The sequence below is a fragment of the Achromobacter sp. DH1f genome, assembly GCF_000633435.1.
Taxonomy (GTDB): Bacteria; Pseudomonadota; Gammaproteobacteria; order Burkholderiales; family Burkholderiaceae_B; genus Achromobacter; species Achromobacter deleyi.
This window is the reverse complement of record NZ_AYMF01000001.1, coordinates 339,999-391,189: the sequence shown is the minus strand read 5'-3', so window position 1 is coordinate 391,189 and position 51,191 is coordinate 339,999. Positions and strand designations below refer to the sequence as shown.

General features: G+C 66.0%; 49 protein-coding genes (1 of these 49 only partly in view). 29 read left to right on the top strand and 20 right to left on the bottom strand.

What is annotated here, in order from left to right:
- The 3 genes from U858_RS0101840 to U858_RS0101830 form a co-directional block, all read left to right on the top strand.
- The coding region (locus tag U858_RS0101840) for a hydantoinase/carbamoylase family amidase (protein ID WP_025135491.1) at positions 1–919 on the top strand (919 nt) is incomplete at its 5' end.
- 30 nt (positions 920–949) lie between these two features.
- A complete protein-coding gene (locus U858_RS0101835; protein WP_025135490.1) occupies positions 950–1,285 on the top strand; it encodes a co-chaperone YbbN in 336 nt (111 codons plus the stop codon).
- 13 nt (positions 1,286–1,298) lie between these two features.
- Positions 1,299–2,228 carry a DMT family transporter gene (locus U858_RS0101830; protein WP_025135489.1) on the top strand — a complete coding sequence of 310 codons (930 nt, stop codon included), beginning with the start codon at positions 1,299–1,301 and terminating at the stop codon, positions 2,226–2,228.
- Between the two features lie 20 nt (positions 2,229–2,248).
- On the opposite strand, the gene U858_RS0101825 is transcribed toward U858_RS0101830, so the two are convergent.
- Positions 2,249–3,151, bottom strand: coding sequence for a DMT family transporter (locus U858_RS0101825; protein WP_025135488.1), 903 nt, complete (start codon positions 3,149–3,151; stop codon positions 2,249–2,251).
- Positions 3,142–3,876, bottom strand: coding sequence for a GNAT family N-acetyltransferase (locus U858_RS0101820; RefSeq protein ID WP_025135487.1), 735 nt, complete (start codon positions 3,874–3,876; stop codon positions 3,142–3,144). Before U858_RS0101820 ends, U858_RS0101825 begins: the two co-directional genes overlap by 10 nt.
- Before the next feature lie 111 nt (positions 3,877–3,987).
- Here U858_RS0101820 and U858_RS0101815 point away from each other — a divergent pair, with 111 nt between their 5' ends.
- Positions 3,988–5,493: a PLP-dependent aminotransferase family protein gene (locus U858_RS0101815; protein WP_025135486.1), complete on the top strand. Its 1,506-nt coding sequence runs from the start codon at positions 3,988–3,990 to the stop codon at positions 5,491–5,493.
- A 62-nt stretch (positions 5,494–5,555) separates the two neighbouring features.
- On the opposite strand, the gene U858_RS0101810 is transcribed toward U858_RS0101815, so the two are convergent.
- Positions 5,556–6,188, bottom strand: a complete 633-nt coding sequence (locus U858_RS0101810; RefSeq protein WP_025135485.1) for a LysE family translocator — start codon at positions 6,186–6,188, stop codon at positions 5,556–5,558.
- A 244-nt stretch (positions 6,189–6,432) separates the two neighbouring features.
- Here U858_RS0101810 and U858_RS0101805 point away from each other — a divergent pair, with 244 nt between their 5' ends.
- The gene (locus U858_RS0101805; protein ID WP_025135484.1) at positions 6,433–7,260 is read left to right on the top strand and encodes a DUF72 domain-containing protein; all 828 of its coding nucleotides are present in this window, start codon (positions 6,433–6,435) and stop codon (positions 7,258–7,260) included.
- A gap of 49 nt (positions 7,261–7,309) precedes the next feature.
- On the opposite strand, the gene gorA is transcribed toward U858_RS0101805, so the two are convergent.
- Positions 7,310–8,668 (bottom strand): glutathione-disulfide reductase, encoded by a 1,359-nt coding sequence (gene gorA, locus U858_RS0101800; protein ID WP_025135483.1) that lies wholly within the window; start codon positions 8,666–8,668, stop codon positions 7,310–7,312.
- Positions 8,669–8,825: 157 nt separating this feature from the next.
- On the opposite strand from gorA, the gene U858_RS0101795 reads away from it, so the two are divergent.
- Positions 8,826–9,449: a LysE family translocator gene (locus U858_RS0101795; RefSeq protein ID WP_025135482.1), complete on the top strand. Its 624-nt coding sequence runs from the start codon at positions 8,826–8,828 to the stop codon at positions 9,447–9,449.
- A gap of 149 nt (positions 9,450–9,598) precedes the next feature.
- Here the strand turns inward: U858_RS0101795 and aceE are convergent, their stop codons facing one another.
- The gene (aceE, locus tag U858_RS0101790; RefSeq protein ID WP_025135481.1) at positions 9,599–12,262 is read right to left on the bottom strand and encodes a pyruvate dehydrogenase (acetyl-transferring), homodimeric type; all 2,664 of its coding nucleotides are present in this window, start codon (positions 12,260–12,262) and stop codon (positions 9,599–9,601) included.
- A gap of 198 nt (positions 12,263–12,460) precedes the next feature.
- On the opposite strand from aceE, the gene U858_RS0101785 reads away from it, so the two are divergent.
- From U858_RS0101785 to U858_RS33535, 5 genes are all read left to right on the top strand, one after another.
- Positions 12,461–12,919 carry a MarR family winged helix-turn-helix transcriptional regulator gene (locus U858_RS0101785; RefSeq protein ID WP_025135480.1) on the top strand — a complete coding sequence of 153 codons (459 nt, stop codon included), beginning with the start codon at positions 12,461–12,463 and terminating at the stop codon, positions 12,917–12,919.
- Positions 12,920–13,148: 229 nt separating this feature from the next.
- On the top strand, positions 13,149–15,464 hold the full coding sequence (locus U858_RS0101780; RefSeq protein ID WP_198529694.1) for a hypothetical protein: 2,316 nt from the start codon (positions 13,149–13,151) through the stop codon (positions 15,462–15,464).
- 46 nt (positions 15,465–15,510) lie between these two features.
- Positions 15,511–16,218 (top strand): aspartate/glutamate racemase family protein, encoded by a 708-nt coding sequence (locus tag U858_RS0101775; RefSeq protein WP_025135478.1) that lies wholly within the window; start codon positions 15,511–15,513, stop codon positions 16,216–16,218.
- 27 nt (positions 16,219–16,245) lie between these two features.
- On the top strand, positions 16,246–16,620 hold the full coding sequence (locus U858_RS0101770) for a hypothetical protein (protein WP_025135477.1): 375 nt from the start codon (positions 16,246–16,248) through the stop codon (positions 16,618–16,620).
- A 61-nt stretch (positions 16,621–16,681) separates the two neighbouring features.
- Positions 16,682–17,887: a diguanylate cyclase gene (locus tag U858_RS33535; RefSeq protein ID WP_025135476.1), complete on the top strand. Its 1,206-nt coding sequence runs from the start codon at positions 16,682–16,684 to the stop codon at positions 17,885–17,887.
- A 99-nt stretch (positions 17,888–17,986) separates the two neighbouring features.
- On the opposite strand, the gene U858_RS0101760 is transcribed toward U858_RS33535, so the two are convergent.
- From U858_RS0101760 to fdx, 3 genes are all read right to left on the bottom strand, one after another.
- Positions 17,987–19,270, bottom strand: a complete 1,284-nt coding sequence (locus U858_RS0101760; protein ID WP_025135475.1) for a hypothetical protein — start codon at positions 19,268–19,270, stop codon at positions 17,987–17,989.
- Between the two features lie 202 nt (positions 19,271–19,472).
- Positions 19,473–21,875: a mechanosensitive ion channel domain-containing protein gene (locus U858_RS0101755; protein WP_029953438.1), complete on the bottom strand. Its 2,403-nt coding sequence runs from the start codon at positions 21,873–21,875 to the stop codon at positions 19,473–19,475.
- Between the two features lie 291 nt (positions 21,876–22,166).
- Positions 22,167–22,502, bottom strand: coding sequence for an ISC system 2Fe-2S type ferredoxin (fdx, locus tag U858_RS0101750; RefSeq protein ID WP_025135473.1), 336 nt, complete (start codon positions 22,500–22,502; stop codon positions 22,167–22,169).
- A 218-nt stretch (positions 22,503–22,720) separates the two neighbouring features.
- Here fdx and U858_RS0101745 point away from each other — a divergent pair, with 218 nt between their 5' ends.
- Positions 22,721–23,470 (top strand): hypothetical protein, encoded by a 750-nt coding sequence (locus tag U858_RS0101745; RefSeq protein WP_025135472.1) that lies wholly within the window; start codon positions 22,721–22,723, stop codon positions 23,468–23,470.
- A gap of 18 nt (positions 23,471–23,488) precedes the next feature.
- Positions 23,489–23,926 carry a hypothetical protein gene (locus U858_RS0101740; protein ID WP_025135471.1) on the top strand — a complete coding sequence of 146 codons (438 nt, stop codon included), beginning with the start codon at positions 23,489–23,491 and terminating at the stop codon, positions 23,924–23,926.
- 35 nt (positions 23,927–23,961) lie between these two features.
- Here the strand turns inward: U858_RS0101740 and U858_RS0101735 are convergent, their stop codons facing one another.
- Entirely contained in the window at positions 23,962–24,438 is a 477-nt protein-coding gene (locus U858_RS0101735) for a hypothetical protein (RefSeq protein WP_025135470.1), read from the bottom strand.
- 97 nt (positions 24,439–24,535) lie between these two features.
- Between U858_RS0101735 and U858_RS0101730 the strand changes: the two genes are divergently transcribed.
- From U858_RS0101730 to U858_RS0101720, 3 genes are all read left to right on the top strand, one after another.
- Entirely contained in the window at positions 24,536–25,492 is a 957-nt protein-coding gene (locus U858_RS0101730; RefSeq protein ID WP_025135469.1) for a sensor domain-containing diguanylate cyclase, read from the top strand.
- Between the two features lie 37 nt (positions 25,493–25,529).
- Positions 25,530–25,859: a YciI family protein gene (locus U858_RS0101725; RefSeq protein WP_025135468.1), complete on the top strand. Its 330-nt coding sequence runs from the start codon at positions 25,530–25,532 to the stop codon at positions 25,857–25,859.
- Positions 25,860–25,960: 101 nt separating this feature from the next.
- Positions 25,961–26,350 carry a VOC family protein gene (locus U858_RS0101720; RefSeq protein WP_025135467.1) on the top strand — a complete coding sequence of 130 codons (390 nt, stop codon included), beginning with the start codon at positions 25,961–25,963 and terminating at the stop codon, positions 26,348–26,350.
- Between the two features lie 150 nt (positions 26,351–26,500).
- Here U858_RS0101720 and U858_RS0101715 read toward each other — a convergent pair whose 3' ends face one another.
- Positions 26,501–27,211 carry a Crp/Fnr family transcriptional regulator gene (locus U858_RS0101715; protein WP_025135466.1) on the bottom strand — a complete coding sequence of 237 codons (711 nt, stop codon included), beginning with the start codon at positions 27,209–27,211 and terminating at the stop codon, positions 26,501–26,503.
- 225 nt (positions 27,212–27,436) lie between these two features.
- On the opposite strand from U858_RS0101715, the gene U858_RS0101710 reads away from it, so the two are divergent.
- The 3 genes from U858_RS0101710 to U858_RS0101700 are packed head-to-tail and all read left to right on the top strand — an operon-like array spanning position 27,437 to position 31,381.
- A complete protein-coding gene (locus tag U858_RS0101710; RefSeq protein WP_025135465.1) occupies positions 27,437–29,074 on the top strand; it encodes an acyl-CoA synthetase in 1,638 nt (545 codons plus the stop codon).
- Positions 29,075–29,105: 31 nt separating this feature from the next.
- Positions 29,106–30,875, top strand: coding sequence for an acyl-CoA dehydrogenase (locus tag U858_RS0101705; RefSeq protein ID WP_025135464.1), 1,770 nt, complete (start codon positions 29,106–29,108; stop codon positions 30,873–30,875).
- 2 nt (positions 30,876–30,877) lie between these two features.
- Positions 30,878–31,381, top strand: a complete 504-nt coding sequence (locus U858_RS0101700; RefSeq protein WP_198529693.1) for a hypothetical protein — start codon at positions 30,878–30,880, stop codon at positions 31,379–31,381.
- A 9-nt stretch (positions 31,382–31,390) separates the two neighbouring features.
- Here the strand turns inward: U858_RS0101700 and U858_RS0101695 are convergent, their stop codons facing one another.
- Genes U858_RS0101695 through U858_RS0101685 form a run of 3 tightly spaced genes read right to left on the bottom strand, consistent with a single transcriptional unit; the run spans position 31,391 to position 35,102 of the window.
- Positions 31,391–33,646, bottom strand: coding sequence for a TonB-dependent receptor (locus U858_RS0101695; protein WP_025135462.1), 2,256 nt, complete (start codon positions 33,644–33,646; stop codon positions 31,391–31,393).
- Positions 33,647–33,666: 20 nt separating this feature from the next.
- Complete coding sequence (locus tag U858_RS0101690) at positions 33,667–34,623, bottom strand: FecR domain-containing protein (RefSeq protein ID WP_025135461.1); 957 nt, start codon at positions 34,621–34,623, stop codon at positions 33,667–33,669.
- Entirely contained in the window at positions 34,620–35,102 is a 483-nt protein-coding gene (locus U858_RS0101685; RefSeq protein ID WP_025135460.1) for a sigma-70 family RNA polymerase sigma factor, read from the bottom strand. Before U858_RS0101685 ends, U858_RS0101690 begins: the two co-directional genes overlap by 4 nt.
- A 324-nt stretch (positions 35,103–35,426) precedes the next feature.
- On the opposite strand from U858_RS0101685, the gene U858_RS0101680 reads away from it, so the two are divergent.
- The 9 genes from U858_RS0101680 (at position 35,427) to U858_RS0101640 (ending at position 45,103) form a co-directional block, all read left to right on the top strand.
- Positions 35,427–35,975, top strand: a complete 549-nt coding sequence (locus U858_RS0101680; protein WP_232786468.1) for a fimbrial protein — start codon at positions 35,427–35,429, stop codon at positions 35,973–35,975.
- 57 nt (positions 35,976–36,032) lie between these two features.
- Positions 36,033–36,794: a molecular chaperone gene (locus U858_RS0101675; RefSeq protein WP_025135458.1), complete on the top strand. Its 762-nt coding sequence runs from the start codon at positions 36,033–36,035 to the stop codon at positions 36,792–36,794.
- A gap of 97 nt (positions 36,795–36,891) precedes the next feature.
- Positions 36,892–39,525: a fimbria/pilus outer membrane usher protein gene (locus U858_RS0101670; RefSeq protein WP_025135457.1), complete on the top strand. Its 2,634-nt coding sequence runs from the start codon at positions 36,892–36,894 to the stop codon at positions 39,523–39,525.
- Positions 39,525–40,646: a fimbrial protein gene (locus tag U858_RS34610; protein ID WP_157838762.1), complete on the top strand. Its 1,122-nt coding sequence runs from the start codon at positions 39,525–39,527 to the stop codon at positions 40,644–40,646. The genes U858_RS0101670 and U858_RS34610 overlap by 1 nt, the downstream gene beginning before the upstream one ends.
- A gap of 37 nt (positions 40,647–40,683) precedes the next feature.
- Complete coding sequence (locus U858_RS0101660; protein WP_051593504.1) at positions 40,684–41,592, top strand: EAL domain-containing protein; 909 nt, start codon at positions 40,684–40,686, stop codon at positions 41,590–41,592.
- Positions 41,589–42,440, top strand: a complete 852-nt coding sequence (locus tag U858_RS0101655; protein ID WP_025135454.1) for a response regulator transcription factor — start codon at positions 41,589–41,591, stop codon at positions 42,438–42,440. The genes U858_RS0101660 and U858_RS0101655 overlap by 4 nt, the downstream gene beginning before the upstream one ends.
- A 106-nt stretch (positions 42,441–42,546) precedes the next feature.
- Positions 42,547–43,560, top strand: coding sequence for an ABC transporter substrate-binding protein (locus U858_RS0101650; RefSeq protein WP_025135453.1), 1,014 nt, complete (start codon positions 42,547–42,549; stop codon positions 43,558–43,560).
- The gene (locus U858_RS0101645; protein WP_025135452.1) at positions 43,557–44,375 is read left to right on the top strand and encodes an ABC transporter permease; all 819 of its coding nucleotides are present in this window, start codon (positions 43,557–43,559) and stop codon (positions 44,373–44,375) included. Before U858_RS0101650 ends, U858_RS0101645 begins: the two co-directional genes overlap by 4 nt.
- Positions 44,363–45,103: an ABC transporter ATP-binding protein gene (locus U858_RS0101640; RefSeq protein ID WP_025135451.1), complete on the top strand. Its 741-nt coding sequence runs from the start codon at positions 44,363–44,365 to the stop codon at positions 45,101–45,103. The genes U858_RS0101645 and U858_RS0101640 overlap by 13 nt, the downstream gene beginning before the upstream one ends.
- Positions 45,104–45,194: 91 nt before the next feature.
- Here U858_RS0101640 and U858_RS0101635 read toward each other — a convergent pair whose 3' ends face one another.
- Complete coding sequence (locus U858_RS0101635; protein WP_025135450.1) at positions 45,195–46,424, bottom strand: MFS transporter; 1,230 nt, start codon at positions 46,422–46,424, stop codon at positions 45,195–45,197.
- 150 nt (positions 46,425–46,574) lie between these two features.
- Here U858_RS0101635 and U858_RS0101630 point away from each other — a divergent pair, with 150 nt between their 5' ends.
- Positions 46,575–47,024, top strand: coding sequence for a helix-turn-helix domain-containing protein (locus U858_RS0101630; RefSeq protein ID WP_025135449.1), 450 nt, complete (start codon positions 46,575–46,577; stop codon positions 47,022–47,024).
- 36 nt (positions 47,025–47,060) lie between these two features.
- On the opposite strand, the gene U858_RS0101625 is transcribed toward U858_RS0101630, so the two are convergent.
- The 6 genes from U858_RS0101625 to U858_RS33530 form a co-directional block, all read right to left on the bottom strand.
- A complete protein-coding gene (locus tag U858_RS0101625) occupies positions 47,061–48,038 on the bottom strand; it encodes a pyridoxamine 5'-phosphate oxidase family protein (RefSeq protein ID WP_025135448.1) in 978 nt (325 codons plus the stop codon).
- A 39-nt stretch (positions 48,039–48,077) separates the two neighbouring features.
- Positions 48,078–48,707 carry a glutathione S-transferase family protein gene (locus U858_RS0101620; protein ID WP_025135447.1) on the bottom strand — a complete coding sequence of 210 codons (630 nt, stop codon included), beginning with the start codon at positions 48,705–48,707 and terminating at the stop codon, positions 48,078–48,080.
- Positions 48,708–48,900: 193 nt separating this feature from the next.
- A complete protein-coding gene (locus U858_RS0101615; protein WP_025135446.1) occupies positions 48,901–49,293 on the bottom strand; it encodes a type II toxin-antitoxin system HicB family antitoxin in 393 nt (130 codons plus the stop codon).
- A gap of 57 nt (positions 49,294–49,350) precedes the next feature.
- The gene (locus U858_RS34605) at positions 49,351–49,509 is read right to left on the bottom strand and encodes a type II toxin-antitoxin system HicA family toxin (RefSeq protein ID WP_369797629.1); all 159 of its coding nucleotides are present in this window, start codon (positions 49,507–49,509) and stop codon (positions 49,351–49,353) included.
- A gap of 103 nt (positions 49,510–49,612) precedes the next feature.
- Positions 49,613–50,500 carry a LysR family transcriptional regulator gene (locus U858_RS0101610; protein WP_081821518.1) on the bottom strand — a complete coding sequence of 296 codons (888 nt, stop codon included), beginning with the start codon at positions 50,498–50,500 and terminating at the stop codon, positions 49,613–49,615.
- A gap of 51 nt (positions 50,501–50,551) precedes the next feature.
- Positions 50,552–51,191 carry the 3' portion of a LysR substrate-binding domain-containing protein gene (locus tag U858_RS33530; RefSeq protein ID WP_025135444.1) on the bottom strand. It continues 314 nt past the right edge of the window, so 640 of the gene's 954 nt are visible here — the last part of the coding sequence; its start codon lies off the right edge, out of view; it ends in the stop codon at positions 50,552–50,554.

Below are 51,191 nucleotides of genomic sequence, written 5' to 3'. Positions count from 1 at the left end.
CGAACTGGAACACGACTTCGAGGTCATCGACTTCCTGTCCGAAGAACCCAGCGACTACGGCATTTCCTGTGTGGGCAGCCGCGCGCTCAGCGGCCAGCTCAGCGCCGACATGCTGGCCGCCCGCAACCCCGACGGCGAAACGCTGGCGCAGGGCATCGCGCGCATCGGCGGCGACCCGGCCGCGCTGAACGCCCCCTTGCGCGGCGCCCACGGCACCGCGGCCTTCGTCGAACTGCACATCGAACAGGGCCCCGTGCTGGAAAGCCGCCAGCTGCCCATCGGCGTGGTCACCAACATCGTCGGTATCCGCCGCGTGCAGATCGTGGTCGAAGGCCAGCCCGACCACGCCGGCACCACCCCCATGGACATCCGCCGCGATGCCCTGGTGGGCGCGGCCCGCCTCATCGACGCCGCCAGCCGCCAGGCCAGCGCCGCCAGCGGCAATCCGCATTACGTGGTGGCCACAGTGGGCAAGCTGGCCATGACGCCCAACGCCGCCAACGCCGTGCCCGGCCGCGTCGAACTGACGCTGGAAATGCGCAGCGACAGCAATGCGGTGCTGGACGTATTTCCCGAAACGCTGATGGCTTCGGTGGCCGATGACCTGAAAGCGCTGCGCCTGACCGCCGGCTTCACCCAGCTGAGCCGCGCCCAGCCCACCGACTGCGCACCGCTGGTGATGGACGCCGTCAAGGCCGCCGCCGACCAGCTGGGCTACGCCAGCATGCGCCTGCCCAGCGGCGCGGGCCACGACGCGGTCTACATGGCGCCCACCGGCCCCATCGGCATGATCTTCATTCCCTGCCTGAACGGCCGCAGCCACTGCCCCGAAGAATGGATCGAACCGGCCCAACTGCTGGACGGCACGCGCGTGCTGTATAAGACGGTGCGGGAACTGGATCGAGTACTGTCTCGCTAAGCTTGCGCCACCCAGACCCCCACGGACGCCATGGAACAGATTGAACTGAACGACAGCACCGCCGACCGCTACCTGCTGGACGCCCCCGGGCTGTCGCTGCTGGTGTTCCACAGCCGCACCTGCGGCACTTGCCGCATTGCCCGCGAACAGCTGCCCAAGCTGGAATTGCCGGTCGAACGCGTCTGTTGGGTGGATGCGGGCGAAAACGGCGGCCTGGTCGAACGCTATGAAATCTTTCACCTGCCTGCCATGTTCGTGACGCGCGACGGCGCGTTCTTCGGCCCGGTGCAAGCCACGCTGGCCGAATGGGACCTGCGCCAGCAGATCGGCCTGGCGCTGGACAGCTACCCCGCCGAACTGCCTTGAACCGGGGCCAGCCATGACGCCCTTGCGCCGTCCGCTGGACACGCTGGCCACCAGCGTGATGCTGCTGCTGTGCCTCTGCTGGGGCTTCCAGCAGATCGCCATCAAGCTGGTGGCCGCCGACATTTCGCCCATCATGCAGGTCGGGCTGCGCTCGACCTTTGCCGCGCTGGTGCTGGCGGTGGTGGTGTGGCGGGCCGAAGGCGGGCGGGCGCTGCGCGACGGCACCCTGGGTGCCGGCCTGCTGGTGGGCCTGCTGTTCGGACTGGAGTTCCTGGCGGTCGCGCAGGGGCTGGTCTACACCACGGCCTCGCATATGTCCGTGTTCCTGTACACCGCGCCGATCTTCACCGCGCTGGGCCTGCACTGGCGCATACCTGAAGAACGCATGGCACCGCTGCAATGGCTGGGCGTGGCGGTGGCGTTCGGCGGCATTGCCGTGGCCTTCCTGGGCAACGGCAAGCCGCAGGCCGGCGGCAGCGACATGCTGCTGGGCGACGCACTGGGCTTGCTGGCCGGGCTGTTGTGGGGCGCCACCACGGTGGCGATCCGCCGCACCGCGCTGTCGGAAGCCGCGCCGGCCAAGACCCTGTTCTACCAGATGGCGGTCGCCGCCGTGCTGCTGCTGGGCTATGCCGCGGCCACCGGCAACGCCGGCATCCGCTACACCCAGGCGGCCGTGCTCAGCGTGGCGTTCCAGTCGGTCGTGGTGGCGCTGTCCAGCTACCTGGCGTGGTTCTGGCTGCTGCGCCGTTATCTCGCCTCGCGCCTGTCCATCCTGTCGTTCATGACGCCGCTGTTCGGCGTGTCGTTCGGCGTGCTGATCCTGAATGAACCGCTGGACGGCGCCTTCGTGGTCGGCGCCGTGATGGTGCTGGCGGGCATTTCGCTGGTCAGCGGCGCGGGCTTGCTGCGCGAGAAGTTTCGGCGCACGCCACGCGCCTGAGCCTGACCCTTGCCGGTTTTCTAGGCCGACGCGCGCGCCGGGCTTTTCTTTGCCCCCAGGTTCAGCACGATCAGCGCCGCCCCCGCCAGCACCAGCGCAAAGCCCCACCAATCGGCCGGGGCCGGGCGGTCGCCCACCAATGCCATCGCGCCCAGCACCCCCACCACCGGCACCATCAGGGTGGTCAGCGCCGCCACTGTCGCGCTGACCCGTTCGCTCAGCACGAACCACAGCCAGTAGGCCACCGCCGTGCCCAGCACGATATGGAAGGTCAGCGCCGCCGCCACCCGGCCATCCCACCCCTGCAGCGGAAACGATTCGCCCGCCAGCAGCACGCCGGCCAAGGCGCAGGCCGCGCCTACCGCCAACTGCCAGGCCGTGATGACGATGCGGTGGCCGCTCACCGGCCAGCGCTTCAGGTAGACCGTGCCGGCGGCCCACCCGAAGGCGGCGGTGAGCGGAAACACCAGGCCGCGCGCGGCGGCCAGGTCGTGTTCTGCGAAAACGGCGCGCAGTACCGGCCAGGCCAGCACCGCCACCCCTGCCCCGCCCAGCAGCAACGCCAGCCCGCGGCGGCGGTCCAGGCGTTCGCCCAGCACGGCCCAGGCCAACAGCGCCGACATCATCGGCATGGTGAAGGTCAGCACTGCCGCGCGCGACGTGCTGGTGCTGAGCTGCGCCCAGGCCACCGCCAGGTTGAACACCGCCACGGCCAGGATGCCGCCCACCACTATGCCCAGCCACGCGTCGCGCGGCGGCAGCAGGGGCAGCCGCTTGGCGCGCGCCAGCGCCAGCAGCAGCAAGGCCCCGCTGCCCAGACCCAACAGGCGCAGGGTGAACGGCGGGCAGATCGACAGCACGATCTTCACCGCCGGCCAGTTCAGGCCCCAGAACAGGGCCAATGCCACGGGGATCAGGCGCACGCGGCCTTTTCCTGGGCGATCAGGTCCGCCAGGCCCTGGCGCTGGCCGCCTTCGGCATCGAAGTTGTCGGGGCTGAGCCAACGTTCGTAGGCCGCGCGCAAGGCTGGCCATTCGCTGTCGATGATCGAGAACCAGGCCGTGTCGCGGCTGCGGCCGCGGTACACGATGGCCTGGCGGAATATGCCCTCGAACTGAAAGCCCAGGCGGGCGGCGGCCGAGCGCGACGGCGCGTTCAGGCTGTCGCACTTCCATTCATAGCGGCGATAGCCCAGCTCGTCGAACGCGCGGCGCATCAGCAGGAATTGCGCCTCGGTGGCGATGCGGGTGCGTTTGAGCAGGCGCGAGAACGCCACGTGGCCCACTTCGATCACGCCATGATTCGGGTCGATGCGCATCAGCGACAGCGAGCCGACCGCGCGGCCGCTGGCCAGGTCGATGACGGCGTGGTGCAGCGGATCGCTGCCCGGCTGCGCCTGGTGCTGTTCGGCGAACTTGCGGTAGGAGGCCTCGTCGGGAAAGGGGCCGGCGGTCATGTAGGTCCAGTCGCTGCCGTCCGGCGCCTGGCTGAAGGCCTGGAACAGGTCGGCCGTGTGGCGCTCGGCCGACAGGGGTTCCAGCCGGCAGTAGCGGCCCTCGATAGGCGTGACCGGCGGACGCGGGCGCGGCGTCCAGTCAGGCAAGTCGGGGCCGACGGGTTGTTGGTAAGCATTGACGCGGGGTTGCATGCTGCTGGCCTCATCCAGGTTGGAAAACGCCGCCGGCGGTGGCGACGCAAGCCGGGCCGTTACATGATGGCAATCGGCCCTGGCATGCACTCACGATAGCGAAATCGTGGCATGATAAAAAGCACCACGATCCCTGAATTTAATAGAGCCATGATAGACGGTGCCGGTTTGTTGTCCAGCCCCCTGGCGCGCGGGCCCGGCGCGCTGCCGCGCCAGCGCCAGCTGATCCAGCGCCTGAAACAGGCCATCCTGGCCGGCCAGTTGCCGGCCGGCGGCAAACTGCCCGCCTCGCGCGTGCTGGCCGACGAACTGGCCATTTCCCGCAACACCGTGCTGATCGCCTACGAGCAATTGACGGCCGAAGGCTATGTCATCGCCGACCGTCAGGGCACCCGGGTCGCGCCCCTGTCGGCGGCAGCAGCCAGCGCCGCCAAGCAGGCCGCCGCGCCCGAGGCGCCCGCGTTTCGCACCGCCCAGCGGCTGTCGCGCATCGTCGCTACCCGCGCGCCCAACGACGGCGCGCTGCCGCTCACCCCCGGCACCCCGGCGCTGACGCAATTTCCCATCAATGCCTGGCGCCGCGCGCAAGACCGCGCCCTGCAGGCCGCCCCCGCCGCCACGCTGGGCTACGGCCCGCCCGTGGGCGAACCGGCACTGCGCGAGGCCATTGCCCAATACCTGCGCGTGTCGCGCGGGGTGCGCTGCGACGCCGACCGCATCGTCATCACCGAGGGCGCGCAAGGCGCGCTGGCCCTGTGCGTGCAACTGTTGACCAATCCGGGCGACACCGCCTGGCTGGAAGAACCCGGCTACCGCGGCGCCAAGGCCTCGTTTCATGCGGGCGACCTGAACGTGGTCGCCATGCGGGTGGACGCCGACGGCATCGCCATTTCGGATGACGCCTGGGACAAGCAGCCCCCGCGCCTGATCCAGACCACGCCCACCCACCAATACCCGACCGGCGCGGTGCTGTCGCTGGCGCGCCGGCTGGACCTGCTGGAACGCGCCCGCCAGGCCGGCGCCTGGATCATCGAAGACGACTACGACAGCGAATTCCGCCACCAGGGCGAACCCATCGCCGCCATGCAGGGCCTGCTGCCCGACGCCCCGGTGCTGTATGTGGGCACCTTCAGCAAGACCATGTTCCCGGCCCTGCGGCTGGGCTTTCTGGTGCTGCCGCAGGCGATTGCCGGGCCGGCCATGCCGTCGATCATCGAAATGCTGCGCGGCGGCCACCGGCTGGAACAGCTGACCATGGCCGCCTTCATCGAGAACGGCCAGTTCTCGCGCCACCTGGGCCGCATGCGGCGGCTGTACCGCGACCGCCAGGCGGCGCTGCGCGATGCGCTGGCGCAGCACCTGGGGGTAGACCACGAGGTGCTGGGCGGCCACAGCGGCCTGCACCTGACCGTGCGCCTGCCGCCCGACATCCCGGACCGCGCCATCGTCGAACAGGCCCGCAAGCTGGGCATGAACCCCAACGCGCTGTCGACCTTCGCCATCACGCCGCAGCCGCAGGACAACGGCCTGGTGATCGGCTACGGCAACACCAGCGCCGATCGTTTCCCGGGGCTGGTCAAGCAGTTGGGCAAGCTGGCGAGGGCGGCACGCGGGTAAGGCGGTTTTTCAGGTCTCGCCAAGCCAGCAGCAGCCGGACAGCTGCGATCGCGCTGCGGCCATCAGCGCCGCGAATCCAGCGCCATGCGCAGCGCCAGGCCGGCCAGCACCGTACCCATCAGCCAGCGCTGCACCACCATCCACAGCGGGCGTCCGGCCAGGAAACCGGCAATGGACCCCGCCATGATGGCAATGACCGCGTTGACCGACAGGCTGACCGCCACCTGCGTCATGCCCAGCGCCAGCGACTGCGTGAACACGCTGCCGTGATCGGGCTGGATGAACTGCGGCAGCAGCGACACGTACATCACCGCCACCTTGGGATTGAGCAGGTTGGTCACCAGCCCCATCGAGAACAGCGTGCGCGGGCTGCTGGCGGGCAGTTCACGCACCTGGAACGGCGACCGTCCGCCCGGGCGCACCGCCTGCCAGGCCAGGTACAGCAGATACAGCGCGCCGCCAAAGCGCAGCGCATCATAGGCATACGGCACCGCCATCAGCAGCACCGTGATGCCGAACGCCGCGCACAGCACGTAGAACACGAACCCCACCGCCACGCCGCCCAACGAAATCAGCCCGGCCTTGGGGCCCTGCGAAATCGAACGCGACACCAGGTAGATCATGTTGGGCCCAGGCGTGAGCACCATGCCCAGGGCGACCAGGGCGAACGTCAGAAGATTGGCAATGTCAGGCATGATGAACCGGCGCGCGCCGGACGGCAGTGAAGGGAGTGCTGTGCACGTTATCTGAAATCTGTATCGGAACAGCACGCTTTTTGTTGCGCCGCCGGGTTGCTCCCACCCGACGCGGCATCCGGGCAACACCCCGGCTGAACAATCGCTGACAATCCGCGGTTTTAAATGTGGACGGATGGGATGCGCGGCCCGTCAGGGATAGAGTGGCAGAGACGCCCCGCAACATCGGAAAGGACCCCCGCCCATGCCCCTGCGCAAATCGCCCGCCGCGCACAAGCCGGCCGCCATCCGGGTCGGCATCGGCGGCTGGACTTACGCCCCGTGGCGCGGCGCCTTCTATCCCGAAGGCCTGCCCCACGCCCGCGAGCTGGAATACGCCAGCCGCCAGCTCACCGCCATCGAAATCAACGGCACCTACTACAGCAGCCAGAAGCCGGCCACCTTCGCCAAATGGCGCGACGAGACGCCGGACGATTTCGTGTTTTCGCTGAAGGCCTCGCGCTACGCCACCAATCGCCGCGAACTGGCCGGCGCCGGTGAATCCATCCACCGCTTCGTGCACGGCGGCATCGCCGAGCTGGGCCCGAAGCTGGGGCCTATCGTGTGGCAGTTCGCGCCCACCAAGGTGTTCAACCCGGACGATTTCGGCGCCTTCCTGGCGCTGCTGCCCGATGCGGTCGACGGCCTGCCGCTGCGCCACGTGCTGGACGTGCGCCACCCCAGTTTTGCCTGCGAGGAATACCTGGACCTGGCCCGCCGCCATGGCGCCGCCACCGTCTACACCGACAGCGAAGACTACCCGTCGCTGGCCGACCGCACCGGCGCCTTCGTCTATGCGCGGCTGATGCGCGCCAGCACCGCCTTCAAGGCCGGCTACGCGCCCAAGGTGCTGGACGCCTGGGCCGAACGGCTGCATACCTGGGCGCGCGGTGCGGACCCGGCCGACCTGCCGCGCGTCGGCACGCGCAAGGCGGCGGGCGGCGCCAAGCCACAGGATGTGTATGCATTTTTCATCAATGGCGCCAAGGAACGCGCGCCGGCTGCGGCGCGCGCCATGATCGAACGGCTATAGCACGGACGATGTCCGCGCCAAGCCCCCGCACCGCCAAACCCGGCGCGGGCTAGTTCGCCACCGGCGTGCGCAGCGTCACGAACTCTTCGGCCGCCGTCGGGTGGATGCCGATCGTTTCGTCGAACACCTGCTTGGTCGCGCCCGCCTTCAGCGCGATGGCGATACCTTGCACGATCTCGCCGGCATCCGGGCCCACCATGTGCACGCCCAGCACGCGATCGGTCTTGGCGTCGACGATCAGCTTCATCAGCGTCTTTTCCTGCGACTCGGTCAGCGTCAGCTTCATCGGGCGGAAGCGGCTTTCGAACAGCTTGATCTCGTGGCCGGCCTCGCGCGCCTCTTCGGTGGTCATGCCCACCGTGCCGATGTTGGGCAGGCTGAACACGGCAGTGGGGATCAGCTTGTAATCCACCTTGCGGTATTCCTCGGGGCGGAACAGGCGGCGCGCCACCGCCATGCCCTCGGCCAGCGCCACCGGCGTCAGCGGCACCCGGCCGATGACGTCGCCCAGCGCCAGGATCGACGGTTCGGCCGTGCGGTATTCGTCGTCGACGGCGATGAAGCCCTTGTCGTCAAACTTGACGCCGGTGTTTTCCAGGCCCAGGTTGTCCAGCATCGGACGGCGGCCGGTGGCATAGAACACGCAGTCGGTCTCGATCACCGAACCGTCTTTCAGCGTAGCGGCCAGCACGCCGTCGGCGCGTTTGTCGATACGGGCGACGTCGGCATTGAAGCGCAGGTCGATACCCTTCTTGGTGAGCTCGTCGCGCAGGTGTTCGCGCACCGCGCCGTCAAAGCCACGCAGGAACAGCGGGCCGCGGTACAGCTGGGTGGTCTGCGCGCCCATGCCATTGAAAATAGAGGCGAATTCGACCGCGATATAACCCCCGCCCACCACCAGCACGCGCTTGGGCAGCGCCGGCAGGAAGAAGGCCTCGTTCGAGGTGATGGCGTGTTCCTTGCCGGGAATGTCCGGCACCTGCGGCCAGCCGCCGGTCGCCACCAGGATGTTCGCGGCGGTGTACGTCTTGCCGTCCACCTCGACGGTGTGGAGGTCTTTGATGCGGGCGTGGGCTTCGAGCAGCGTCACGCCGCTATTGACCAGCAAATTGCGGTAAATGCCGTTAAGACGCTGGATCTCGCGGTTCTTGTTGGCGATCAGCGTGGCCCAGTCGAAGCTGGGCTGGCCGGCGGTCCAGCCAAAGCCGTGCGCCTGTTCGAAATCTTCGCTGTAGTGGGCGCCGTAGACCAGCAGCTTCTTGGGCACGCAACCCACGTTGACGCAGGTGCCGCCCAGGTAGCGGCTTTCGGCCACGGCCACGCGGGCGCCGAAACCGGCCGCAAAACGGGCCGCGCGCACGCCGCCCGAGCCCGCGCCGATCACAAACAGGTCAAAATCGAATGCCATGGTGTTTCCTTCGCTGCCGCCTTACGGCGCCGCGTTCACTGTCCGGGAAACCTGTATTTTGCACCACCTGACCCCGGACGCGCCCCATCGCCCCGCGCCTTGCGATACATTGGCCGCCAGGGCGACGCCGCCGCCCCCCCACTCTGGAGCAAGACCCATGTCGCTGGAAACCTGGCTGGCCTTCCTGGGCGCATCCACCCTGCTGGTGATGCTGCCCGGCCCCACCATCCTGACCGTCATCAGCTATTCCATCACCCATGGCAAGCGCGCCCGCCTGCCGCTGGTGCTGGCCGTGACGCTGGGCGATTCCACCGCGCTGGCGCTGTCGCTGCTGGGCCTGGGCGCGCTGCTGTCGGCGTCGGCGTTCTGGTTCACCGTGGTCAAGACCGTAGGCGGACTGTACCTGCTGTACCTGGGCTTCAAGCTGCTGCGGGCCGGCGTGGCCCCGGCCACCTTGCCGCAGGCCGACGCCGCCGGTTCGCGCTGGAAGCTGTTCGCCAACACCTACCTGGTGACCGCGCTGAACCCCAAGGGCATCATCTTCTTCGTCGCCTTCCTGCCGCAGTTCATCGACCCGGCCGGCGACGTGACCCGCCAGCTGTGGACGCTGTCGGCCACCTTCGTGGCCTGCGCCGGCATCAACGCCACCGTCTACGCCCTGTTTGCCGGTTCGGCCCGCCGCCTGCTGGCCTCGCCCAGGGCGCAGCGCGGCTTCAACCTGGGCGGCGGCGCACTGCTGTCGGCCGCGGGCATCTGGGCCTTGCTGGCGCGCCGCGCCTGAGGGCGCGGTTTCTGCCAGGAAACAGGGCGGCCAGCGCATGCCGCGCCGCCGCCCTGCTTTGACACCGCTCTGCCCTGACACCGCTCTGCCCTGACACCGCTCTGCCCTGACACCGCCCTGCCCTGACACCGCCCTGCCTTAGCGCCGACTCACGGCAGCGCCGCTGACACGGCTTGCGGGTCCAGCCCGTAGCGCCGGATCGCATCCGCCGCCTGCTCGGCCGGCAACACACCGTCATCGGCCAGCGCCTTCAGGGTGGCCAACACGATGTGATGCCGGTCCACCTCGAAGAACGCCCGCAGCGCCTGGCGTGTATCCGACCGGCCAAAGCCGTCCGTGCCCAGCGTCACATAGCGGCGCCCTGCCACGAAGGGGCGGATCTGCTCGGCCACCGTCTTCATGTAGTCGGTCGCGGCCACCACCGGGCCAGCGGCATCAGCCAGGCAGCTTTCGGCGTAACCGCGGCGCGCCGCGTCCAGCGGATGCAGGCGGTTCCAGCGTTCGGTTTCCTGGCCGTCGCGGCGCAGCTCGGAATAGCTGGTGACGCTCCAGACGTCGGCCGCCACGCCGTAGTCCTGTTGCAGCAGATCGGCGGCGGCCAAGGTTTCGGCCAGGATCGCCCCGCTGCCCAGCAACTGCGCGCGCACCTCGCCCGGCCCGCCCTCGCGCAGCCGGTACATGCCTTTCAGGATGCCGGTTTCGGCGCCTTCGGGCAGCGGCGGATGCGCGGTCTTCTCATTGATCAGCGTCAGGTAGTAGAAGACGTCTTCCTCTTCCTGATACATGCGGCGCAGGCCGTCCTGCACGATCACCGCGATCTCGTAAGCATAGGCCGGGTCGTAGGCGATGCACGACGGAATCACCGAGGCCAGCACGTGGCTGTGGCCGTCGTCGTGCTGCAGCCCTTCGCCTTCCAGCGTGGTGCGGCCAGAGGTGGCGCCCAGCAGGAAGCCGCGCGCGCGGATATCGCCCGCCGCCCAGGCCAGGTCGCCCACGCGCTGAAAGCCGAACATCGAATAGAAGATATAGAACGGAATGGTGGCCACGCCGTGCGTGCTGTAGGCCGTGGCCGCCGCGATCCATGACGACATCGCGCCAGACTCGTTGATGCCTTCCTGCAGGATCTGGCCGCGACGGTCTTCGCGATAGACGCTGAGCTGGTCGGCGTCTTGCGGCGTGTACAGCTGGCCCACGTGCGAATAGATGCCCACCTGGCGGAACATGCCGTCCATGCCGAAGGTGCGCGATTCGTCGGGCACAATCGGCACCACCTTGGCGCCGATGTCCGGGTCCTTCAGCAGCTGCGCCAGGATGCGCACGAACGCCATGGTCGTGGAAAACTCGCGCCCGTCGCTGCCCTTGAGGTGCGCGGCAAACGCGGCCAGCGCCGGCATGGCCTGCGGCCCCGGGCCGGCGGGCCGGCGCGGCAGGTGGCCGCCCGCGCGTTGGACACCCGCGTCGAAATAGGCCTGCTCGGCACTGCCGGGCGCCGGCTTGATGTACGGAATCTCGGCCAACCGGTCGTCGGCCACCGGAATGCCGAAGCGATCTCGGAACGCCCGCACCGCCGGATCGGCCATCTTCTTTTGCTGGTGGTTGGTATTTGCCGCCTCGCCCGCTGCGCCCATGCCGTAGCCCTTCACCGTCTTGGCCAGGATCACGGTGGGCTGGCCGCGGTGCGCCAGCGCCTGGGCGTAGGCCGCATGCACCTTGACCGGGTCGTGCCCGCCCCGGTTCAGCGCGCCGATCTCCTCGTCGGACAGGTGCGCCACGCGGTCGAGCAGCACCGGGTCCGCGCCGAAGAAATGCTCGCGCACATAGGCGCCGCCGCGGGCCTTGAACACCTGGTATTCGCCGTCCACGCATTGCATCATGCGGCGGCGCAGCCGGCCGTCGTGGTCCTGCGCCAGCAACGCGTCCCAACCGCCGCCCCAGACCACCTTGATCACATTCCAGCCCGCGCCGCGGTACACGCTTTCCAGTTCCTGGATGATCTTGGCGTTGCCGCGCACCGGGCCGTCCAGCCGCTGCAGGTTGCAATTGACCACGAAGATCAGGTTGTCCAGCTTCTCGCGCCCGGCCATCGCCACGGCCGCCAGCGTTTCGGGTTGGTCCTGTTCGCCATCGCCCAGAAAGCCCCACACCCGGCGGTCTTGCGCGGGGATCAGCTCGCGGTCTTCCAGGTAGCGCATGTAGCGCCCCTGGTAGGCCGCCATCAGCGGCCCCAGCCCCATCGACACCGTCGGGAACTGCCAGAAGCCCGGCATGGTGCGCGGGTGCGGATACGAGGCCAGCCCGCCGCCGCCGATCTCGCGCCGGAAGCGATCCAGCTCGTCTTCCGAGATGCGCCCTTCCAGGTAGGCGCGCGCGTAGATGCCCGGGGCCGAATGCCCCTGGATGTACAGCATGTCGCCCAGATAGTCCGGCGTGGCCGCCCGGAAAAAATGGCGGTAGCCGGTTTCATACAGGGTGGTTGCCGACGCGTAGGTCGCGATGTGCCCGCCCACGCCCGAGGTCTTGCCGGCGCGCAGCACCATGGCCATCGCGTTCCAGCGCAGGTAGGCGTCCAGGCGCGATTCGATACCCACGTCGCCCGGAAACGCCGCCTGCCCCGCCACGCCGATGGTATTCACGTACGGCGTGGCGCCCGGCGCGGCGTAACCGCCCAGGCGCTCGCGGTCCTGGTTGATCAGCTGGTCCAGCAGGTAGTGCGTGCGCGGCAGGCCTTCGTGCGCCAGCACGGCCTGCATGGCGTCCAGCCATTCCCGGGTTTCCTGCGGGTCGGCGTCGATAGGGTCGATCTCGGTTTCCATGGCTTGCTCCTTTGGGGAAAGCGGCGCCTGGACGGAAAGCACCGGCGCCTTCATTTCATATCGTGAATTGCATTTGCATAATGTGCAATTGCAATCGTATGAAGGTTCCCGAACAATTGCAAGTGCAACTGTTGGCGGTTTTGCCGGCCGCCGCCTCTACAATCGCGGCAGCAAAATCCCCAGACAAGGAACGAACGCATGGCCACGGGCAAGCCCGACGCGTGGAGCCTCTTTCTGACCGCGCATGCGCTGGTGGTGGAAGAGATCGAAAAAAGACTGTCCGCCGCCGACCTGCCGCCGCTCGCGTGGTACGACGCGCTGTGGGCGCTGGAACGCGCGCCGCAGGGCACCGCCCGCATGTTCGAGATGGCCGAACGCATGGTCATCGCGCGCTACAACCTGACGCGGCTGATGGACCGGATCGAAGCCGCCGGGCTGGTCGAGCGGTTCCGCAGCGACGAAGACAGGCGCGCCACCTTTGCCCGGATCACGCCTGAAGGCCTGGCGCTGCGGCGCAAGATGTGGAAGATCTACGGACCCGCGATTGACGAGCTGTTCCTGTCGCGGCTGACGCAGGCGCAGCAGGACGCCATGGCCGAACAGTTCCGCGGCATCGCCCGGCATGTGCGGGCGTTGACCAAGAGCACGGTTGAATAGCAGGCAAGCGCTTGTTGCCAGCCCCCCGACTCACCACCTCTTGAGTACAAGGCGCGCTTAGTGATATCGAGCGACTTGTACGCTACCCCCTAGTGTTTCTCTCAAAGGAATCGTCTGACCTTCTTAGCTAAGACGTTAGGGAATTACATTGGCCATCATCAGACTAAAGCCGCTTTTCCACCCGAGACGGCCACCTCCGCCGCCAACAACGGGATCATTTCGCCCCAGATTGCCGTCCGACGCGGACTTTCAACGCTGGCCAGCTGAGATTGCGTACATCCAATCTGTGCATCAAAAGGGCTTCGGTTTCGCTCTGCCCCTGACCGGCTCATCGAGTAGCGAGATCTTCCTTAATGAAAGCCGGATTGCATGGCTGCGCCGAAGCAGGCATACGTTGGAAGGTGCGTTTGTTCTGGTCAAGACCATAGACCGAGCTGATGGCCGCATAGCAGCCCAGGAAGCTCGCCACTTGGACCTGGCGGACAGTGGTGTGGCCTCGCAGCTGTGGCAACAGGTGGCACATAACCACAACGAACATCTGGAGAATTGGGCAGCGGCCATGGCGCTACTTCCCGATCAACCCGTATTGCTGCCGTTGGCTCTGGCAGCAATTGATACAGTCGTTGGTCAGGGCCTGATTGAGGACCTCCTACGAAAGCTACCGCCGCAAGCCTGGACTTGCTGCGACCATATCGGCACTAAGCTTCCACTGGAATATGCAGGACACGGCGTGAAACTGGCCGTCGTGCAGCATTTCCTAAAGCAGAGTCCGGATCGGGTAGCCGTGCATCTGGAATCATTTCGACAAGACGGCTTTGACGGATTGGAAAGCCTCAATGCAACGGAATTTGAGCAACTGTGGAAGGCGCTACGCGGACAAAGAGATGCTCTCATCAATTGGCTGAAAGCATGCGGTCGAAGCACTCCGACGCAAGAACTGATTGCTTGGGCAGCCATGAAGGTCGAGGGCGATAGCGATAGCGAGAGTACAGGTCTTGGCTGGCAGATCATCGAAGACACCATGGCTCGGCCAAACGCCGAGTGGCCAGAGGAATGGGACACATGGCCGGCTCTGAAGACGGTCCCTCTAACAGTTGCGGCATCGCTCGCTCGAAAGCGCTACCAAGATTGGTCCAGCGCGATGACGACACTACAACGATTCTGGGACCAAAGCGTGAAGCAGCTATGTTTTGACGCGGACAAGGTACTGGCGTCCCTCGATTCGCGTGACCTTCAACTGGCCAATCTCTGGGCCCCAGCTGCAGACCCTGAGGAAACAGAGATCGCGGTACGGCAGCGTGCCCAAATGCAGACTGCGCGCGCGGCGGAAAAATGCGCGTATCACTATCTGGAGGGATTTGGCCTGCCTGTCCAGGACATCGCCATCACTCAGCTGGACGGTAGTACTACCGCGTGGCCCCTGATGGACCTTGAACTCGATCGCAAGCATGGCATTGACGTAAAGAACTGTCGACGCACCCCAGGTGGTGGACTACGCTCAAGCAAGTGGAAAGTAAAGGCGTTCAAGGCGGATGCGGCCGGCAACCCAGTGACCCTGCTGGGTATCAGCAGCCCCTACACCAAACTCGACAGCGAAGGTCGGATAGCCGCTGTCAAACCAAGCGTTTGGCGGAGCTTTACGCGTCATGACATACCCGAGATGAATACGACCTCCATGGTTGTCCTGGGTGTGACTACGGCATTGGAAGTGCAAAGACTCATGAAGCGATTCCAGGACCTTGCAGACATCGACATGCCGGCCCCCAAAAAGCTATCGGAGATACCCGCATGGTCGTGGGATTACCCTGGTCTGCACTACCGCCTGCGGGATGAAGCCCTGCAAAAACTTGTCGAGCACTTTGAACGCACCGACCAGGTTTTGATGAATCGGCTACGAGATGGTCTGCCCCCGGTGCTTTGTGCCTTGCTGGATCTGGATGCATCAGCTTTCGGGCAGTTGGATGCGCAGCAGCGGAACTTCCTGCACGAACTACGGACGCACGCACGTGATCACCGAACGCAGCGCCCTGGAGCAGTTTTCGTGCCGAGATTGCCTTGGCTATACCTGTTCACGTTGCATGCCTGGCTCCAATGGAGGTTAGCTGGAAATCCATCCAGGACATCCCGTATTTCCCAGCTGTTTCGCCATCCCAGTGTCACATCTGACCGCGGGGATAGCCGTGGCTCGAACTCGCTCGCATCCGGCATCGGTATCATTGATATAGCTAGCACATTGGAAGCGCTATTCCAGGTCCTGGAGCTATTGGATAGCGCACTGACCGAGGCTGAAATGCGTGGCATGACCCGATTCACACTGCAAACGAATGGCATTTTCCGCAGCAGATTCCCAGACGGAAAAACACGGACTCTGATTGCCCACTGTGGAGGAAAAAATCGCAATCACGTCGAATGCGGCAATTGGCCCCTGGTCTACGGAAAAAACGAGACTTGTGCCTGCGGGCGCTTAATTTGTGAAATGTGCGATTCTTGCACTATCGATTCATTTCCATGCGAGCACGAGCGAGAGCGCAAGAACGCGATCTAAATCTGCACCTTCCCCCGTAGATCCGGCCTTTACTCCTAGGAAAAAAATGTCGTACAGCTCTTCCCTGCACATCGGCATCGTCGCCTGCTCGGCCGAAGGTGCCGCGCTGTGCTATCGCACGATCTGCGCCGAAGGCGCCCAGGCACTGGGTCCGCACGCCCACCCCGAGGTCTCCCTGCACACCCATTCGCTGGCCGACTACGTGGCGTGCCTCAACCAGGGCGACCTGGCCGGCGTGGGCGCGCTGATGCTGTCGTCGGCCGGCAAGCTGGCGCGCGCAGGAGCCGACTTCCTGATCTGCCCCGACAACACCATCCACCAGGCGCTGGGCCACGTGCTGCCGCAGTCGCCCCTGCCCTGGCTGCACATCGCCGAAGAAGTCGCCTTGGAAGCCGCCCAACGCGGCTATCGCCGCATCGGCATCACCGGCACGCGCTGGCTGGTGGACAGCCCCGTCTACCCCGACAAGCTGGCGGCCCAGGGCCTGGAATGCGTGCGCCCGCCGGCATCCGACCGAGACCTGCTGGCGCGGATCATCATGGACGAACTGGTCTATGGCGATTTCCGGCCGGCGTCGGTCGCGTTGCTGCAAGGCGTGGTGACGCGGCTGCGCGACGCCGGTTGCGACGCGGTCGTGCTGGGCTGCACCGAACTGCCGCTGGTGCTGAACGACGGCAACTGCGCGCTGCCGACGCTGGATTCCACCCGCATCCTGGCCCGGGCGGCGCTGCGGCGCGCGTTGCAGGGCGAGTGACACGGCCATTCATCGAAGAGACTTCCCATGACCCACCTATCGGATGACGGCGACGATGCCGGCTTTGTCGAACCCGATGTCGAGCAGACCTTCGCGCTTTTCAGGCAGATCGGATTCGTTGCGCCCCTTCACGCGTCGGACGGCGACCTGCCCGGCTACACGTTCGCAGGCCGAGCCGAAATCAAGCTTGCGACACTGAGACCGGACGAGCCGCTGGGCGTGACGTCGCCCATTCCGGAAGAAGCGAAGGATTTCTTCGCCAAGCTGGCGGACTTTCGTCAGGAAATACAGGTCATCACGGACCCGTCCGGCACGTGGGTCTTTGAACCCGGTGCGGCGCCCGAACATATTCCGCCCCCGGACGCGCCCTCGCCCCGCAAACCCTGGTGGAAAGTCTGGTAACGCATGGCCGCCAGCTAGCGGCCAAGCCGGAATTCCGCGTCCCCTCTACCCCTTCCCCGTTATGGTTGCCTCTACGCTCGTCGCCATGCTGTGTGCACACCTGTTGTGCTTTTCCGGCATGTTCTTATTGATCAGCCGTCGCCTGCCCGGCAACCGGATGGGGATGGATTATTTTGCCGTGGGCAACCTGTTGCTGGCGTCGGCCTACATCCTGCAATTGCTCGAAGGCGGGCCGGCCTGGAGCCTGATGAGCGTCATCAACCATATTCTTACGCTCGCCGCCCCGATTGCGTACTGGCTGGGCGCCATGCGCTTCTTTGGGCGCCAGGTTCCCTTGTGGCGGCCACTGATCGCCTTTGCCGTGGCCTACGGCCTGGCGCAATGGTGGGTGCAAGCAAGCGCCGGCCCCGCCGCCCGCTACGCCATGCTGGCGGCGATGGCGACCGTGCTGTTCTTTGCCATGACCCTGACCGTGATCTACGGCGTGCGCACGTTTGCCAAAGACCTGTACGGAGAAATGATTTTCTTCTCGCTGCTGATCGGCGGCATCTGTGTCCTGAACGCGCTGAAGTTCATGAAGATCGTGGACGATGGCCTGGATGCGCTGCACATGGACAGCCGCTTTCAGATGATCTTCTACATCTACATGTCCACCCTGGCCACCATCGTGCCGCCCGCCATCGTCTGGCTGGTGCTGCGGCGCCTGACCGACAGCCTGCGCAATATCGCGGCGCGCGACCCCATGACGAACCTGCTCAATCGCCGCGGGTTGGCGGATGCGCTCAAGCAGTACTTCAACGCACGACAGGCCGCGCCGGCCTGCCTGCTATTGCTGGATGTGGATCATTTCAAGCGCATCAACGATACCTACGGCCACCAGGCCGGGGACGAGGTCATCTGCCAGGTGGCCGACCTGCTGCGCGCCACCGTCCGTCGCGGCGACCTGACGGGTCGTATCGGCGGGGAAGAATTCGTGGCCATCTTCCTGGATGCCGACACGGAAGGCGTCACGTTCCTGGCCGAACGCCTGCGTGCCAACATTGAAAGCCAGGCCATCAAGGTGGCGGGATCCGACCAATGGCTGCGCTGCACCGTCACCATCGGGATTTCGCCCCACTTCCATGGCGTGCAGGGGCTGGAAGACGCGCTGCGACAAGCCGATTCCGCGCTCTACCGGGGCAAGGCGGCGGGACGCAACCGGATCGAATGGGCTGACGCCAGCCACGGCATTTCAGCCGAGACCCCGGCACCGGTGATTGCGGCGTAGACGGCTAGTCCCCACGGCATCCCGGAAATCCATGGCTGCCGCTTGAGACTTGCCGGCACCCCAAGCTGCAGCAATTGCCGCCTCAAAAACGTCGGCCGCTCAATAGCCATCCATGAATAACACCATCTCAACTTCTCTGGTCGTCCAGACCGCGCCCTCATTGGCGGGGCCCACGGGATAAACATCGGGCCGCCGATTCAGCTCGTCGCGCACGCCTCTGACAAATGCGCTACCGGCAAACTGGGTTGACCACTTCTGGTAGCCATTGGGCCAGTTGAGGCGATAGCGCGGCGCGACGCGCGTTCCGGCTCGTCCTGGGACGCGGCCCAGATTGACCAGACAATCTGGCACGTCTTCAACGCCGGAAGCCACCAGAATGGCATCAAGCCGCCGCAAGAGGGAATGCGCAACGCGACTATCCCAAATGACTTGTTCGCAGCCCGAACCGCAAGCTGCGCTTGCGAAGGCTGCCACTTTGGTCCAGCCGCTATTCATCAGCGCGTCACCGACGCGTTCGCCGCGATTCACGCTGTCGAATACCGCGCGCACTTTGCGCACCGTCACGTCCGGCTGCGGCACGCCACCCCATTGGAAGATGTCCTTGGCCAGTTGTACCGCCGCAACCCCCTCGGCCTCGGTCCATGCCCGACCTTGCATGGCAGAACTCTGAAGCACTGCGGCCTTTTCCAGCATGGGACGCAATCGAAGGCCGGTGACCCTGGCATCTACGCCTGGATTGGGCCAGAAGTAGCCCTGCAATCTGGCCGACCACCCCGTGACCGCAGGCGTTCCCGTCGGCTTGCCGCGATAGTGGGCCACGAACGGATCCTGGTCGATCGCGTCGACAAGGGCAACGGTCAGCGCTTGCACAGACACCTCTGCGATTGCGGCAACGGCGCGTGGCGAATTGAACGGCACGATCTCGGTGCCAGGCAACCCGACATCGATCAGACCTTTACCGGAGTCTTCAATATCCGCGGCAATCAGGGCATCGATATCGTCCCTGTCCTTCGACGAGAGCGATGCCCATAATTTCTGCCCTTCATCAGACAGGCGTACATGATTCACATGACGCCCCGTGGTGCCATGCCGGGCTGAGTATTCAACCAGCAGATGGGCATTGCTCGTACGAAATTCGCGTGTCGCCTGCATGGTGTTTCTGTACGGCACCAGCAGGCGGCATAGCACATCCAAAGAGAATATCCGCCCCCTGGTCATCTGCTCTGCCAGTCCTACCGCGGCATTGGATATCGGCATGCCGTCCAACTGTGGATCCCGATTGGCGTCGCCGTCAAAATAAGCAAACCATCGATCCCAAGCAGCAATAAACCGGCTGTCCGGCACGGTGTAATCAACGGGACCGTATGGAAATCGGACGGGCATAGGGGCTCTCTTTTTTAATAAGAAGGTCACGATTCAAATGCGATGCAGGCGGCAATAATAATTCTGGATAATCAATCCCAACGCCAGAATTTAAGGGGAATAATGGCGCCAAACTTCGGCGCTCATTCGCAGCCCTTCAACCGGGCGGCCCGTTCCGCCTGCATCGCATCACCCTGATGCCCTCTCTGGCCAGGCAGGCCAGTCACCGCTCCGTGCGCGGCGTCTCGTCCTCGGCTTCCTGCCGCGCTTCGAGCTCATTGCCCAGCACCTCGGCCGAATCGTCCGCACCGGATTCCGGCACCAGGGGACGGCGGGTGTGTCCCGCCGCCCGGGCGTTGTCGCCCTCGTCGGGGCGCTCGGTCTGCACGGCCACATTGGCCGGCGGCGCGTAGCCGCGCTTGTCCTGCCCGAAGTACACCACCGTGTGCGGGTACGGCAGCTCGATGTCGGCGGCGTCGAAGTGCTTCTTGAGCAAGCGGTTGTAGCCGCGCTGCACCGCCCACTGCATGCCCGGCGTGGTCTTGATCAGGATGCGGATGGTCACGCCCTTGTCGTTGACGGCCGTGACCCCGGCCACCGTCATCTCTTCCAGGATTTCGGGTCCCAGTACCGAATCGGTCATCAGCTCGGCAAACGCCGCGCGCAGATGCTCGATGGCATCGTCCACGCTTTCGCGGTGCGCGATGGTGTATTCGCCCAGGTGGTACGAGAAGTCGCGCATGTGGTTGGCCACCACGTCCACCGACGAGAACGGCACCAGGTGGTAGCCGCCGTCCAGCGTGCGTATGCCCACGGACCGGATGGTCATCTTCTCGACCGTGCCGAACACGCCCGCGACCTGCACCACGTCGTTCTCGTTCATGCCGTTTTCCAGCTGGATGAAGACGCCGGTGATGATGTCCTGCACCAGCTTCTGCGCGCCAAAGCCGATCGCCAGGCCCACCACGCCGGCACCAGCAATCAACGGGCCAACGTCGATGCCGATCTGCGACAGCAGCACCATCAGCGTCATCGTCACGATGACGATCAGCGCCGCATTGCGAAACAGCGCCAGAAGCGTGCGTTCGCGCGCGCTGGGCATGCCCCGCCCTTCGCGCTGGCTCAGGCGATGTTCGATGATGCTGGCGATCACGGTCCAGGCCAGCGCCGCGATCAGCAGCACGATGACGATATTGAGCGTCACCTTGATCGCCGCGCCCCCGGCGTCCGACGCCAGCCAGCGCGACAGGTCAAAGGCGCGCCAGGCATCCAGAATCAGCAACACCGCCACGATGCGGATGATCCAGCCGACCAGCTTCAGCAAGGCCGGCACGTAGGCGTTCACGCGCGCTTCCAGCAGCGGCAGGCGCTGGCGCAGGTCGTCGGACAGCCGGATGGGCTTGGCCAGAAAGGCGTTCAGCAGCAGGATCAAGAGGCTGCTCACGCCGATCACCAGCAGCGTCTGCGCCGTGGCCCGGGCCATGAAGGGCAGCGCGTTGGTGGGGTCGACCTGGCTGACCACCAACAGAACGGTGAAGTAGCCGATGCCCAGCACATGCCATATGCGCGACAGGAAATGCAGCCGCGCCCCCAGGAACGTGGCGGCCCCCGCGGCGCGGCGGTCGAGATGCTCGCGCACGGCCTGGCGGTTCTGCCAGATGGTGCGCACGGCGTACACATAGACCGCCAGCATGATGACCATGCCCGCCAGCCGGCCCAGCGCCGGCGACAGCGTGGCCGACATCACCGGATCGATCAGCAGCGTGCCGTACCCGGCCGCCGCCACGATGCGCACCAGCCAGCCATTCCAGAACCTGGCGGATTCGTCGGCCATCGGCAAGAGCCGCAGGTGCGGGTGCCGCACCGCGAACACCGTGCGGATCACCACCTTGATGATCTCGACCGACACGAAGGCACGCAGGAAGACGGCGGCCAGCGTGTCCAGCGAGCCGCGCCCGGGCGTGCCCCACAGGGCCGCCGCGCCGCCGGCCATCGCCGCCAGCACCACGACGCCCACGTCGATCGCCAAGGCCCCGATGATTGCGCCCGCCCGCCGGCCCAGCACCCGGATGGGCAACGGCGTGCCGCGCGCGGACGGGGCGGCGGGCTTGCTGCCATGTTCCGCCACCCAATGGTCAATGCGCGTGTAGATGCGCATCGCGATCAGGCGCAACAGAAGGAAGGCGATGATCGTGGCCACCGCCGCCATCAGCAGCGGCATCAAGGCATGGCCCGCCGTGCCGCTGTCCATGCGCAGGCTGCGCCCCGAGGCCAGCGCCACCATGTCTTCCACGCCCTGGCCCATGTCGGTGGCCACGCCGGTCAGGAAGCGCTGCACGTCATCGGCCATGCGCTCCTGCAACCCGGGCGTTGCCTGCGCGGGCGGCGCTTGCGAGGCCGCGCGCGAGGCGGCCGGGTCCGTCCCGGCCGCCTGCGCACGCAGCGCATCCACCAGGGCCTTGCGCGCGTCGGGATTGTCGAGCAGATCGGCCAGCGCGGCGGGAGACAGCGCGCTGGGGGCAGCGGTCGCGGCCGGCGCCGGGGCCGCCGCGGCCGGCAACAGCGGCGTTGCCGCCCTGGCATCAGTCTGCCAGGATAAAGCCACGCAACTCAGCATCATCGCCATCACCAGCGGCAGCCACGGCCTGCCTCGCCTATGCCGCCACACGCTGGCGGCAAACTGGCGAAACGGGAAAGCGATCGATACTATCGTTGCGGATAGAACCACTAAGAAATCTCCTCTACGAACAAGATGAATCCGGCCGCGCGAACCCGCCGGCAGGCCAATATCTTGCCAGACTACAATTTCAAGCCGCTTGATTCCCAGCCGGAAAACATTTTCAAACATTTTTCACGGCCGTTGCGGCGTGTGGATCCGCCTGTTTTTGCAGACGCTTGCCATGCCTGCATGCGCCGCTCAGGTCTCCCTGGCGTGATTGACCGTGTACTTCGGGATATCGATGGTCAGGTCCTCTGCCCCCACGACGGCCTGGCAGCTCAGGCGTGACTGCGGCTCGACGCCCCACGCGCGGTCCAGCAGGTCTTCTTCGGTCTCCTCCACGGTATTGAGCGTGTCGAACCCCTGGCGAACGATGCAGTGGCACGTCGTGCAGGCGCGGCTTTGCTCGCAGGCGTGCTCGATCGGGATGCCGTGATCGAGCAAGGCCTCGCACAGCGACATGCCTGTCGGCACGTCCAGCACGGCGCCGGCGGGCGCGAGGTCGGGATGGGGAAGAACTGTGATTTTCGGCATGGTGTCGCCCCTGGCGAGTCTGATCGAAACAAGATCGCCAGCGTAAAGATGGCTACGCTGGGAAGGTCAAGCGGCTTCGGTGAGGGCGAACGCGGGCAATCAGTACCGGCAGCCGCAACGGGGCAACCCCCAACCTGGCATGACGGGCCACTGGGCATTGCAGCCACGGCGCATGCCGGCAAGCGATAATCTCTCGACAATATCTTGCGGAGGTCACAGTGAATACTCTTGAAGGCAAGCCGAATCAAACGCCACCTGCCGGCACGCCGGTCCCGCAGGATCCCCTGGCATGGCAACGTCACTGGCATCAGATCCTGGATTCCTACAACGATCACCCGGACGAAGTAGCCGACGACAAAGGCGTGCCTGATCCCCTGCCGGACCTGGACCATGACTTTCGCCTGCTGTTCAATTTCTGGTCGGGCGGCTGGCCCAGCGGCGCCGACGCGCGCAAGCGGGCCTTCGCGATCCTGCCCCGCGCCGATCAACTGCTGGCCCGCATCGAAGCGTATCTCTCGACCCCGGCCCAGGCCATCGATGCCGACCAGGCCACGACGATCTTGCGCCAGGGCGTGGATATCACCCGCCGCGCGGGGTTCGAGACGCCTGACCCTGCCGGCCCGGTGCGCATACTGGCCCGCCCGGCGGTGTCCTTGAACGACGCCTATTCCCGTGCCGAATCGCCCTTTGTCGACTTGCGCGATGCGATGGATGACATGGCGGAAAGCGAAACCGGTGAGGCGGGGACCGCGGCGTACTATTTTCTCTCCGAGCCGCTGTACCGCCTGGCCACCACCTATGACGTTTCCAGCTGGATCGTCTGGCCGCTGTGCAGCCGCTTGACCGCGCCGGCCGATGACCCCACCGTGGCCGCCATGCGCTTGTGGCTGGGCGGCTGGTCGTCCGGGTGGGATGAAGAAGGCCTGTTCCTGTTCGACCGCAGGCAGGAATTCGGGCTGGCGCCCTGACCTTGCAGGAACAACCCGATGACGGACACCGATCGCTCGAACGCCGGCCAGACGGCCATGCAGCCCTGCACGCACGACGGCATTGCCGCCCAGGAAACCTGGCGGGACTGCACGGCGGCCCACGGCGGCCGCCTTCGATTGGTGCTGCTGGCGCCAGACCCGCAATCGGCGGCGCCGCTGCTCGAACAGGCCGCGCGCATCGCCGATACCCTGTCCGTGCGCACCGAAGCGGCGCTGCGCTACCTATGGGAAGCCGGCCGCGAACCCGCCGACCCGGACGCGCCGCCGGACACCTTCCTGCAAAGTTTCGCGCCGTCCGACCTGGTGCTGGCCGCTGATGGCGGCTATGTCCTGCACCTGGCGCCGCTTGACGATGCCTGGTTCATGGACGGCTACTGGCCGTCGCTGCAGTTTTCCGTGCAACACGAGCCCTTGGGATGGGTCTGCGAGTCTTGAGGCGAGCATGAAGAGGCGCCTGCCCCAAGGCGGCGTCAATACCGCCCAGCCGCAAGGATGTCATCCAGATAGGCCTGGGCATCAGGCCGGGCGGTCAACATGTGCCGCACCCACGCATCGCGCTCGTGCGCGGTGACCACCAGTTCCCAGACGCAAGCCAGCGCGGGCGCCATGACAGGCATGAAGCGGCCGGGATCGGCCAGCGGCGCCGACAGCATGCGCTGGCACACGATGCCGCCCGAAATCCACCAATCCACCAGCAGCCAGACGGCTTCTTCGCCGACGTGTGCGATGCAGAAGCCCAGGCCATGGCTACGCGGGTCAGCGGCCTGCTCGGCCAGCACGGCGTCCACGGCGACGCGCACCGACGCAATGACCGAGTCGGACAGGATTGGGCCGGCGTTGTCCGAGTCGCAGTGAATGGTGTAGATCTTGGTCGCATGGCTCTCGCTGTGCCAAGTGTCCAGATGAGCAATGTGGCGAGGGGCGTACGGTTCCGGAGGTAGCGGCATGGCGCGGAAAAACAGGAATGGAATCGCCGGATTCTAATCCGCGCGAACGGGCTTCAGGCTACAGTGATTGTTCACGTGGATCGAGGACGGATGGGGCATGGCCGACGCAAGCACGCTTTTGAATGACAACGCGGTATACAAGACCTTGCTGGAGTCGACCAAGGCGATTCCCTGGAAAATCGATTGGGCGTCCATGAAATTCGCCTATATCGGCCCCCAGATCGAGGCACTGCTGGGCTGGAGCGTCGACAGCTGGGTCAGCGTCGAAGACTGGGCCATGCGCATGCACCCCGAAGACCGTGAATACGTGGTCAATTTCTGCGTGTCGCAATCCCAGGCGGGCGTCGACCATGAAGCCGACTACCGCGCCCTGACCAAAGACAACGGCTACGTCTGGATTCGCGACGTCGTCCATGTGATGCGCAATGAGCAAGGCGAGGTGCAGGCATTGATCGGCTTCATGTTCGACATTACCGAACGCAAGAAGACCGAAGAACAATTGCTGAACCTGCAAAAAGAACTGGAAGCCCTGTCGTTCAAGGACGGCTTAACCAATATTGCCAACCGGCGCCGCTTTGACAGCAGTTTCGAACTGGAATGGGATCGCGCTGGCAAAGAACGCCAACCCCTGTCCATCTTGCTGCTCGACGTGGATTTCTTCAAGCAGTACAACGACTTGTACGGCCACACCCAGGGTGACAAATGCCTGGTGGATATCGCCCAGACGCTGAGCCTGGCGCTGGATGGCCCGCGCGATCTGGTGGCGCGCTACGGCGGTGAGGAATTCGTCGTGCTGCTGCCCGAGGCCGATGCCGCGACCGCCCTGAAAGTGGCTGATCGCTGCCAACGGCTGCTGGAAAAGAAAGCCATCATGCATGCGCTGTCGCCCCACGGCCGGCGCGTCACGGTGAGCATGGGCGCGGGCACCCTGATTCCTGACGGCAACGCCACGCGGGATGCCTTCATCAAGACCGTGGACAAAGCGTTGTACGCGGCCAAGAACAACGGCCGCAACCGCATTGAACATGTGCAATGGGAGAGCACGGCGCGCTAGCTGCCACGCCGGCCTCCCGCATTTTCAGGAGACCCGCATGCCCAAGTTCATCACGATCGGCTACGGAGACCAGGCCGGCTACGACCGCACCGCCGCCCCCTTGCGCGATGCCGCCCACGCGCACGATGCCGATTTGCGGCGCCAAGGCGTCTTGATGGGCATTGCCGGCGCCCCGATGCAGGTGCGCAATCACGACGCGGCGGGGGTGGAAACGACCACGGCGCCCTACATGGCATCAGCCTTGCCGGTGGCGGGCTTTGCCATCATCGAGGCGGCTGACCTGGCCGAGGCGATAGCGCTGGTGTCGCGCACGCCGTGTGCGGTGGCGCAGGGGGTGGTCGAGGTTTGGCCGTTGGTGGAACCCTAGCCTGGCCTCGCCCGCGGGTTGCAAATCGAAGCGTTCCTGTTCAGCTCGTTAGCCTATGCTGACGGGCCGGGGTTTCCCCACACTCTCTCAAGGAGCTGCGAATGCTGGACCATGTCGAAATCAACGTGAGCGACTTCGAGCGCAGTCGGGCGTTTTACCTGAGCGCGCTTGCGGCGATCGGCTATGTGCCACGCAAGGCGCTGCCGGCCGGCATGGGATTCGGCATGGGCGAACCCGGCGATGCCGGTGACGGCCCGGGCGGCGCATTCTGGATTCATCAAGGCACGCCCAGCACCCCGCGCGTGCATGTGGCCTTTCGGGCCCGCAGCCGGGCCGAGGTCGATGCCTTTCATCGGGCGGCGCTGGAAGCCGGCGGCAGGGATAACGGCGCGCCCGGCATACGCCCGCAGTATCACCCGCATTATTACGGCGCCTTCATCCTGGACCCCGACGGCTACAACGTCGAAGCGGTATACCACCGCCCGGCGTGATCGCCATCACTTCTTCTTGCAGTCGATCAGACTGGCTTCGGGCATGCCTACCATCGTCCGTCTTTGGCCAACGTATCCGACTGTAGTCTGACGAATGGGCTGCGCACCTCTTCAGCACGCCGCCCAAAAGCGAAAGAGCGATTCACTGCCTCAAAGCTGATCCGCCCCGAACAGCCTTAACCGCCCCAGGTCCAGCACCTGGATCTGGTTGTAGGCCAGACTCAGAATCCCCTGATCCGCCAGCGTCTGCAACGTCTGGTTCACCCGCTGGCGCGACAGGCCGGTCAGGTATCCCAGTTCTTCCTGCGAGATCGCCAGCGTCAGGTCGGTGGACGGATACAGCTGCGGATTGAACAGCTGCGCCAGGGACTGCGCCACGCGGGCATCGGCGTCCAGCAGCCGATGATTCTGGATCGAGGCGATGAATTCGCCCATCCGGTTGTTCAATTGCCCGATCACGAAGTGCGAGAACGGCAGGCTGGCCGCCAGCAGCGCGTGAAAGGTATCCACCGGCACCCGCAGGACCAGCGACGGCTGGATGGCGACCACGTCGTATTTGCGCAGTTCGCGCTTGATGACGCTGCCCTCGCCGAACCAGCCGCCCGGCGGCACGCCGGAGAACGTGCAGCTGCGCCCGGATTCGTTATAGATGGCCAGCTTCAGCAGGCCGGCGTGCACGCCCAGCCAGTAGTCCGACGGCGCGTTGCGGCGCGCGATCCAGGCGCCGCTGGCGACATGATCGGCATGCGACGTGGCCAGAACCAGGGCTTGATGCGGGGCGTCCAGCGCGCCGAACCAGGCACAGGCGCCGAACAGCTCGGCAAGCGCGTTGGCGGAAACAGCGTTTGAAACATCGGACATGGAAAGAACCGTGTAAAACTAGCAGTTGGCACGTGCACGGAAGGTCTGTCATGCAGGCGACAGACAGGTTTCTCCGGCGACGGATACGCTACTCGCAAGCAGCGGGATACGGCAACGGGACACAGCAAAAGAACGGACCCACGCGGACAGCAAGATCCGCGATTCCGATCATGCGTTCCGCACACAGGCTATCCGGGCGCACCATGCGCCCGACAGGAGACAACGATGAGCAGCATGTTCGAACACGGCCTGGCGCGCCGGGACGCCAACTATGAGCCGCTGACCCCGGTGGATTTCATTGCCCGAGCGGCGCAAGTGTACGGCCAGCGCCTGGCGGTGGTGCACGGCAAGGTGCGGCGCACCTGGGCCCAGACCTATGAACGGGCGCAGCGCCTGGCCGGGGCGCTGGCGGCGGCCGGCATTGGCCGCGGCGACACGGTGGCAGTGATGCTGCCCAATATTCCCGCGATGGTCGAGGCGCATTTCGGGGTGCCCATGCTGGGCGCGGTGCTCAACACGCTGAATACCCGGCTGGATACGCCCAGCGTGCTGTTCATGCTGGGCCACGGCGAAGCCCGGGCACTGATCGTGGACACCGAGTACGCCGACGTGGCGCAGCGCGCCCGCGCGGAATTTCCGCACCTGACGGTGATTTCGGTGCATGACCTGGACAGCGCCCCGGCCACCTTGCCGGGCGCGACGGATTACGAGGATTTCCTGGCGGCGGCCCCTGCCCGCTTCGACTGGCAGCCGCCGGCAGACGAGTGGGATGCGATTGCGCTGAACTACACGTCGGGCACGACGGGCGACCCGAAGGGCGTGGTCTACCACTACCGCGGCGCCTACCTGAACGCGGTGAGCAATATCCTGGAATGGGATATGCCCAAGCACCCGGTGTATCTGTGGACGCTGCCGCTGTTTCACTGCAATGGCTGGTGCTTCGCCTGGACGGTGGCGGCGCGCGCGGGGGTCAATGTCTGCCTGCGCAAGTTCGATCCGAAGACGGTGTTCGACCTGATCCGCAGCGAAGGCGTCACGCACTACTGCGGTGCGCCCATCGTGCAAAGCGCGCTGGCCAACGCGCCGGCCGAGATGCGGGCGGGCATCGACCACACGGTGCGCACGATGGTGGCCGGCGCGGCCCCGGCGCCCGCAGTGATCGCGAAGATGAAGGAAATCGGCTTTGAACTGACGCACGTGTACGGGCTGACCGAGGTCTACGGCCCGGCCGCCGTCTGCGCCCGCCAGGAAGCCTGGGATGCGCTCGAAGACGAGCAACTGGCTGCGCTGACCGCCCGCCAGGGGGTGCGCTACCACCTGCAGGCCGGGGTCTCGGTGCGCGACCCGGAGACCATGCAGGAAGTGCCGGCCGACGAGCAGACCGTGGGCGAGATCATGTTCCGCGGCAATATCTGCATGAAGGGCTACCTGAAGAACGAGCGCGCCACCGAAGACGCGTTCAGCGGCGGCTGGTTTCATACGGGCGACCTGGGCGTGATGACGCCGGACGGGTATATCCGCATCAAGGACCGCAGCAAGGACATCATCATCTCGGGCGGCGAGAATATCTCCAGCATCGAGGTCGAGGACGCGCTGTACCGCCATCCCGCCGTGGCCGCGGTGGCGGTGGTGGCGATGCCGGACCCGAAATGGGGCGAAACGCCCTGCGCCTTTGTCGAACTCAAACCCGGCTGCAGCGCGACCGAGGCGGAGATCATCGCCCACTGCAAGCTGCTGCTGCCCGGCTTCAAGGTGCCGCGCGCGGTGCGCTTTGGCGAGCTGCCCAAGACGTCCACCGGCAAGATCCAGAAGTTTGAACTGCGCGCGGCGGTGGGTTCCACCCGCGCGATCGATGCCACCTGATTCCCCTTCCACACGCCAGGAGCGCTACGCCATGACGTACCAAGCCCCCGTGAAAGACATGCTGTTCGTGCTGAACCACCTTGCGGGCCTGCCGCAGGTGGCGGCGCTACCCGAATACGCCGAAGCCACGCCGGACACTGCCCAGGCAGTGCTGGAAGAGGCCGCGACCTTTGCCGCCGATGTGCTGGCGCCGCTGAACCACCCTGCCGACCGCGAGCCCAGCGCCTGGAAAGACGGCGCGGTGACCACTGCGCCGGGCTTCAAGCAGGCGTTTGCCCAGTACGCCGAGGCCGGCTGGCAGGGCATGACGCATCCCGAACAGTACGGCGGCCAGGGCCTGCCGGGCCTGTTGGGCGCGCCCTGCGCCGAAATGCTGAACGCGGCCAACCTGTCGTTCGCGCTGTGCCCCTTGCTGACCAACGGCGCGATCGAAGCGCTGCTGACGGCCGGTTCGCCCGAGCTGCGCGAACGCTACATCGGCCCGATGATCTCGGGCCAGTGGACCGGCACGATGAACCTGACCGAACCGCAGGCAGGTTCCGACCTGGCCTTGCTGCGCAGCCGCGCGCAGCCGGTGGGCGACGGCAGCTACCGGATTTCGGGCACCAAGATCTTCATTACCTACGGCGAGCATGACCTGGCCGAGAACATCGTGCACCTGGTCCTGGCGCGCCTGCCCGATGCGCCCGAGGGCGTGAAAGGCATTTCGCTGTTCCTGGTGCCCAAGTTCCTGGTGAACGAAGACGGCACGCTGGGCGCGCGCAATGATGTGGCCTGCGTGTCGATCGAGCACAAGCTGGGCATCAAGGCCAGCCCCACCGCGACGCTGCAGTTCGGCGATGCGGGCGGCGCCATCGGCTACCTGGTGGGCCAGGAAAACCGCGGGCTGGACGCCATGTTCATCATGATGAACGCGGCCCGCTTCGCGGTGGGCGTGCAGGGCATCGCGGTGGCCGACCGTGCCTACCAGCACGCGCTGGCCTATGCCGCAGAACGGGTGCAAAGCCGCCCGGTGGATGGGTCGTCGCGCGAATCCGTGACCATCATCCATCACCCCGACGTGCGCCGCATGCTGGGCACGATGCGCGCGCTGACCGAAGCCGGCCGTGCGCTGGCCTACTACACGGCCGGCCACGCCGACCTGGCCCACGCCAGCGCCGACCCGGCTGCCCGCGCCCGCCACCTGGCGGTGCAGGAATTCCTGGTGCCGATCGTCAAGGGCTGGTGCACCGAGGCGTCCATCGACGTGGCCAGCCTGGGTGTGCAGGTGCACGGCGGCATGGGCTTCATCGAAGAGACCGGCGCCGCGCAGTACTACCGCGACGCCCGCATCCTGACCATCTACGAAGGCACAACCGCCATCCAGGCCAACGACCTGGTTGGCCGCAAGACGCTGCGCGACGGCGGCGCGGTGGCGCAGGCGCTGATCGAAGAGATCCGCAAGACGGAAGAAGCGCTGCAAGCGCGCAGCGAACCGGCCGCCTGGCTGGTGCTGACGCCGCTGCGCCAGGGCCGCCTTGCGCTGGCCAACACGGTGGATTTCGTGGTGGCCAATGCCGCCGCGCATCCCAACGCCGTGTTCGGCTCGGCCGTGCCCTACCTGCTGCTGGCCGGCACCGTGCTGGCGGGCTGGCAGATGGCGCGCGCGCTCTTGGCGTCGCTGGACCACCAGGCCGAAGACCCGGCCTTTCACCAGGCCAAGATCGCCACTGCCCAGACCTACGCACTGCACAAGCTGACGCAGGCGCCGGGGCTGGCGGCGGTGGTGGCGGGGTCGATCGAGTACGACGTGCAGCCATGAGCGTGATCGACGCCGCGACGCGCCTGGATGCCCTAGCGGCGCTGGGCGCATCGGCGCCGCTGGTCCGGCTGGCCAGCGGCGACTGCGTGCATCCGCTACTGCGCAATACGTGCTTGGGGCCGCCGTTCCATTCCTATCACGGCGCCCGCGCGCCGCAGGGACCGGCCCTGGCGCCGCTCTGGGACGACGGCGGCTATGTCTACGCCCTGCGGAGCACGGCGACGGGACGCGAGTTCATCCGTTTCAATATCGAAGACCCGCAATCGGTGGACGTCGTGGCCAAGACGGAACAAGGATTCTGGGCGCACCGCTTCGACTTCCTCTACGAAACCGATGCGCCGCTGGACGATTTGCGGGCAGCGGCGGACGCGGTGCAATTTCGCGACTTCGATGCCTATCTGGCCGCGCGCGAGGAATTTGAAGACCTGCCGGGCGATTTCCCGGCGCACCGGACGTGGCTCGCCCAGACCATCGCCGAGATCGACCAACGCACGCGAGCCGCCTGAGGCTCTTCGCTAAAACGCATATGTCGTCGTCAGCATGACCGTCCGCCTGGGCTCCAGGAACGTGCGCGTAGCCAACGCGTGCCCCAGGTACAGTTTTCGATCGAACACGTTCTTGACGCCCAGCGTCGCCGAAAAGGCCGGCTTGCGGTAGAACAGGCTCAGATCGGTGCGCGCCTGCCCCGGCAACGCCCAGTGGCCCAGGCCCTGGTCATCGACGGTATAAAGGCTACGGGCATATAGCCCTGCCCCCACGCCCCAGCCAAGCAAAGCCGGTCGCTGGAACGCGTAGGTTGTCCACAAGCTGGCCGTATGGCGGGGAATCTGGTTGATCTGCCCGGCGGATGGCCGATAGCTCGTATAGGTGTAGCTGCCGATCACCTGCCAGCCCGGCGCCAACTGGCCTTGCACATTCCACTCCACCCCCCGGCTGTCCCCGCCGTCGACCAATTCGTAGCCCACGCCGTCCGCCGCCGCCTGGGCCAACTGGTTCTGGGACACCTTGAAGACCGCAATCGAGACATCCAGCGGCAGATCGGGCCACCCGAACTTGACCCCCGCTTCAAGCGTCTTGCCCGTCACGGGTGGCGCGACCCCGCCATGGCTCAGCACGAGCGGTTGCACCGAGAAGCTCTTCGCAATGTTGCCGTAGACGGAGACCTGCGGCGTCACGTCATAGGCAATGCCGCCGCGCGGCGCCCAGGCCGTGGATGAGCCGGCTTGCGCGGATGTACGGTTGTACGTCAACCCGCCCAGGACGTGCCACCTGCCCAGCGAGATGAAGTCTTGCGCGTAGACGCGCATACTGTCCAATGCGTCCGTGCTCTTGAATACGAAGTCGCCAGGCCGAGAGGCGGGCACAGGCAGATCCGGCCGAAACACATTGCCCCATGTGCCGGGAATGAACGCCTGACTGAAATCGGAGTCCAGCGTATAGCGGGTAGCGCCGAATGTGACGTCGTGCCTGAGCGGGCCGGTGTTCAGATGCCCTTTCAGGTTGTTGTCCAAAACCACGTCCTGCTGGCGATATTTGCTGACATACCCCTGGAAAAACGCATTGCCCGAGACATCGGCCGGAGTGACGTTGTAGCCCCTTATGGTGGAAGATTGCCGGGTCAGGCTTGCCGTGCTGTTGAATGACCACGCGGCGCCCAGCTTCTGTTCGAATTGATAGTACGGGCGGACCTGATGAAAATCGGTGCGAAGGTCGGCATTGCCCAATGGCCCCTCCAGACTGGCTGGGCGGCCAGCCTGCCACACGGTGAAAGGCCGAGCCGGCAATTGGCCTTCCACATACTGCAACCCAAGCACCAGGCGCGTGCGGCCATCATCCCACGCAATACTCGGCGCCAGATAACGTTGCCGGAAGTTCCGGTAGCCACCGGCATTGCGGTCGGCCTGTTCCGACGACAAGATCAGGCGGTACTGCACGCGCGTATCGTCCATCACGTCGCCCAGGTCCAGCGCCAAACCGACATGATCGAACGAGCCTGCTTGCAGGGTGCCCTCGCGCACCGGTTCCGGCTGAGGCTGCTTGAGTTGGACATTGACGACACCGCCCTGCACCATGTCGCCCAAAGCCGCCGAGTCCAGTCCTTTCAGTACGGTCACCCGCTCGATGCCGACGGCAGGCACGCGGAATGTATTCTGCGGGATGACGCCATCGAGCAGCACGCGCGCGGTATACCCGCGCAATTCATAGGCATCCGTCGAGAAGCCGTAGATCTGCGCGTTGCCGGATGTGCCGCCGATGTTGCGCAGAATGTCGTCCAGGGTCTGCGCCTGCTGATCCCGGATGACCTGATTGGTGACCACATGCACGGACTGCGGAATGTGCTGCAGCGGCGTCGGCACGCCAGTGGCCAACGACTCCGTCGCGGCCGCATAGCCGTCCCGCACCGGGTAGCCAACGACGTTGACCTCTCGCAGCATCGGGACCGGATCCGCACTCGCGTCCGCCTGCTGCGTGGCAGGCTGCAACACGTAGCCGTCGGGCCCATCGGCCACCGCCATCAGTCCACTGTCCTGGAGCAATTGCACGAATCCATCGGCGACCGTGTGCACCCCCGACAGGCCGGGGCTGGTCTTGTCCTGCACCAGCGCCGGGGCGTACGACAGCAGAATCTCGGCGGCCTGCGCGTAGCGGCCCAGCGCCTGCGCCAACGGCCCGGCGGGAATCGAATAAGCCTTTTGCGCCGCACTGGCCACGCTGCCCTGGGCAAGGGCCCCAGGCACGGTGACGCAGGCCAGCCCAGCCAGGGCGAGCACGTGCCAGAGGCTGGCGCGAACTAGTCGCGCTTTGGTCCGACCGTGACCCAATACGAACTCAATCGCGTGATGCTGACCGGCAACGAGCTCGCCAGCAACCGCAGCGCCAGATCCGTATCGTCAAGGTCATACCTGCCTGACACCCGCAGTGCCGCCACGCGCGGATCGCAGCGCAAGATACCAGGACGGTATCGCGCCAGTTCCCGGATCAGATCACCCAGTGCCATGTCCTCGACCTGAATCCGGCCTTGGATCCACAGCAATTCCTGTTCGTTCACGGCGGTGGGCGAGGCCACCGCCGTGCGCGAGAATCCGGCCTGCTGTCCGGCCCGCAGAATCACCGGGGAAGCATCGGCCTGCGCGGCGGTGATTTCCACCGCCCCCTCGGTGACGGCGACCTGGCTGAGCTGCGCATTCTGGCGAACATCGAAACGTGTGCCGATCGCGCGCACCTGCCCTTGCCGCGTGCTGACCGTGAAGGGCCGGCCAGCCGGATCAGCCGCCGTGGCTACGAAAATCCGGCCGGCGACCAACGTCACCTGCCTGCGGCTCTCGGTGAACGCCACGTTGATCGCGCTGGCGGTGTCCAACGTGATCCGGCTGCCGTCCGCCAGATCGACGACGCGTCGCGCGCCCGTGCCGGTGTCGTAGTCCGCATTCCACTCCTGCCACGGCAGGCGCAGAGCCAGCCACGTTGCAGGCCCCGCGACCAGCAGCACAGAAACCGCTTTCAAGGCCGCGCGGCGGCTGGCGTTGCGAGGTGCGTTCAGGGCGGGCCATCCGATACTGGGCGGAACACGTTGCAATCGCTCGGTCAGCGCCTGTGCAAGATGGCGCAGTTGTTCGTGCTGAGGGCTTTGCGCTGTCCATTTGCGCCAAGCCTCCCAGTCGGATTCGCTGGCGTTCTCGTCCGACAGGCGCATCATCCACGTGGCGGCCTCTTGCACGAGGGCAGGATCGATTTTCTGCGGGTTCATGCCATCGACGCCAGGCATTGCGCAAAGCCAAGCACGATATAGCGCTTGACCGTGCTGAGCGAAATATTCAACCGCTGTGCGATTTCGCTATACGGAAGCTCGTCGAGCTGGGAAAGCAAGAAAGCCTCACGCGCCTTGGCAGGCAGTTTATCGAGCATGGCGTCGATCTCGAACAGCGCTTCCAGCATCAGCGCGCGGTCTTCGGGCGAAACGGAATAGGCTTCCGGGCGGGAGGCCAGTTCCTCGAGGTAAGCGTTTTCGATGGCACGGCGCCGGTACCAGTTCGAGACCAGGCCCTTGGCGATGACGGTGAGATATGCCCGTGGTTCCTGCAGATCGCCCTGGGGAGGTTTGCTGAGCACCCGCACAAAGGTGTCCTGCGCAAGATCGGCAGCGGTATCGCTGTCCCCCATCCGCTTGCGCAACCATCCCTTCAACCAAGAATGATGCCCGGCGTACAGATCGGAAATCTTGCGCATATGGCACTCGGTACTCCCCGCTATTCCGGCATGTCGCCGTCACGCGGGACCATAGTTATCTTACGAAACGCAGGGAAAGATTACCACGCACGTCTGGGCGGAATTCTGCTTTCCCGATGATATGCAGGCCGGCTTTGCAATCCTTTAGATTTTCCGGCCGATCGCCGCAATCGGTTGATTACATAGAGTTACACATAGGTTGTCGAATTATTGAGCCGTTTTCGCTGGCTCGCGTGGCAAGCAAGGTAAGCCCCGCCCATGCAGGGCCTGCGTCTCTGAGGGCGCGCCCCTTCTTTTTGCCCTCGGTCACCTTTCTGACAATCCATGCTTATGAAAACCTCTTTTGTTACCGCTGCACTCCTGGCTGGCGCCGCACTGGGCAGCCACTCCGCGTTCGCCTCCGATGGCACGATCACGTTCAACGGCTCGGTTTCGGACACTACCTGCAAGATCAACGGCGGCAACACCGGCGATTTCACGGTCACGCTGCCCAATATCCAGACAACCGCCCTGCCGCAAGCCGGCGCTACCGCGGGCACCACCGGCTTCACGATTTCACTGTCGGAATGCCAGGGATCGGCCACCAAGGTATCCACTTACTTCGAAGATGGGGGCATGGTCGATGTCAGCACCGGCAAGCTCAGGCTGGATGCCGGCGGCGCGGGCAATGTGCAGATCGGCCTGCTCAAGGCTGACGGCGTGACCCCGATCACGCTCGGCCTGGGCGTGACCGGACAGCAGCCGGTTCCCGTCGACATCGCCAACCGGGGCGCCCAACTGCGCTATTTCGCACAGTACGCACGCATCAGCGGCGACCCTGTCACTGCCGGCGTCGCCGTCACGCGCGTGGTCTATTCCCTGAACTACCAATAAGCCCAGGCAGGCCGGTGCGGCCGCACCGGCCCTGCGCCACCCTGTTCTGCATCGCCCATGAAAACCTCCTGCACCACCGCCCGCCTGGCACGACTGGCCGCGTCCGCCGCATTCGTGCTGGCGATGGGACACGCGCACGCGTCGATCGTCATTGCCGGCACCCGCGTGATCTATCCTGCCGCGGAATCCGAAGTCACGCTCAAGCTGTCCAACGAAGGCCAGGCCCCCGCCCTGGTGCAGGTCTGGACCGATAAGGGCGATCCCGCACTGACGCCCTCCGAGGAAGGCGGCCCTTTCCTGGTCACGCCGCCGATCGCGCGGGTCGATCCGCGAAAAAGCCAGACGCTGCGCATTGCCTATACGGGAGCGCCGCTGCCCCAGGACCGTGAATCGGTCTTCTGGTTGAACGTGCTGGAAATTCCACCCAAGCCCGACGCCAATGCCACCGACATGAACGCGCTGCAGTTCGCCTTTCGATCCCGGATCAAGCTGTTCTTCCGGCCGGCCAGACTGCCGGGGCAATCCGAGCAGGCGCCTGGCCAGGTCACCTGGCGGGTCGTGGACAAGGCAGGCGCGCAGAACCTGGAAGCACGCAACCCGTCCGCTTATCACGTCACCTTCCTCACGATCGACATCGACGGCGGCGATGCTCGGGCGCCAGAGATAGAGGCCGGCGTCATGCTGGCGCCGGGGGAGTCCCGCCTGCTGCCCATGAAGGGCAAAGCCGCTTCGCCTGTCGGGAAAGTCCGATATGAAGCGGTGAACGACTACGGCGGCGTCATTTCGGGCGAGGCCACGCTACAGCAAGGCGGCCGCTAGCCGGGCCGCGCGGCCCCTCGCCTTCGACCTTTTTTGTCTTTCCCATGCTGCATCGTCGCGGCAGGGCCGGACTCACTCCGAATTCCTGGCTTCTGTTATGAAAACCCGAAGGAAGAACCCGATTTCGTCCTCCCGCCCGCGGCTGCATCCCAGCCATTTGCTGGTGCTCGTGGCCATGGCAGTCGCGGACTGTATCGCGGGCGCCCACGGCGCCGCGCCCCATGTGGCCGCCGTGCAGTTCAACGACCAGTTCCTGCTGCGCGGCGACGGCCCCGCCATCGACCTGAGCCTGTACAACCTGGGTCAGGCGGCAGCGCCGGGCAACTACCGGGCGGACCTGCATGTCAACGAACGCTGGCTGGGCCGCGCGCAGATTGTGCTACGGCAGAGCAGTGCCGATCCGCGCGATGTCCAGCCGTGCTTCGACCGTGAATTGCTTGAACGCATCGGCGTCGATCTGCAAAAGCTGTCCCCCGAAGCCTCGGCCATGCTGCTCGGGACTGGCCCATGCACGACGCTCTCGCAACTGGTGCCGGACGCGACGGCCTCGTTTGACGGCGGCGAGCAGCGCCTGGACATCAGCGTGCCACAGGTGTCGCTGGCCCGCAATGCGCAGGGCTATGTCGATCCACGCTATTGGGATGACGGCGTATCCGCCGGCCTGCTCCAGTACAACGCCAATTTCTATCGGTCGACCTCGCAGGGACAGACCTTCAGCCAAGGGTATACCGGGTTGACGGGAGGGTTGAACCTCGGCCCCTGGCGCTTGCGCCACAGCGGCAGCCTGACCACGGCCACCCGCTATGGCACGCATTACCAGAGCATGCAGACCAACCTGCAACGCTCGATCCCGGCGCTGCGCAGCCAATTGCTGATCGGCGATGCCTACACCGACGGCAGCCTTTTCGACAGTTTCGGCTTTCGCGGTGTGCAACTGTCCAGCGACGACCGGATGCTGCCCCAGTCACAACGCGGCTATGCCCCGCGGGTCACCGGCATCGCGCGCAGCAACGCCGTCGTCCGCATCCGCCAGAACGGCAACACGCTCTACGAAACCAATGTGGCGCCAGGCGCCTTCTCGATCGATGACCTGTACCCCACCGGCTACGGCGGCAACCTGGATGTCGAGGTGACGGAGGCCGACGGTAGCGTGCATGTGTCGAACGTGCCGTATGCGTCCGCCGTCAACGCATTGCGGCCTGGCATCACCCGTTATGGCCTGACCGTCGGCCGCTTTCGCGACGCGCAGATCAACGCCGAACCGATGGTGGCGCAGGCAACGCTACAGCATGGCATCACCAACCTGCTGACCGGCTATGGCGGCGTGGTGGGTGCGCAGGGCTACGCTGCCGGCCTGGCCGGCGTGGCGCTCAATACCGGATGGGGTGCGATCGGCCTGGACGCGACCCAGTCGAAGGCCGACCTCGGCAGGCTGGGTTCGCGTGCCGGCCAAAGCGTACGGCTGTCATACAGCAAGCTCGTGGCGCCCACCAACACCAATATCACCGTGGCCGCTTACCGTTACTCCAGCAGCGGCTACCTGAACCTGCGCGACGCGATGGCGTTGCGCCACGGCGAGACCTCGTACCGGGGGCCGGTTTTCCTGAACGGCATCGCGCAGAACGGTTTCCTGCAAAGCGGCTCGTTGCGCGGCCGCCTGCAAGTCGCCATCAACCAACAACTGCCGCGCGAGGCTGGAACCCTCTACGTCAGCGGTTCCAGCCAGGATTACTGGAACCGCAAGGGACGGGATACCCAGTTCCAGGCCGGCTACAGCACGCGCTTTGGCCGGGTGAACGCGGGCCTTTCCCTGGCTCGCCAGTTCGACGCCGGGCCGGGCAAGTGGGACAACGTGGCCATGCTGAACCTCGGCATTCCGATCAGCATCGGGACCCAGCGCCTCTACACGTCGACCAGCGTCCAACACGATTTCAGGGGCCGCAGCAGCGTGCAGGAAACGGTGACCGGATCGGCCGGCACGGATAACGCGTTTTCGTATGGCGTGAATGCGATGCGCGCGAGTGGCGGCGCGGGCGGCGCACGCACCAGCGTCGGCGGCAACATGGCCTATGCCTCGCCGATGGCCACGTTGCGAGCCAATGCGTCGGGCGGCCAAGGGTTCTCGCAGTTGGGCGCAGGTCTGTCGGGTGGCGTGGTCGCCTATGGCGGGGGGGTGGTGTTGACGCCCTCTCTGGGCGACACGACGGCGGTGATCGAAGCCGACAACGCCGCGGGCGCTCGTGTGGTCAACGCCAGCGGCCTGCGCGTGGACCGGTGGGGCCACGCGGTCGTGCCCAACCTGACGCCGTTTGCGAGCAACGAGATCGAGCTGGATCCCAAGGGCCTGCCGCGTAGTGTCGAACTGAAGACAAGCGCACAGCACGTTGCCCCCACGGCAGGCGCGGTGGTGAAGCTGAAATTCGACACCGTCGGCGGCGGACGCGCGGTGCTGGTGCGCGCGACGCTGGCCGATGGCAGCCCCGTGCCGTTTGGTGCGCGGGCAACCGACGGCGCGGGCGAGGCCGTCGGCACCGTGGCGCAATTCGGCCAGTTGCTGCTACGCGGGGCCGAATCTGGCAGGCACGAGTACCGCCTGTCGTGGGGCGACGCGGCAGACGACCAATGCGGCTTGACCATCACGCTTGCTCCGCCGGACAAGGCGGACGCGGCGCAGGCATGGACAACGTTGGACGCCCGCTGCGGCGTGACCGAACAAGAGGAAAGATCGTGATGAAAGGACAGAAATTCAAGGTGGCTCGACGGGTCGCCAGGCATGGCGTCATCGCGGCAGGGCTGCTCTTGGGAGTATCCGGGCAAGCGTGGGCACAATTCACGGATCCGCCGCGGGCTTGCCGAGGCGGTGGCAACTACACTTTGACCTTGCCGGCTGGCATCACGGTCGCACGGGACGCCCCGGTCGGAACCATTCTGCTGGCTCCCGTGGTCGGCGCGCAGTTTCCGGCGTTGTACCAATGCGCCAACTCGACAACCAGGAACTCGGCAGGCGTCGCCCGAAAATCGGTAAACCTCACCCGTTCTGGTCTGAGGGTCAACATCGTGGTCGGAGGCGAGACGCTGAACAACACACCGGTCTACAACACCGACGTGCCGGGCATCGGCATGGTCGTTGCCGTCAGAAACCTCGATACCGGTTGCGCGCCGTCTGGCTGGCTGGATGTCGACACCCCCGAAAGCGGTCTCGTCGAAGGATGGCCGAATTCCACCTGTAACGGCGCCGGCAACCCCACGGCAAACGCGGGTCTGCAGTGGGCGATCGGCCTGGTCAAGACGGCCACATCGGTGCAGCCGGGCATGATCGCCGGCAAGAACGTCATGGAGATGGCCCTGGTGCTGAACAACACCACCCTCGCCAAGAACCCGGAAGCACAGCATGGCTTCGTCGCCATGAGTCCGGTGCGGGTAACGGTGCTGACCTGCTCCACGCCGAACGTAACCGTTCCCATGGGTGACTATCCCAAGCAGACGTTCAAGGGCGTGGGGTCGACGAGCAAGCCGGTCCGATTCAAGGTGGCCATCAACAATTGTCCGGCCGGCATGCGATCCATCGGGATCCAGTTTGTGGAGCCCGGCAGTCGTTACATCAACCAGGCGCAAGGCGTGATCCAGCTCAGCGCCGACTCCACGGCCAGAGGCATCGGCCTGAAGCTGACCCAACCCGCCGACGGGGGACCGATGCGCTTTGGCAACCCCGGCTACGTCTTGCAGGCCTATGACCCGGCCAGAGGCGGATCGCTTGAGATCGCCTTCGACGCTGCCTACTACCAGGCCCAATCCGCGGTCACCGCCGGCAGCGCCAACGCGGTCCTCGAATTCACGATGAATTATCAGTAGGCCCGGAACTGGCTCGATCGTTCTCACTGGAAGGCCCATGCCCATGCTCATCTGTCCCGATTGCCGCACGCCTGCCGCGCCGGCCCTTGTTGCCAATGCCGCCCCCCTGTCCGGCGACGGACAACGGATTGCGCCACAAGACGATCTGGCCTGTGCCGCCAGGTTGTCTGCGGACCTGCACCGACAGGGCGTTGTGCTTGCCTTCCAGGCCATCGTCGCGACCGTCGAGCCGGCGGGACCTCTCCTGTATCACGAGGGGCTGGCGCGAGCGATCATGCCCGATGCACACGGGGAAATGGCCACGCTTGCCCCCACGATCCTGTCGTTGGAGCAATTGGGACAGATCCGCGGCTTCGACCGATGCGTCGTCAACGCCACGATCAATACGCTGCGCGTCCACCCCCACCTGCAACTGGGTTGCAACGTGTCAGCCCAAAGTGCGGTCATCGATGACGACTGGACTCACCTCGTCCGGCAATTGCGTCAGGAGCCGGGCATTGCGTGCCGCCTGACCCTTGAATTCACCGAGACGTCACGCATCGACGATCCGCAGGCGGCCCTGGAATTCATTCAGCTGATGCAGACGCTGGGTTGCCGGATCGCGTTCGACGATTTCGGCACCGGCGCCATTGCGCCCGACTTCGTGATCCGGGCGCACCCCGACATCATCAAAATCGACAAGGGCTACCTGTTCAGAGCCCGCGAAAGCCGGCAAGGCCGGACCATCCTGCGTCACCTGGTCCAGTTATGTGCGGCGATCACGAGGACGGTCGTGCTGGAAGGCGTAGAAACACGCGAGGACCAGGTTCTGGCCGAGCAGGCCGGCGCACCCTGGATGCAGGGATATGGGGTTGGCCGTCCAACGGTGCTGCCGCCGGGGCTGCACACCCCCTGCGTCGTATTGGCCCCGTCGTCATCTCTGCCTGGCAGGGAATGCCTGCCATGAGCCGCCACGTCAGCGTACCCGTCGTTGTCCTGTTGCCAGGGCTGCCGACAGCCGAAGGCACCGCGCCGGCGATCGGCGGCTTCTGGATCTGGGAAGCCTTGAATGCCACCGATGTCGTCTTCCGCTGCTGCACGACCGTAGGACAGCTGTTCGCGTGGTTGGCGAAAGAACAGGACACGATCGTCGTCCTGGACGCCGGCACGATCGACAACGTGGACGGCTATACCCTGTGCACACTGCTGCGCAACACGTTCCAGGCAGGCGTGATCCTTCTGGTACACGGCGGCGCCGACGACCGCGCGCGGGGGCTGCACGCCGGCGCCGACCTGTGTCTGTCCAGCCCGGTAGGCGGACCGGAATTGAGCGCCATTCTGCATGCGCTGCATCGGCGCACGCAGCTTTCATCCGAAGCGCCGCCATGGCCAAGGGCGCTCCCGGATGCCGCTTTGACACCACCCATGCTGCAGGGCGATCCCTTGCCTGTTCCACCCCGGGAGGGCTATTGGATCTTCTCGGACCAAGGTTGGTCGCTACGCACACCCGCTAACCAGATCATGCGTCTGACGCAGGCAGAGCGCGAATTCCTGACCCGGCTCTTTTCGTCGCCGGATTACCTGTTTCTGCGGGCAAGCCAGGACAGCGACGTGACTGCCGACCTGATATCGCACCGCAAACTGGACGTGGTCGTCAGCCGATTGCGGGTGAAGGCCGGCAGGCTGGGGCCCCCCCTGCCCCTGCATACCTGCCGCGGCATGGGCTATCAATTTTCAGGAAAGGTGCTGCTTGCCGACCAACGCGATGTTGCCCTGGGACGGCTGGCCAGTCCGAGCATGCTGCTAAACATATAACCAAAAAGAATAAAGAAAAGAAATAAACATATCTAAAATTATTAAGCGGACACTGCCCGCAGGCAAGACGCCAGCCGTATCAAGGCGTAGTACAGGACCCTTCCCCATGCTTCGCAAGCTGTTTTCCGCCGCCCTCATCGCCACCGCTTTCGCCGTTGCCCCCGCCCATGCCGCGCCGCCCACGCTGGAAATCGGCTACCTGCCGATCCTGCCGGATGCGCAGTTGTTCGTGGCGCTGGAAGAAGGCACCTTGCAGGCCCAGGGCGCCCCCGCCCCCAAGCTGGTGCAGTTCCAGAGCGGCCCCGCGCTGACGCAGGCGCTTTTGGCCGGCCAGCTGGACGTGGCCTACGTCGGCATCGGCCCGGCGCTGGTGGCCAGCGCCAAGGGCGCCGGCATCAAGGTGGTGGCGTCCAACATCGTGGAACAGGTGAACGTGGTGGCGCTGGGCGCGCTGGCGCCGTATTTCGCGTCGGGCGATCCGGCCACCGCCTTTGCGCGCTTTGCCAAGGACAAGGGCAGAAAGCCCGTCATCGCCAGCTACCCCAAGGGCGCCGTGCCCGAAGCCGCGCTGCAATACTGGCTGCGCAAGCAGATCAAGGCCGATCCGGCCAGCCTGGACCTGATCTACCAGGGCGAGGCGCAGATCCAGCAGTCGCTGCTGACGGGCGCCATCGACGGTGCGGCCATTCTGGAGCCCACCGTGACCACGGTGCTGACGCGTGCGCCGGATTCGCGCGTGGTGGCGCGCGGCTCGCAGCTGTTTCCGAACCAGCCCGGCGCCGTGCTGCTGGTGCGCGACAAGCTGATCGCCGACCACCCCGAGGTGGTGCAGCAGTTGGTCAACGCCCAGTTGTCCGCCACGGCCCTGCTCAAGAACGACCCGGCGCGCGCCGCGGGCCACGTGCAGAAATACGTGGGCGGCGGCCGCCTGGACCGCGCCCTGGTGGAAAAGGCCATCCGCAATTCGCACGACCAGTTCGTGGCGGACCCGCATGCCATCGTCAACGCCACTGCCGAGCTGCAGACCTTCCAGGCCAGCCTGGGCACGGTCGAGGCCCCGCCCGTGGACGTGAAGCAATTGTTCGACACGCGCTTCTTCGACAAGGCCGCCAAGCCATGAGCCAGACCGCCCAGGCCTATGCCGCCCCGGCGGCGCGCCCGCGCGGCGAAACGCCGCCGTGGCACGCCGCCGCCCGCCGCGCCGCCTACGGCATGGCGGGGCTGGCGATCTTCATCGGCATCTGGAAGGCCGCGCTGATCTGGCAGTGGGCGCCCCCGGGCACCCTGCCCGACCCGTTCGCGCTGCCCGCCACGCTGATGCAGGAATGGCAGTCGGGCCGCTTGCTGCCCGCCATCGGTTCAAGCCTGGTGCATTATTTCTGGGGCCTGGCGGCCGGCACGGCGCTGGGCTTTGCCGTCGGCCTGGCCGCCGCGACGTTGCCGCGCTTTGATCTGATGCAGGCCTACCTGGCGCGCATCCTGCGGCCGATTCCGCCACTGGCCTGGGTGGTGTTCGCCATCGCCTGGTTCAAGGTCAGCCATGCCGGGGCCGCGTTCGTGATCGCCATCGGCGTGTTCTGGGTGAACTACTTCGCGACCTACAGCGCGGTGCGCAACGTGGACCCGCGCTTCTATGAACTGGCGCGCGCCTTCGGCCACGGCGGTTACGTGGCGCGCGCGCTGACCGTGACGCTGCCCGCCATTGCCCCCGGCGCGCTGTCGGGCGTGCGCACCGGCATCGGCCAGGCCTGGATGACGTTGATCGCCGCCGAACTGCTGGGCGTGCCCGGCATGGGCCAGGAAATGAACGCCGCCGCGGGCGTGGGCGCCTACGACGCGGTGGTGGTGTACATGCTGATCATCTCGCTGGTCTACACGATCTGCGACCTGGCGTTTTCCGCTGTCGAAGGCAAGGTGCTGCAATGGCGTCCGTAATCGAGTTTTCCAAGCTGTCCTACCAGCACCCCGGCGCCGCCGCACCCGTCATCCAGGGCCTGTCGCTGGATATCGAGGCCGGCAGCTTCGTGGCGGTGGTGGGCGGATCGGGCGTGGGCAAGTCGACGCTGCTGCGCGCCGCGGCCGGGCTGGCCGAACCCGCTGCGGGCGAGGTGCGCTTTCAGGCGCCGGCGCGGCCCGGACGCCGCAGCCGCGCGGTGGTGTTCCAGGACAGCCGCCTGATGCCCTGGCGCACCGTGGGCGGCAATGTCGGCTATGGGCTGGAAGGGCTAGGCCTGGATCGCGCGGAACGCCAGCGCCGGGTCGACGCGGCACTGCAACTGACCGGCCTGGCCGACTACGGCCGCCGCTGGCCGCACCAGCTGTCCGGCGGCCAGGCGCAACGCGTGGGCATCGCCCGCGCGCTGGCGGTCAAGCCCGACCTGCTGCTGATGGACGAACCCTTCAGCGCGGTCGACGCCATTACCCGCCGCAACCTGCAGCAAGAGCTGATTCGGGTGTGGCAGGCGTCGGGCGCGGCCGTGCTGTTCGTGACGCACGACATCGAAGAAGCCGTGTTCCTGGCCGACAAGATCGTGGTGCTGGGCGGCCGCCCGGCCAACATCGCCGGCAACTACGCCATCGACCTGCCCCGCCCGCGCGACCGCGCCGACCCGGCGTTTGCGCGGCAAGTGGCGGCCATTGCGCATACGCTGGAACACCACTGAACGGCGGCGGCGCCGGCACCGGCCGGCCCGCTCGCCGCCTGCGTGATTCAAGCGCGACTGACGTGCGACGCAAGCCCGAATAAAGCGCGATTCACCCGCGAGAGGTCGCGCAGGCCGCCGGCTGGGCCGCCTTGCGCGGCAAGGTCACGGCCCAGAACACGGCGGCCACCAGGCCCAGGCCTGCGCCCAGAACGCATACGCCCAGCCAGCCGGCGTGCGCATAGACGTAGGTTGACGCAATCGACCCCAGGCCGCTGCCCACCGCATAGAACATCATGTAGCCGCCCACCAACCGGCTGTGCGCCTGCGCCCCGATGCTGAAGATCATGGTCTGGTTGGTGACGTGCAAGGCCTGCGCGGCAATGTCCAGCAGCAGCACGCCCAGCGCCAGCGCCCACAGGCTCTGGTCCAGGAACGCAATGGGTATCCAGGCCAGGCAGAGCAGCGCCAGCCCCGCCCCGGTCGTGCGCTGGCCCAGGCCACGGTCGGCCAGGCGCCCGGCGCGTGCCGCCACCAGCACGCCGGCCACGCCCACCAGCCCGAAGGCGCCCACGGCGGTATGCGTCAGGGAATGCGGCGGCGCGCTCAGGGGCAGCACCAGCGCGGTCCAGAAAGCGCTGAAGCTGGCGAACATCAGCAGCGCGATCACGCCGCGCACCTGCAGCACGCGCTCGGTGGCCAGCAGCGTGAACAGCGAGCGCAACAGCGCGCCGTAGCGCAGGCCGGCTGCCGGCAATTCACGGCGCGGCAGCCAGCGCGCCAGCACCAGCGCCAACGCGGCGGCCAACACGGCGGACACCAGGTACACGGCGCGCCACCCCCACAGGTCGGCAACGGCGCCGGCCAGCGTGCGCGCCAGCAGCAGGCCGATCACCACCCCACCCTGCGCCGCCCCGACCACTCGGCCCCGTTCGGCCGGTGCCGCCAGGGCGGCCGACAGCGCCAGCAGGCCCTGCGTCATGGCCGTGCCGAGCAGGCCCAGCGCCAGCATGCCGGCCAATAGCCAAGGGGAATTCGTCGCCCCGGCCACCGCCGCCAGCGCCAGCACCAGCAGGCCCAGTTGCCCGAGCATCAGGCGGCGCCGGTCCAGCAGATCGCCCAACGGCACCACCAGCAGCAGCGCAAGGGCGCAGCCCACCTGCGTGGCGGTGACCACGATGCCCACCGCCCCTTCATCCAGGCCGAATTCACGGCCCATGGCGTCCAGCAAGGGCTGGGCGTAATACACGTTGGCCACGCTCAGGGCACAGGCCACGGCCAGGAGCAGCACCAGAGCGGTGGGCAGGCGGGCGGCGGACGGGGGGTCGGATCGTTCTGGCATGGTGGCCTCAATTGGTTTCATAACAAAACCAGAATGCTAGGCCTTAAGGTTTTATAATGCAACTACAAATTCGCGATTTACGTTGACGTCCAACCGAAGGGCCGCCCGCCCTTCCCCAGTGCCGCATCGGCCGGCAAAGGTCCGCACGACATGGTCAAACGCACCAGCCTTGAAGGCGCTTCCTGTCCGGTGGCGCGCTCGCTCGACGCCATTGGCGACTGGTGGTCGCTGTTGATCGTGCGCGATGCGTTCGACGGCCTGCGGCGTTTTGGCGAATTCCAGAAAAGCCTGGGCGTGGCCAAGAACATCCTCAGCGACCGCCTGCGCACGCTGGCCGCGCACGGCATCCTGGCCACGGTGCCGGCCTCGGACGGCAGCGCCTACCAGGAATACGTGCTGACGGAAAAAGGCCAGGCACTGTTTCCCGTCATCGTCGGCCTGCGCCAATGGGGCGAAGACCACTACTACGGCCCCGCCGAAGCCCATTCCCAACTGATCGACCGCAAGCGCGGCCAGCCCGTCAAGCGGCTGGAAATCCGCGCCCAGGATGGCCGCTTGCTGGGGCCGGACGACACGCTGGTGCAGAAGGTCGACAGCTGATCGCCTGGATGCAATGCGGGTGCAATGCACACTCGGCTACGCCGATACCGCGCCCGGCCAGTGTCCCGTCGCCAGGGCGGTCGGCGAATAGCTGTTGAAGCGCCAGCGCAGGGCCAACGCCCCGGGCCGAGCGCGCACCCGCTGCACATGCACCCGCCACAGGCGCTCCGCGCCTTCGAAGGCAGCGATCTCCGGGCTGTCCAGCACCACTTCGGCGCGGCCCGACAGCTGCAGCACGTCGCCGCGTTCGAAGTCGATGAACAGCAGGCCGGCGCGCGGATTGATCACCAGGTTGCCCAGCGTGTTGAAGAAGCGGTTGCCAGAGAAATCCGGAACTGTCAGCGTATTGCCATCGACCCGCACGAAGCCCGGCTTGCCGCCGCGATGGGACACATCGACGCGGCGCCCGGCGGGCTCGGTGTCGGCGTAACTGGTAACGAACAGGGTGTCGGCTTGCGCGATGAGCGCGCGGTCGGCCTCGTTCAATGCGGCACGCTCATGCCCCGCGCCGGGAAAGCGTAGCGCGGGCGAACGCGAGAAAAAGAATTCGCGCGCCTGGATGTATTGTGGGCAGTTGCCGAAGGACTCGCCCACCGAAATATCGAAGCGCTTGCCGTCCCAGGCACTGATCTGTCCGTTCATGCGGTTGCGGCGGCGCGAGTGCAGCTCGATGCCCAGCAAGGCGATGGCCTGCCCTGCCCCCAGGCCCGCGGACAGCGGATCATCGGCGTCGGGCACGGCCGCCACGCGCAGCGTCGTCGGGTCCGGCGAACGCAGAAAGCCCGGCTCGCCCTCCAGCACGCCGGCCCACGGATCGCCCTGCGCGTCGACCGCGCCGGCCACCACGAAGGGCAACTGCTCGAAGAAGGTCCGGTGCTGGTCGGGCATGTAGTCGCGAATCACCTTGGCGCCGACCTGCGCCATGCGCTCGGCCATGCCGATGTGGGCCTGCAATTGGCGTTCGCCGGCATGCCAGGGCGCGGCGGGGGCCGGGTCTGTGACGGTGGCGTTCATGGTGGGTTCCTTGGCGGTGTCACACGCTTGGCCGCGGCATCAGGCTGCCAGCAGCCCGACGGGCGTGGTCACCATCGGCACGAAGCCCGGCAAGGCCTCGATCCGCGCCAGCCAGGCGCGCACCTGCGGATACGCCGCCAGCGACACATTGCCTTCGGGCGCATGCGCCACATAGGCATAGCAGGCCACATCGGCAATGGTGGGCGTGGCGCCCGCCAGGTAGCCGGTGGCGGCCAGTTCGTGTTCCATCACGGCCAGCAGCGCGTGGGCGCGCGTCAGCGTGGCCGGCACGTCATAGGGCGCGCCGAACACGGTGACCAGCCGCGCCGCGGCCGGGCCGCCGGCCAACGGACCGGATGCCGCCGACAGCCAGCGCTGCACTGCGGCCGCGCCCACGGCGTCTTCGGGCAGCCAGGCCTGGCCGTTGTAGCGCTTGCACAGGTACACCAGGATGGCGGTCGAATCCGCCACCACCACGCCATCGTCGTCGATGACCGGCACCTGGCCGAACGCATTCAGCGTCAGGAAGTCAGGCTGCTTCTGCGCGCCACTGCGCAAGTCCACCTCGACCACGCGGTGCGGCACCTGCAACAGGGACAGCATCAGCGCAACGCGGTGGGCGTGGCCGGACAGGGGAAAGCTGTAGAACGTCAGGGAAGCGGAGGACATGGCGCAATCTCAAGAATGGAAACAGGCTTCCATCTTGAACCGGCCCGGCCCGCCAGAGAACCGCCAGCGGGCGCAAGACACTATTGCGAAAAAAGGCGATATTCGGCCCTATGCCACTGCGCACTTGCGGCGCTGAAGCGCGCCTTGTCTGCAATCCGACAAGGCGCGGCAGCAGAGTCCACAGACTGTGCTTTCAACAAATCAATGCCATGTGGGCGATAAAGCCGCTTCTGCTTTCTCCAGCCGCTCGTGCTCGATCATCCAGGCGTTTCAGAATGCGCCGAGGCAAAGTGATATTCACGCGCTCGACGGACTCATCCATGACGGCGGGATCCACATCGACAATTGCCCAGACCCAGCCCTTGAATGCAGGATCACTTTGGTGGGTTGCAATGCTGGTGGGTGCGGGAACGGTCTCGCCAGAATCAATGGCGGCCTCAATCCAAAGCTCTATGGCCTCTTTGGCGTTATCAATTGCCTGATCGATCCCGTCATCCGCCGCTGAATAGCAACCGGGGAGATCAGGAACCACTACGCTCCAGCTCTGAGCATCGCTTCCGGGTTCGATTGCGATGGGGTATTTCATTACGGTATTCCTTCTTGTACGTCGAGAGGCCCCGGCTTGCAGCCAAGGGCCTGCTCTCTATTTCAAACCTGCTTTTGTCAGTATCTGGTGCACGAGGCCTTTACCTAGCTCCTTTTTGGGGTGGGGGACAACCAGGTGTCCGGGGCGGTCCGGGTGGTAATAGATGTGATGCGAGCCCTTTACTCTATTCAGCTTCCATCCGGACTGCAGCAGCATGTTGGTAAGTTCTCTGCTGTCCATATGCGTACTATACACACCTTGATGTGTATAGTACACACTGCCAGAAATGACCTCCTGGACCGACAGACCTGCCGTACGTTCACCCCGGCAGCGCCGCCAGGTCTTGCCGCAACGCGTCGACGCAGAAATCGACGAAGCTGCGGACCTTGGCCGAGCTTTTGCGGCCTTCGGGGTAGACGACGTGTACCGGTATCGGCGGCAGTTCGTAGTCGCGCAGCACCACTTGCAGTGCGCCGCTGGCCAGGTGACGGGCCACTTGATAGGACACGACCTGCGTCAGGCCCCAGTCTTCGCAGGCTGCCTTGATCGCCCCCTGGAACGAGGTGACCGTCAGTTGCGAGGCCATCGGCAGGCGCCGCGGCTGGCCGTCCTGCAGGAAGCGCCATTGCGGCCCGCGGCCTTCCATGGCGGCCGTGATGGTGCAGAACTGCGCCAGCGCGTCGGGCGTGTCCGGCGCGCCGAAACGCTGCAGGAAAGCGGGCGAGGCGCAGACGACGCGCCGCACGTGCCCCACCGCAATGGCCGTCAGCGACGAGTCGGGCAGCGCGCCGATGCGCACGGCTACGTCCACGCCTTCGTCCATCAGGTTCACCACGCGGTCCACCAGCAAGGCACGCACCGAGACCTCGCGATGCTCGCGCAGATAGCCCAGCACCGCGGGCATGACGTGCAGTTCGCCAAACAGGGATGGCGCGGTGATGTGCAATGACCCGCGCGGCGCGGCCATGGCGCCGGCGGCCGCATCGTCGGCCTGGTCGACGTCTTCGAGAATGCGACGGCAGTCCTGGGCGTAGCGCTCGCCGGCTTCGGTCAGGCGCAGGCTGCGGGTGGTGCGCACCAGCAGCAGGGCGCCCAGCCGGCGTTCCAGCGCGGAAACACTGCGGGTGACGGCGGGGGCCGACATGGCCAGGCGGCGGGCGGCGGCGGCAAAGCTGCGGGCTTCGGCCACCGCCAGGAACACGCTCATTTCGTGGAATCGGTTCAAGGCGTCGTGCCTCCGTGATGGCGTAGCGGCCAGTCAGGCCGAGAGGGCCCGTGGCTGGGGTGCGGACGGGACATTGCTGGCCGGTAGGCCGGGCGTGGCGGGCAAGGCGGCGACGCTGTCGCGCACGCATTGGCGCACGATGTCCGCCAGGGCCGCGGCGACAGGGCCGGGTTGACGCTGAGCGCCGTACAGCGACAGCGTGAGACTGGGCAACGGCGGCAGGCCCAGTTCGCCCGGCGCCAGCACGCGCAGGCCGGCGGGCAGGCCAAGCGGCGTGCGCACCATCAGCCCCAGGCCGGCGCTGACCGCCGCCCACAGGCCCGCCAGGCTGGGGCTGATGAAGGCCGACGTCCAGGCGATGCCGGCGCGGTCCAGCGCGTCGGTGGCGCGGCTGCGAAAAAGGCATGGCGCCTCGAAAGCCACCAGGGGCAAGGCGCTGCCGGCGCCTGCCCAGGCCAGGCGAGACGCGCCCGGCCCGATCCAGCACATCGGCAGTTCCGCCAACCGCGTTGCGTGCGGCTGCGACGCATCGACATCCCACGCCAACGCCAGATCCAGTTCGCCTGCGGCGATACGTTCGAGCAGGTCGGCATTGCGCGCCACGCGCGCTTCGATGCGGACCTGCGGGTGCGCGCGCGCAAACTGGCCCAGTACCTGCGGCAGCAGGATTTCA

What these genes read in the sequence shown, in the direction of transcription:
- U858_RS0101835 (WP_025135490.1), top strand. Translation starts at nt 950, where the DNA reads ATGGAACAGATTGAACTGAACGACAGCACCGCCGACCGCTACCTGCTG.
- U858_RS0101830 (WP_025135489.1), top strand. Translation starts at nt 1,299, where the DNA reads ATGACGCCCTTGCGCCGTCCGCTGGACACGCTGGCCACCAGCGTGATG.
- U858_RS0101820 (WP_025135487.1), bottom strand. Translation starts at nt 3,876, where the DNA reads ATGCAACCCCGCGTCAATGCTTACCAACAACCCGTCGGCCCCGACTTG.
- U858_RS0101815 (WP_025135486.1), top strand. Translation starts at nt 3,988, where the DNA reads ATGATAAAAAGCACCACGATCCCTGAATTTAATAGAGCCATGATAGAC.
- U858_RS0101810 (WP_025135485.1), bottom strand. Translation starts at nt 6,188, where the DNA reads ATGCCTGACATTGCCAATCTTCTGACGTTCGCCCTGGTCGCCCTGGGC.
- U858_RS0101805 (WP_025135484.1), top strand. Translation starts at nt 6,433, where the DNA reads ATGCCCCTGCGCAAATCGCCCGCCGCGCACAAGCCGGCCGCCATCCGG.
- gorA (WP_025135483.1), bottom strand. Translation starts at nt 8,668, where the DNA reads ATGGCATTCGATTTTGACCTGTTTGTGATCGGCGCGGGCTCGGGCGGC.
- U858_RS0101795 (WP_025135482.1), top strand. Translation starts at nt 8,826, where the DNA reads ATGTCGCTGGAAACCTGGCTGGCCTTCCTGGGCGCATCCACCCTGCTG.
- aceE (WP_025135481.1), bottom strand. Translation starts at nt 12,262, where the DNA reads ATGGAAACCGAGATCGACCCTATCGACGCCGACCCGCAGGAAACCCGG.
- U858_RS0101785 (WP_025135480.1), top strand. Translation starts at nt 12,461, where the DNA reads ATGGCCACGGGCAAGCCCGACGCGTGGAGCCTCTTTCTGACCGCGCAT.
- U858_RS0101775 (WP_025135478.1), top strand. Translation starts at nt 15,511, where the DNA reads ATGTCGTACAGCTCTTCCCTGCACATCGGCATCGTCGCCTGCTCGGCC.
- U858_RS0101770 (WP_025135477.1), top strand. Translation starts at nt 16,246, where the DNA reads ATGACCCACCTATCGGATGACGGCGACGATGCCGGCTTTGTCGAACCC.
- U858_RS33535 (WP_025135476.1), top strand. Translation starts at nt 16,682, where the DNA reads ATGGTTGCCTCTACGCTCGTCGCCATGCTGTGTGCACACCTGTTGTGC.
- U858_RS0101760 (WP_025135475.1), bottom strand. Translation starts at nt 19,270, where the DNA reads ATGCCCGTCCGATTTCCATACGGTCCCGTTGATTACACCGTGCCGGAC.
- U858_RS0101755 (WP_029953438.1), bottom strand. Translation starts at nt 21,875, where the DNA reads ATGGCGATGATGCTGAGTTGCGTGGCTTTATCCTGGCAGACTGATGCC.
- fdx (WP_025135473.1), bottom strand. Translation starts at nt 22,502, where the DNA reads ATGCCGAAAATCACAGTTCTTCCCCATCCCGACCTCGCGCCCGCCGGC.
- U858_RS0101740 (WP_025135471.1), top strand. Translation starts at nt 23,489, where the DNA reads ATGACGGACACCGATCGCTCGAACGCCGGCCAGACGGCCATGCAGCCC.
- U858_RS0101735 (WP_025135470.1), bottom strand. Translation starts at nt 24,438, where the DNA reads ATGCCGCTACCTCCGGAACCGTACGCCCCTCGCCACATTGCTCATCTG.
- U858_RS0101730 (WP_025135469.1), top strand. Translation starts at nt 24,536, where the DNA reads ATGGCCGACGCAAGCACGCTTTTGAATGACAACGCGGTATACAAGACC.
- U858_RS0101725 (WP_025135468.1), top strand. Translation starts at nt 25,530, where the DNA reads ATGCCCAAGTTCATCACGATCGGCTACGGAGACCAGGCCGGCTACGAC.
- U858_RS0101720 (WP_025135467.1), top strand. Translation starts at nt 25,961, where the DNA reads ATGCTGGACCATGTCGAAATCAACGTGAGCGACTTCGAGCGCAGTCGG.
- U858_RS0101715 (WP_025135466.1), bottom strand. Translation starts at nt 27,211, where the DNA reads ATGTCCGATGTTTCAAACGCTGTTTCCGCCAACGCGCTTGCCGAGCTG.
- U858_RS0101710 (WP_025135465.1), top strand. Translation starts at nt 27,437, where the DNA reads ATGAGCAGCATGTTCGAACACGGCCTGGCGCGCCGGGACGCCAACTAT.
- U858_RS0101705 (WP_025135464.1), top strand. Translation starts at nt 29,106, where the DNA reads ATGACGTACCAAGCCCCCGTGAAAGACATGCTGTTCGTGCTGAACCAC.
- U858_RS0101690 (WP_025135461.1), bottom strand. Translation starts at nt 34,623, where the DNA reads ATGAACCCGCAGAAAATCGATCCTGCCCTCGTGCAAGAGGCCGCCACG.
- U858_RS0101685 (WP_025135460.1), bottom strand. Translation starts at nt 35,102, where the DNA reads ATGCGCAAGATTTCCGATCTGTACGCCGGGCATCATTCTTGGTTGAAG.
- U858_RS0101680 (WP_232786468.1), top strand. Translation starts at nt 35,427, where the DNA reads ATGCTTATGAAAACCTCTTTTGTTACCGCTGCACTCCTGGCTGGCGCC.
- U858_RS0101675 (WP_025135458.1), top strand. Translation starts at nt 36,033, where the DNA reads ATGAAAACCTCCTGCACCACCGCCCGCCTGGCACGACTGGCCGCGTCC.
- U858_RS0101670 (WP_025135457.1), top strand. Translation starts at nt 36,892, where the DNA reads ATGAAAACCCGAAGGAAGAACCCGATTTCGTCCTCCCGCCCGCGGCTG.
- U858_RS34610 (WP_157838762.1), top strand. Translation starts at nt 39,525, where the DNA reads ATGAAAGGACAGAAATTCAAGGTGGCTCGACGGGTCGCCAGGCATGGC.
- U858_RS0101660 (WP_051593504.1), top strand. Translation starts at nt 40,684, where the DNA reads ATGCCCATGCTCATCTGTCCCGATTGCCGCACGCCTGCCGCGCCGGCC.
- U858_RS0101655 (WP_025135454.1), top strand. Translation starts at nt 41,589, where the DNA reads ATGAGCCGCCACGTCAGCGTACCCGTCGTTGTCCTGTTGCCAGGGCTG.
- U858_RS0101650 (WP_025135453.1), top strand. Translation starts at nt 42,547, where the DNA reads ATGCTTCGCAAGCTGTTTTCCGCCGCCCTCATCGCCACCGCTTTCGCC.
- U858_RS0101645 (WP_025135452.1), top strand. Translation starts at nt 43,557, where the DNA reads ATGAGCCAGACCGCCCAGGCCTATGCCGCCCCGGCGGCGCGCCCGCGC.
- U858_RS0101640 (WP_025135451.1), top strand. Translation starts at nt 44,363, where the DNA reads ATGGCGTCCGTAATCGAGTTTTCCAAGCTGTCCTACCAGCACCCCGGC.
- U858_RS0101635 (WP_025135450.1), bottom strand. Translation starts at nt 46,424, where the DNA reads ATGCCAGAACGATCCGACCCCCCGTCCGCCGCCCGCCTGCCCACCGCT.
- U858_RS0101630 (WP_025135449.1), top strand. Translation starts at nt 46,575, where the DNA reads ATGGTCAAACGCACCAGCCTTGAAGGCGCTTCCTGTCCGGTGGCGCGC.
- U858_RS0101625 (WP_025135448.1), bottom strand. Translation starts at nt 48,038, where the DNA reads ATGAACGCCACCGTCACAGACCCGGCCCCCGCCGCGCCCTGGCATGCC.
- U858_RS0101620 (WP_025135447.1), bottom strand. Translation starts at nt 48,707, where the DNA reads ATGTCCTCCGCTTCCCTGACGTTCTACAGCTTTCCCCTGTCCGGCCAC.
- U858_RS0101615 (WP_025135446.1), bottom strand. Translation starts at nt 49,293, where the DNA reads ATGAAATACCCCATCGCAATCGAACCCGGAAGCGATGCTCAGAGCTGG.
- U858_RS34605 (WP_369797629.1), bottom strand. Translation starts at nt 49,509, where the DNA reads ATGCTGCTGCAGTCCGGATGGAAGCTGAATAGAGTAAAGGGCTCGCAT.
- U858_RS0101610 (WP_081821518.1), bottom strand. Translation starts at nt 50,500, where the DNA reads ATGAGCGTGTTCCTGGCGGTGGCCGAAGCCCGCAGCTTTGCCGCCGCC.